Source organism: Lascolabacillus massiliensis, from assembly GCF_001282625.1.
Classification (GTDB): domain Bacteria; phylum Bacteroidota; class Bacteroidia; order Bacteroidales; family Dysgonomonadaceae; genus Proteiniphilum; species Proteiniphilum massiliensis.
In genome coordinates this window covers 867,572-925,242 of record NZ_CTEJ01000002.1, presented here as the reverse complement: position 1 = coordinate 925,242, position 57,671 = coordinate 867,572, and the positions used below count along the sequence as shown (strand labels likewise).

Here is a 57,671-nt window from a genome sequence, read left to right as displayed (position 1 = left end):
GTCACTCATTGTTATTGTAACCTGATGAAGCGCTTCGGGCAGACTAGACCAGAAGTCCCAATTGTTATTAGGGCTTCTCAGATTTGTATAGGGATCTCTTTTAACAGCGTGGTTTAGGTCAGGGAACTTAAGAGGATCCCTGAAGAAGAATACAGGTGTATTATTACCAACTAAATCCCAGTTGCCCTCTTCTGTGTAAAATTTCATTGCAAACCCTCTGATATCTCTTTCAGCATCAGCTGCACCTCTTTCTCCTGCTACTGTTGAAAAACGAACAAACATTTCTGTCTGTTTTCCAATCTCTGAAAATATCTTTGCCTTAGTGTATTGCGTAATATCATGTGTAACGGTAAATGTACCATATGCACCTGATCCTTTGGCATGCATTCTTCTTTCAGGTATTACCTCTCTGTCAAAATGTGCCAGTTTCTCTAAAAACCATACATCCTGCAGCATCATTGGGCCGCGAGGTCCTGCTGTCATCGCATCCTGATTATTACCCACCGGAGCTCCTGCAACAGTAGTCATTTTCATCTGGTTTTTTTTGTCTTTCTGTTTTTTAATCTCTTCTGCATTCATATAATATAATTTTAGTGGTGATTGGTTACTCTGTATTAAGTAGATTATCAAGTGAATAAACATGCTTAAGAATACTCACTCTCTGAAGTGTTATTTTCAGGTTTTTATTATTTTAAACTCTTTATTATTTGGTTTGTGTCTAGTTGTTTTGGTAAAGTATTTATTAAATGGCATTAATTATCTGATAAGATTCATTATTATTTTATAACAGTGCAAATAATCAAACGTTCATTTTTATTAAATAATATATTTTGAAAACATCTTGGGCTTTTATATTTGTTATCTTTGTAATAAAGTAAATCACCCTCTAAATATACATATTTTTTAGCAAAAACCTATATAAATGGAGAAACAGAAAAGGAAACCGGCGGTTAAAGTAATCGAGAAAACAGTAGTAGCACCCGATATTGGTAAATTACCACCACAGGCAAGAGAGCTTGAAGAGGCAGTACTAGGTGCGTTGATGCTTGAAAAGGATTCTTATTCAATAGTAGGTGAAATACTCAAGCCTGAAAGTTTTTATGATCCTGTTCATCAGATAATTTATGGAGCTATTCAAGGCCTATCGATGCAACAGAAACCTGTTGATGTTCTTACTGTGGTTGAGGAGCTCAAGCGGCGTGGTGAACTTGAGGCTGCTGGCGGACCTGTTTATATAGCAGAGCTTTCAGAGAAAGTTGCCTCTGCAGCTCATATCGAGTATCATGCAAGAATTATAGCACAAAAATATCTTGCACGCGAACTGATCTCATTCTCATCGGATGTTTCACAAAATGCATTTGATGAGACTGTCGATGTGGATGACCTTATGCAGGAGGCTGAAGGTAAACTGTTCGAAATATCACAGCGTAATGTAAAAAAAGATGTAATACAGATCAATCCGGTTATTAAAGAGGCAATGGAGAATATCCAGATTGCTGCAAATCGCAAGGATGGAATGAGTGGTCTCCCAACCGGATTTAAGGAATTGGACAAGCTTACATCAGGATGGCAGAATTCAGATTTGGTTATTATTGCTGCCCGTCCTGCAATGGGTAAAACGGCATTGGTGCTTTCTATGGCAAAAAACATTGCTCTTGATTATCAACAGCCGATAGCTATATTCTCACTTGAGATGTCAAATGTACAGCTGGTTAACAGGTTGATAGTAAATGTTTGTCAGATTAAAGGGGAGAGTATTAAAAGCGGTAGACTTAGTGATGATGAGTGGGAACGACTTGATAAAAACCATAAACTTCTTTATAATGCTCCTATTTATATTGATGATACACCAAGTCTTTCAGTATTTGAGCTCCGCACAAAAGCAAGACGTCTTGTACGTGAGCATAAAATCAGAGCAATCATTATTGACTACCTTCAGTTGATGAATGCAAGTGGCATGAATTTTGGCAGTCGTGAACAGGAGGTAAGTATGATATCCCGATCACTTAAAGGATTGGCAAAAGAACTCAATATTCCTATACTTGCACTATCTCAGCTTAACCGTGGTGTTGAGTCAAGGGTTGGAACAGAAGGGAAGCGACCACAGCTTTCAGACCTTCGTGAATCGGGAGCGATTGAACAGGATGCTGATATTGTATGTTTTATTCACCGACCCGAATATTATCGTATTACAGAAGATGAGATGGGTAATTCTCTGGTTGGTATAGCGGAAATAATTGTGGCAAAACATCGTAATGGTCCCACCGGTATTGCAAATATGCGTTTTGACGGTGAGTATGCTCGATTCCAGAATCTGGATGATTATGCAGTAGGCAGAAATTATGTAGAGCTACCCTCTAAAATGAATAAATCATTCAAGCCTAATGAATCGGTAGAATACAATAATTCAACAGGCAATGCACTAAGTGATGAGCCGCTGCCCTTTTAATCAACAGCCTATATTTTTAAGTATATAACTGAAAAATAGAAATATAATAGTGTTAAAATAGCTCTAATTACTGTAAAACAATTGTAACTCAGAGCGACTAGAGCTGATTTTTGAATAATATTAGTACTTTTGTGAGTGTTTTTTCAGAACAGTTTTATAATTAAGATAGATAAATAATGATTGATTCTCTTAGGTTTAGCAAATTATTGGCAATTGTAGTTCTGTTTTTATTAGGGATACAGTCTCTGAATTCTCAGGGAATGCCGTATGAAACCGTAACCGTTGATGGGAAATCATATTACAAATATAAAGTACAGCCGGGAGAGGGTTTGTATTCTATTTCCCGCACCTTTTCCGTAACTGTTGCAGATTTATTAAGAAGTAACCCCAATGCAAACCAGGGTTTGCAGAATGGACAGGAGCTACTTATACCAATAACAAATGGAAACCTTCAGTCTCAGTTCAGCACTTCCGAGAATAATTCTGTTGGATCTGTAGCTCAATCCATAGATCAGACATCACCGATAGATCAGAATAAAAATTTCAGACATACTGTTGTAAAAGGTGAGACTGTTTTCAGTATTTCGCAGATGTATAATACTACAGTGGATGAAATTTATCGACTAAATCCAGATGCAAGAGAGTCAATTTCTATAGGTCAGGTACTGATACTCCCTCAAAGAAGGGTGATCAGTGAAGTAAAGGAGGAAAACTACCGCTATCACACAATTCTACCAAAAGAGACACTCTACTCTGTATCAAGAACATATTCATTGAGACCTGAGGATGTGATTACTGCAAATCCGGGACTGACGGTGGAGACTTTCCAAATAGGAAGAACTATACGTATCCCATTTTTTGAGTCATATGAGGTGGTAATTCCATATGAAGCACAAACATCAGATCTTATTCACAAAGTAAGCAGAGGTGAAACACTTTATAGTATCTCACGACAGTATAATATCCCTGTTGGAGAAATAGAGGCTAAAAATCCAATGCTGGCTGGTGGACTAAAGACAAATATGGAGCTGATTATTCCTGTTAAAAAGAGTTCACTTGAAGGTACAACTCAAAGATTGGAAAACGAAGTAAACAGGCTGCTTGTTCAAAGAAAAGGTCCTCAAAGAGTGGATATCATTAAAGTTGGTCTTCTATTGCCGTTTCTCGACGAAGCCGGTGGTGCCCACATTCGCCTGCAGGAGTATTATGAAGGCTTCCTTTTGGCTGTTGAGGAATTGAAAAACAGAGGTACAGATCTGGAGCTTTATGTATTTGAGATTGGTAAAGGAAGTGATACAAAAAAACTTGAAAGTCTTCTTCAAACACTTGAAATGCAATCACTGAATCTGATAATAGGCGGAGTGAGTGATGCACAGATAAGAACTCTTTCAGACTTCTCAAAAGCAAATAACATAAAATATGTTGTTCCTTTTTCTCAAAGTAATGGAGAGGTGTTGAACAATGGGAATATTTTTCAGGTAAATCCTTTGCAAAAGTCAATCAACGACAATACTTCTGAGTTGTTTGTGGAGACTTTCAGAAATGCAAATATTATATTCGTAAGTGGAGGACAGAATGATAAAATGGAGTTGCTTTCTCAGATTCAGATTAATTTGAGAAATAACAATATTAGGTACGAAACTATAAGTATTACAAGCACTCTGGAGACTTCAATACTGGCTTTACTAAGCAAAACGAAAGAGAATATTATTATTCCTACCAGCGGTGACTCAAACACCTTGAGGAGAGTAATCGATGAATTGAAAAAAGTTCAGGAAACTGATTCTGAATATGTGTTCAGACTATTTGGCTATCCTGAATGGCAGACCTACTCAAATTTAATTCGTGAATATCATCATTTTGGAACATATATTTACAGTCCTTTCTTTGTAGACAATAATAACCCTGCAACAAAAGCATTTACCGAGAGGTTTCATAAATGGTATGGAAGGAACTTACTCGATACTAATCCCGGTTACGGAATGTGGGGATATGATACAGGGATGTTCTTCCTGACGGCACTGGACAGATATGGTGTTAACTTTGAACAGCAGGTTGATAACGTTCGTGTTAATACTTTGCAGTTCCCATTTAACTTTAAAAGATTAAATAACTGGGGAGGATTCATAAATTCCGGTATATATCTTATAAATTATGATACGAACGGAAGAATTGTAAAAATGGATAAAAGCAGATGAAACGAATATTATTCATCTTTCTTACGTTAGCACTACTTATCTCTGATAATCTTTTTGCTCAAAGAGATAACTTTCTGGGTGAGTTTTATTTTGGTGCAGGAGCAAGTGCACTTGCTACAAGGGTTGACTTTTTACCTTCTGTTCCTCAGACTTTGAAAATTGGAGTTTCAGGTGGTATTGCTGCAAAATATGTTTCACAGAGGAACTTAGGTTTGATTGTGGAGGCTAACTATTCACAGAGAGGATGGGAGGAGGAGTTTGATCCCGAATCGGGTTTCTCATACAACAGAACCTTAAATTATATCGAAATTCCATTTATGACACATGTCTATTTTGGTAACAAAACACGTTTTATAATAAATGCCGGTCCCCAAATTAGCTATCTTTTATCTGAAAACCATGAAATGAGTCAGGCACTTAGCGATGATATAGATGCTCGCAGAGAGGCAAATCCAGATCGTACTATAGGTTATCAATACAACCCATTTAGCGAAATGCAAAAGGTGGATTACGGTTTAGTAGGGGGAATGGGTATTGAGATTCAAACAGGTATTGGGAACTTTGATTTAGAGGGAAGATATTATTTTGGATTAGGGGATATTTTCACCAGTCGCAGAAGCGAGAATGCCTATTTCGGACGATCTGCACACCGCTTGATAGAAGGGAAACTAACTTACTACATTAAAATCCGTTAATCATTTTATTTTTTAATAATAAAAATCATTGATTGTTTTGAACAAAAACATATGAATAAATGTTCATATATTAATAAAAAGTATTTAAGACTAAAACAAGATATGGAAATTGCTGAAATGAATAAAATTGTCAGGAAAATAGATCGCTCTCAATTTGAAGAGGCTGCCTATATTCTCAAAGCTTTGGCACATGAAACCCGTCTATGTGTTATAATGCAATTGACTCAGACAGAAGAGTTGTCTGTAAGTGAGTTGCGTGAAAAAATGGACTGTGAGCAATCATTGCTTTCACATCATCTTACAGATATGCGTGCAAAAGGTATTTTAAACTGCAGGAGAGAAGGGAAGAACAGTTTTTACTCTATCAGGGATAAAAGAGTTACTAACATGCTGAAATGCATGATGAGCTGTGATGGTTCAGATGGCAACAATGATATTTCTCTGCATGGAGAATCAAATCGGAATTAATTTATTAACACGATAATTAATAATGAAAGACTTTTTTTTAAAACATTGGCTTAAAATTGCAGGGTTAGCTACAGGCGCACTTGGCGGTTATCTCTATTATTTTTATGTGGGATGTGTAACAGGAACCTGTCCTATAACCTCAAATCCTTACAGAATGATATTGTATGGGGCTATAGTAGGTTACCTGCTGTTTGATATGTTTTCAGCAGATAAGACTAAAAATAAAATGATAGAGAGCAGAAAAGATGCAGATAATAACAAAAAAAATAGTGACATATGAAAATTAATAGAAATGGTATTCTTGTTTTTACCATTGCAATAGCTGCAGTACTAGCCGGTTGCAAAAATGATAATCAAAAAAAGAATTTAAATATTTCAGAAACAAACAGTATAAACAAAGAAAATAATATGACAACAACAGCAAAAACTATTCATTTAACAAGAGCTGACTTTTTAAAGAAAGTGGCAAATTTCGAAGTAACTCCCGACAAATGGGTATATCTGGGTGATAAACCCGCAATTATTGATTTTTATGCCGACTGGTGTGGTCCATGTAAGATGATTGCACCTATACTCGAAGAACTGGCAGAGGAGTATGATGGTCAGATTTATATCTATAAAGTAGATACTGAGGCTGAACAACAGCTTGCAGCTGAATTTGGCATACGCAGTATTCCATCATTGCTTTTTGTTCCAATGGGTGAGGCGCCTCAAATGGCTCAGGGAGCACTTCCAAAAGATGCCTTCAAACAGGCTATTGAAGAGGTTTTACTTAAGAACTAATAGTATATTATTATGGAACAGATGTTTTATGAGAATAGCAGCAAATATGGTTTTGATGAAACTGTAAGCAAGCTTTCAGAGCTGATTGCTGAAGGAGGCTGGAGAGTAATACAGATTCTGGATTTACAGGAAATAATGAAAAAGAATGGTAAAGATGTTCTTCCTGTTAAGGTTATAGAGCTTTGTAATCCGGGATATGCATACCGGCTTTTGTCTGATAATAGCTTACGTCTGTACTCCAGTATGCTTCCCTGCAGAATTTCTGTATACGAAAAAGCAGATGGCTCAACCTATGTTTCACGAATGAACGCTGAGATGCTTTCTTCTCAAATAGGAGGTGTGGCTCAGAAGGTGATGACCGATGCATTTAAAGATGCGGAATTATTTATAAAGAAGGTTTCAGTAAATTAATTATATATTTTTACTATTGTAACTTTTTCGTGTTAAAGGGTGACTTATAATGTGTCACCCTTTATTTTTACATCAAACAGGTTATATTTATTAATTCAATTTTTTCAGTTAATTATATGCATATAATTAATTAAATCGTATATAAGCCGATAATAAACGGGTGACGGAGTAAGTAATATGAATATTGGCTCTTTTTTTGTACTTTTGTGCTTTAAAATCAGAGCAAAATAATGAAATCCAGAAAAGATTACGAGATAATGGCGCCCGCAGGCTCTTATGAGTCACTTATGGCAGCTATACAGGGTGGGGCAGATTCAATATACTTTGGGATTGAGGGGTTGAATATGCGCTCCAAATCTTCAAACAATTTTACTATAGATGACCTACATAATATAGCTAAGATTTGCAGAGAGAATAATCTAAAAAGTTACCTTACTGTCAACACTATCATTTATAACAATGATATGGAGCTGATGCGCAAGATTGTTGATGCTGCAAAGAAGGCCAATTTATCTGCAATAATTGCAGCAGATGTAGCTGTGCTAATGTACGCTCGCTCTATTGGTGTTGAAGTTCATTTATCGACACAACTTAATATAACAAATACAGAATCACTTAAATTTTATGCTCAATTTGCCGATGTGGTAGTTCTGGCACGTGAACTAAATCTGGATCAGGTAGCGGCAATACATAAAGATATTGTTGAACAACAGATAAAAGGTCCGGGTGGCAATCTGATTCAAATTGAGATGTTTGCTCATGGAGCACTATGTATGGCTGTATCAGGTAAATGTTACCTTAGTCTGCATGAGAAAGATCTGTCAGCAAACAGAGGGCAGTGTAATCAGATCTGCCGCAGATCCTATATTGTTAAGGATAAAACAAGCGATATTGAGCTGGAGATAGATAATGAATATATTATGTCACCTAAGGATCTGAAGACTATTCATTTCATGAATAAGATGATGGATGCCGGAGTGAGGGTATTCAAGATTGAAGGGCGTGCAAGGGGACCGGAATATGTGCGTGTCGTGACAACCTGCTACAGAGAGGCTATTGAGTCTTATTGTAGTGATACATTTACTCAGGATAAGATTGATGTGTGGAATGAGAAGCTTTCCACTGTTTTCAATCGAGGTTTCTGGGATGGTTATTATCTGGGTCAGAGGTTAGGGGAATGGACACACCGCTATGGGTCAGGAGCTACCAAGCGAAAGGTGTATGTTGGTAAAGCTGTTAAGCATTTTGGTAATCTGGGGGTTACAGAGTTTCTGGTAGAAACTCAATCTGTTAAACCAGGCGATGAACTTTTAATTACAGGACCAACAACAGGAGCAGTTTTTATAACTGCTGAAGATATACGTGTTGATTTCAACTCTGTTGAAGAGGCTGTTAAAGGTGATCATTTCTCAATTAAGACTAATGAGAAGATTCGCCCTAATGATCAGTTATATAAGATGGTAACTGCAAACAGAAGAGGGGTTGCCCACGAAAGATAGAGTGTTACATTTGTAGAAACTTTTAAGTTAATTTAAAAAAATTATTTAAGTTAATTTGAAATAATCAAAATTAGTGTAACTTTGTAATGCACAATCTTTTTATAAAATCATTATGGTTAATCAATCTGTTTTCATGAAAGTAGCTTTAGTATTATTGGCTGCTTTAGTTTTATTTGCAAGCTGCTCTAGTACTACATTAATTCAATCAAATCCAAGTGGGGCTAAAGTTTATATGAATGAAGAGTATATGGGAGTTACACCACTTTCATACTCTGATACAAAAATTGTTGGTAGTACTATATCACTGCGTATAGAGAAAGAAGGGTACGAGCCACTGTATACATACCTCACAAGAAATGAAGAGGTGGATGCAGGAGCTATTATAGGTGGTCTGCTTATTTGGGTCCCTTTCCTTTGGACAATGAAATATAAGCCAGTTCATAATTATGAACTTAAACCTCTGAATTACAATGCCTCAATTTCTGAATCGGCTTTGAGTAGTGGTGAATACTATATTTCGGGTGTACTGAAGGACTAGGATTTTATCCTAATCCTCATCTTTAAACCATCCGGAATACATCAGGTAGTTACTCGCTATCTTCTGGTTCATCTCTTTGGATTGCTCAGGATCAACCTTCTTTACAAATTTTGCAGGTACTCCGGCATATATACTGCCGGGTTCTACCTGTGTGCCACTAAGAACAACTGATCCGGCTGCAATAATTGCTCCCTCACCTATTACGGCATGATCCAGCACAATAGCTCCCATACCAATAAGAGCACCGGATTTTACTTCTGCTCCATGTATTACAACATTGTGTCCAATAGAGACATCATCCCCAATAATTGAAACTGATTTTTGATATAGTGTGTGTATTACTGTGCCGTCTTGCACGTTTACACGATCGCCAATACGAATTGAATTTACATCACCTCTCAGTACAGTATTGAACCAAATGCTGCAATCGCTGCCTATTTCAACATCTCCTATAATAGTTGCATTGTCTGCAAGATAACAGTTTTCTCCGATCTTGGGTGTGAACCCGCGAACTGATTTTATAAGTGCCATAGTTTTAAGAATGAAAAAGTCGGGTTTGTTTAAATTAAACTGATGCCCGACTTTTGACAAAATATTATTTAAACTTAAATTGGTTTGGTTTTATTTTTTAACCAGGTTTTTTCTTCTACACTCAGGTGGTTCTTTAGCTTCTTATAAACCATCTTATGGTATTTGTTGAGCCATTTTTTCTCGCACTTTGTAAGAAGTTTCTTAGAAATCGGTCTCGTGTCAATAGGACAAAGAGTGATAGTTTCAAAGTTGTAGAAAGTACCAAACTCTTCGGTTTTTCTATATTCCTGTGTTACTATCAGATTCTCGATACGTATGCCATATTGATTTGCACGGTATACACCCGGCTCATTGGAAGTAACCATGCCTGGTTTAAGAAGCGTAGGATTCTCTTCAAGGCGAATATTCTGTGGACCCTCGTGTACATTCAGGAAATGACCGATACCATGGCCTGTACCATGCCAGTAGGTCAGACAATTATTCCAAAGTGCTTTGCGGGCAAGTACATCCAGCTGTGAACCCCTGGTTCCCTCGGGAAATATTGCTGTTGCCAATGCTATATGACCTTTCAGTACATTTGTATAATCTGCTTTCATCTGCTTGGTAAGCTTGCCTGCAGCAACTGTACGGGTAATATCGGTGGTACCATCCTTATACTGTCCGCCAGAGTCGATAAGCAACAGTCCTTTAGGTTTGATAGTAAGACAATTTTCAGGAGTGGCATGATAATGAACAATAGCGCCATTGCCTGCATAGCCTGCAATAGTACCAAAACTCTCACCTACGAAATTCTCTTGCTGAGAGCGGTACTCAAGAAGCTTTTCTTCTATCATTACTTCAGTAACCTCACCTGTTGGAATAGCCTTCTCCAGCCACATGTAAAACTTTACAAGAGCTACACCATCCTTTATCATTGCATTACGGAAACCTTCAAGTTCAGTCTCATTCTTTATGCTCTTCATCAGATCAACAGGAGAGGGGACATCAACTATTTTACAGGATTCTGGTATTGTCTGAAGCAGCTTCCAGTTTATTTTATTGCCTGTAACACAAACTTTGCTATCCGCCGGAAGATTAGCTACATATTCAAATACATTGTTATAGTCGCTTATTATAATACCCTGCTCTTTATATTCTTCAGCAATCTCTTCACTAATTTTATCCGGATCTACAAACAATACTGTTTCGTTTTCCGATACATATGCATAAGCCACTGCAACAGGGTTGTATTCAACATCATTGCCCCTCATATTGAAGGTCCATGCTACAGCATCAAGCGTTACGATAATAATACCATCAGCCTCAAGCTTTTTAAGTTCAGCATTAATTCGCTCTATTTTACTCTTAACAGACTCGCCCGCTACTTCAACTGGCAGCGTGAATATATGGTTCTGGGGTATCTCAGGTCTGTCAGTTCTGATAACAGAAAAGGGATCAAATTCAGTGTTCAGATTTATATTTTTGCTGTCTAGTTTTGATTTTAATGATTTTGCATCAGATGAGGCATAAACCAAACCATCAATGCCAACTGTGCCCCCACTACCAACTTGCTCAATGATCCAATCAGTCATATCAGGTGTTTCCGGCTGTCCCATTTTAAATAGATCAAACCCGGTATCTTTTAGTTCTTCAGCAGCCTGAATGAAATAGCGGGAGTCGGTCCATACTCCAGCTTTCTCTTTTGTTACAACAGCAGTTCCGGCTGACCCGGTAAAGCCACTTATCCATTTTCTGGATTCCCAGTATTTTGGAGGATATTCGCTAAGATGAGCGTCTGTACTTGGGATGATAAATGCATCCAGATTTTTCTCAGTCATGAACTGACGCATGGCTTCGAGTCTTGCAGGGATTTCGTTTGTTTTCATTTTGTCTTGATTTAACTCATAAAACAGCAAATATACTAAATTGTTCTTATATTTGAATCTGAAAAAAGAGGTATAACTATTGCACAATGTTTACGTAGTGCTAAATATTTTAAGAATGAAAACGAAAATAAAACTCTCTAATATGAAATTCCACTCTCATCATGGGGTTTTATCACAAGAGACAATAATAGGAGCAAGTTATGAAGTGAATGTTCTTATTGAGGCAGATCTGACTAAAGCATATGATTCTGATAATGTAGAAGATACTATAAATTATGCAGATGTTTATGATCTGATTAAAGCTGAGATGAGCATACCATCTAAGCTGCTGGAGCATATTGCTGGTCGTATTTACAATAAAATTTCAAACCAATATCCTGAAATTATATCTCTTGAGGTTTCTGTTGCTAAATTGAATCCACCTGTAGATGGTGAGATGGATAAGTCTGAGATAGTGATTAGTAATTAACCTGTAACTTCGAACTTTTTAATATCTTTGCATAAAATTTCTACTAATGGGAGATGATTTCGATAACATAACGATTTCTGAAGATTTGCCACAGAATGGACATCTGATGCTGCGCACAGAGAATCTGGTTAAGAAGTATGGTAAAAGAACTGTTGTTAGTCATGTTTCTATCAATGTGAAACAGGGCGAGATTGTTGGTCTGCTGGGTCCAAACGGTGCAGGCAAAACCACTACTTTCTATATGACTGTGGGATTGATTGTTCCCAATGAAGGAGAGATTTTTATTGGAAAGGATAATATTACGAAATTCCCGGTATATAAACGAGCACAGAAGGGTATAGGGTACCTTGCTCAGGAGGCTTCCATATTCAGGAAAATGAGTGTTGAGGATAACATAAAATCGGTGCTTGAATTTACCGATAAATCAGCAAAGGAGAAGGAAGAAAAGCTGGAGAGTCTGATTGCTGAGTTTGGACTGGAGAAGGTTCGTAAGAATCAGGGTGACAGGCTTTCGGGTGGGGAACGCAGACGTGCAGAGATTGCGCGTTGTCTTGCAATTGATCCTAAATTTATAATGCTGGATGAACCTTTCGCAGGTATCGACCCGATTGCTGTTCAGGATATTCAATCTATAGTGGCTCAGCTTAAATATAAAAATATCGGTATTCTGATTACCGACCATAATGTTGATGAAACATTGAGTATTACTGACAGGGCTTATCTTTTGTTTGAGGGTAAAGTACTGTTTCAGGGAACTGCAGAGGAGCTGGCAGCAAATCCTATTGTAAGGGAGAAATATTTAGGGCGTGACTTTGAGTTGCGGAGGCGAACTTTCGATACTCCTTAATTGTTTATGGCTAGATTGTTATCAATTGATTATGGTAAAAAACGAACAGGTATTGCAGTTAGCGATCCTCTTCAGATTATTGCAAATGGACTGACTACTGTAGAGACTTCCAAATTGTTTGAATTCCTGGAGGAGTATTTGAAAAAAGAGGAGGTTGAGTGTATAGTAGTGGGTCTTCCAAAACAGATGAACAATGAGCCATCTGAAAATATGAGACGGGTAGAACCGTTTGTAAACCGTTTAAGAAAACAGTATCCCAACATCCCGGTGGAATATTACGATGAGCGTTTTTCTTCTAAACTTGCTCATCAAGCTATGATTCAGGGGGGATTAAAAAAAAGGGATCGTCAAAATAAAGAGTTAGTAGATGAAATTAGTGCTACCATTATCCTTCAGGGATATATGGAGAGTAAAAGAAAATTATTATGATATTACCAATATACATTTATGGTCATCCTGTTCTGAGAAAGATAACTAAGGATATTGACCCGGAGACATACCCAAAATTGAATGAGCTAATAGAAAACATGTTCGAAACTATGTATAACGCCGAAGGTGTGGGACTTGCAGGTCCTCAAATTGGACTGGAAGACAGGATCTTTGTCGTTGATTTATCTCCTTTGGCTGATGATGATCACCCTGAATTCGATGATTTCAAAAAGGTGTTCATAAATGCACATATCACTGAACGTTCTGGAGATATAGAGATAGTTGAAGAGGGATGTTTAAGTATTCCGGGCATTCATGAAAAGGTTCCACGTGAGGATGAGATAAGAATTAAATATCTTGATGAAAATCTGCAGCCTCACTATGAAGTTTACAGTGGTTATATGGCACGTGTTATTCAGCACGAGTATGATCATCTTGATGGTATCCTGTTTACCGATAAGATATCATTGCTTCGAAGAAGGATGATTAAGGGCAAGCTTGCAAACTTGGAAAAAGGAAGAGTTAATTGCGATTACAGAGTTAAAACTGTAAGATAAGTAAATTAAGTGTAGATTAACTGTTGCCAGTTAATCTACCTGCTGCCTTATTATCAATAAACCAGATTAGATTACCAGACTCCGGTTGCACCAATGCAGCCGGATATTTTTTTTCTGATTCTAAAGGATTCTCGATTATCTCCTTGATTTTATCAGCTTTGTTTTCACCGGTTACTAAAAAAGCTACATTGTCAGCTGCATTAATAACTCTGCCTGTAATGCTTACCCGCTTTTGACCCGATTCCGGATGTGTTGCTACTACGCAGTTCCTGCTGCTGTTCCATAGCTCTATCTCATGTGGAAAAATGGATGCTGTGTGACCATCATCACCCATACCAAGAATAATAATATCGAAAACTGGTATATTATCCACAACTTTAATATTTTGATTTAAGAGGTCGCTATATTCATATGCTTCACTTGAAGGGCTGTTTTCGCCTTTGATACGGAAGATATTTTCCTTTGGGATGTTTACCTTATTGAACAGATGATCATTTGTCATTTTATAGTTGCTTTGATCGTCTGAAGGAGGCACGCAACGCTCATCACCCCAAAAGAATTTTATTTTTGTCCATTCTATCTCACCTTCGGGCAATTCAGACCAGTAGTTGAATAGCGACTTTGGTGTAGATCCTCCCGAAAGTGCTACGGTTATACTCTTTTTCTTTTTTAATATCTCTTGCAGCCACTCTGTAAAAGACTGGTTTAATTCCTTTAAAGATTCAAATATCTGTATATCCATTATTAATATATATAGTAATCTTCCTATTTTATAATTCACAATAAACGCCATCCTCAGCAAGATTCTTGCATGGATAACGCCATGTGCTCTCTTTTCCCTCAATAAGATCATCTGCTACATCTGGTCCCCACGAACCAGATGGGTACCCATGAAGAGGTGCATCCTCATCATTTTCCCAATAGTCGAGTATGGGCTGAACAAATTTCCAAGTCTCTTCTACAGCTTCTCCCTGCATATAGAGCATGTTGTCACCAGACATACAGTCGAGTATCAATCTTTCATATGCACTAGGTATATAGTGATTATTTAGCTCAGAATAGTGAAAATCCATATTTACAGATTTAACCTCATACCCATTGCCAGGCACTTTCATTCCTGTTTTAAGCAATATCCCTTCGTCCGGCTGAATTCTTAGAATCAGCTGATTATCTGAGTGTGTGGACTCATCTTCCAACTTAAAAAGTTTTTGAGGTGAGGGCCTGAAATGAATAACTACTTCTGATACGTTTGTCGGTAATCTTTTTCCACTGCGAATATAGAATGGAACACCCTCCCAGCGCCAGTTGTCAATAAAGATCTTCATGGCAGCATAAGTTTCTGTTCTTGACTGCGGATCAACATTCAGCTCATCTCTGTAACTCTTGTAATGTTTACCTCTTACTGTTGCTTCTGTATATTGCCCGCGAATAACGTTTTTTTTCAGGTCGCTCTTGCTGAATGGTCGAAGTGATCGAAATACTTTCATCTTCTCATATCTGATATCCTCAGCAGTTATTTTTGCCGGAGGTTCCATTGCAATCAGTGAAAGAACCTGAAGGAGATGATTCTGTATCATATCACGTAATGCGCCGGCACCATCATAATATCCTCCTCTGCCTTCAACGCCAAGACTTTCTGCTGCTGTTATCTCTACATGTTTAATAAAGTTCCTGTTCCAGAGTGGTTCATATATTCCATTGGCAAATCTTGTGACCATTAGATTTTGAACTGTCTCTTTACCAAGATAATGATCAATCCTGTAAATCTGATCCTCGTCAAAGAATTCCAGTAATTGGTTGTTTAATTCAACAGCCGACTTCAGATCGTGTCCGAACGGTTTCTCAATGATTAGCCTGCGGAACCCTTTTTGCTGTATAGTAAGTCCATGTCCATACAGATATTTCGGTATAGTACTGTATAGAGCTGGTGGTGTAGAGAGATAAAATATATAGTTTTGTCCCAGATTAAATTTTTTATTCAGTTTGTCAAGCTTTTCCTTTACCCGGCCATACTCTTCTCCTTTATCAGTATCAATACTCAGATAGAATAGTTTTGAAAGAAATCCATCAAGTTTTTCATTAGTAGTATCTTTATAACGGGCAAACTGTCGGATACCTTCCTTCATTTTCTTACGGAACTTATCATTCGTAAACGGAGTGCGGCTCACTCCCAATACGGCATAACCTTCGGGCAGTGAATCATTCATATATAGATCAAACACTGCAGGAATAAGCTTGCGATATGTCAAATCGCCCGAAGCACCAAAAATAACAAGTGCTTGGTTGGTTTTCTTTTTCATCATTTAAATACATCTTGGATATATTGAAAGAACAAATTTAACAGGAAAAAGTTGATCGCGCTTTTTTTTAAGAAAAATCATCATAAACTACATAAGCTTTTCATAATTATAGATTTGTGGATAAGATATTTTATTGTATCTTTGCACCTCGAAAAACCGAGAAATTTTATTTAAAACATTAATAGTTAATTAAGTATGAATAATTACGAAACCGTTTTCATTTTAACTCCCGTTTTATCTGATGTTCAGATGAAGGAGACGGTTGAAAAATTCAAGAACCTCCTTACAGAGCAAGGAGCCGAGATTGTGAATGAAGAAGATTGGGGCCTGCGCAAACTTGCCTACAATATCGACAAGAAAACAACCGGATTTTACACTTTTCTTGAATTCAAAGCTGACCCTTCAGTGATCGAAAAACTGGAAATCAATTTCCGTCGTGATGAGCGCGTAATCCGTTTCCTTACTGTGAAACAAGATAAGTTCGCTTATGAGTATGCACTCAAAAGAAGAAACAATAAAGGCGGAAAGAAAAAGGAGGCTGACCCTTCTTCAGCAGAAAGCAAAAAAAGGAAAGATCATGTTCAGGTTTCTGAGTCAGAGCAGCCTGAATTAACCATTAACGAAATGGAGGATTAAGAGATGGCTAAACAATCGGAAATAAGATATTTAACACCACTTTCGGTGGATGTAAAGAAAAAGAAATATTGCCGTTTCAAAAAGAACGGAATAAAATATATCGATTATAAGGATCCTGAGTTTCTAAAGAAATTCCTGAATGAACAGGGTAAAATTTTACCAAGAAGAATCACAGGAACATCTTTGAAATTCCAGCGTCGTGTGGCTCAAGCAGTGAAGAGAGCTCGTCATATTGCTCTACTTCCATATGTAACCGATTTAATGAAATAAAGGAGGAAATAGAAATGGAAGTAATATTAAAAGAAGATATACTTAACCTTGGATACAAGGATGATATAGTGAATGTGAAAAAGGGTTATGCCCGCAATTATCTCATTCCTCAGGGTAAGGCAATTATCGCGAACGAATCTGCTAAGAAAGTTTTAGCTGAAAACCAGAAACAACGTGCACACAAGCTTGCTCAGATTAAAGCTGATGCTCAGGCTGTAGCAGACAAAATGGAGGGTGTTACACTAACAATTGGAGCCAAAACCAGCTCAACTGGTACAATCTTTGGTTCTGTAACAAATATCCAGATTGCTGATGCATTACAAGAAAAAGGTTTCGAAGTTGATCGCAAACTTATCCAGATTAAAGATCAGGTAAAAGAAGTAGGTAACTACACAGCTGTAGTTAAATTACATAAAGAGGTATCAGTAGAAGTTCCATTTGAAGTGGTAGCTGAATAATAGAACCTTTATAGAAACTTAAGAACCTCGGTATATATTAATATACCGGGGTTTTTTTATTGTTAATTATTAAAATACGCTCCTGGCTACCAGATGTTATAATATAAAATATAAATCAATAAATATCTTACATAATATTACTTTTGAGACTTAAATAAACATTATATGTAAATTTACGTTATATGAGACAGAATAATTAGACTTGGTTGTAAAAAAAGAAAATCTTTTTTTTTAAAATAAATGGGGGGAGATGAAATTATAATTAGAAAATCTCTGCTATATGCTTCTGTAATCATAGTGGTCCTGCTCCTGTTTCTATTATTGTTTTTCTTTTTTGCTTTTTTGAAGATTATTAAAGACAATAGAAAGTTGAGTGATCTGATTGATAAACGATCAGTTTTTTTCAGGAATATTACTCATGAGTTTCGTACTCCTATAACTGTAATTCTCGGGTTGAACAGTGAGTTGAAAACAGCGGATAGCCTAAGCTCAAAGGAGTCTAAATCATTTATGGATGCAATTGAACGGCAAGGGCAGCAAATGCTTAAGCTGGTAAATCAATTATTGAATATGTCCAAAATAAATGCAAGTAAGGACTTGATTCGATGGGAGAAAGGAAATATAATACCATATCTTGAGATGGTTATCGATTCAATCAGTATATATGCAAAGAAAAAAGAACAGTCAATAACCTTCACGAGTAATCAGCCAGAAATAACCATGAATTTTGTCCCTGAATATTTCCAGAATATACTTCAGAACCTATTGTCAAATGCTATTAAATTCAGTCCCTCGAATAGTATCATAAGGGTTTCAGTTAAATTAGACAAAGAGCAGTTTATTTTAGAAGTAGCTGATCAGGGAATTGGGATATCCAAAGAACATCAAAAAAAACTATTTGACCTATTTTATCAAGTATCAAAATCAGATTCAAATAATGGCACTGGTATAGGTTTAAGCTACACTAAGCAGTTAGTTGAAGCCATGAAAGGGAACATAGAAGTTGAAAGTGAGGTGAATGCCGGATCAGTATTCAAAGTCACTATACCTATTCAGAATAGCGAGCCAGAAAAGATAACTGTTGTCGATAAAAGCAACACAGATAGTCCTGACCTGTTCAAAAAAGCACTTCAGCATATAATAATGCCTAAGGAAATATCTGAGGATAACTCTAATACAAAAATACTATTGATTGAAGATAACAGAGATGTTGTACTTTATCTAAGATCGATGCTGGAAAACCGATATGAGGTGGTTGTAGAGGAAGATGGTGTCAAAGGATTGGATGTAGCCCATAACATGATACCTGATATAATTATCTCTGATATAGTTATGCCTAATAAAGATGGATTATCCCTATGCAAGGATATTAGAGATTCAGCACTTATTAATCATATTCCTATTATACTTATAACAGCTAAAAGTACTGTAGACGATCGAATAAAGGGTTTGCAGTATGGTGCGGATGCATATATCATGAAGCCTTTTACTTCAAATGAGCTAATGGCTCAGATAGATGCCTTACTGGGGAACAGGCGACTCCTGAAGGAAAAATATATGCATTCAATTTTAAAGGGTGAGAAACCACAAACTGTTGATTTAAATCTAAGTTTCCTACAAAGAGTCACCGATATTGTTTATTCAGAGATGCACAAGCCCGACTTCACTGTAGTATCTCTTGCCGAGAGACTTTCTCTCAGCACTTCTCAGCTAAACAGGAAATTGACTGCAATTGCAGGTTACTCTCCATCAAATTTTATAAGCAGATTACGTATCGAGTACGCAAAAAAGATGTTAGAAAATGGAGATATGCCCATAGGATCTATTGCAGAAGAGTGTGGATATTATGATATAGCCTATTTTTCCCGCACATTCAAAAAAATAACCAAAGTTTCCCCCTCACAATATCGTCGCCTTCACAGTTAGTGAAAACTTATTTGCACACCTAACAATCACACATATAATATTATAGCGTTTCATTTGCAATAAAAAGACAAATATTTTAATTGTTAATGCGTTAGAATTACAAAAACTGGCTGTAAAAATCCTAACACTTTTTTTCTGTAAATATTACATTTGATCGTCACATATTAACATCAACATTTTAAAAATTACAGGTATGAAAGTGTCAAAATTATTCAGCTTTATAGTAATTTCATGTGCTTTTTTGGCAATAACTAGTTGTGAAGATGAGGAAGGACCTTTAGGTCCCGGTGAAGTGATAGGTCAGCCTCAAGATATAGACCTGGATGAAATTAAAGATTTCCTGAAGGATAACAATCTAAATAAAGAAGATGCTTTATCAAAGAACCCTGAAAAGATTAGATCAACCGTTAGCCTGTCTGAAGATGGAGCCCTTGTTTTTAATTATGGTGAAATGATTTTAGTTGGAATTCAGGAGTTGGTTATGCCTGATATATCCAAGGAGACTATCGACAACAGTATTTTATTAGCATATTACAACCCAACAGATGAAGAAGAAACAGCCTGGCATCAAATGCCAGGCATAAGTTCTTCCGGATTGTTTAAAATCATAACATACTTCTATCAAAGAGGTTCTGATTACTCATTTATAATTAAAACTATTTCAGCTTCAGGAGTATCCTCACAAGCGGGAATTGCTGTAAGAGGGGTGAAAATATTAGTTACTCCCAAGGATTATAACAGTATTAACTTACTTGTCTGAAGCATACCATTTTTTTACAAAACCAGTTAATCGATAAACTAATTAACCTGATTCAAAATCTCAACAGTATCCTTTGCAATGGTAAGTTCCTCGTCAGTTGGAATTATCAATACTTTCACCTTTGAAGTGGGTTTACTTATAACTACTTCTTTAGCTCTAACCGAATCATTTAACTCTTCATCTAGTTCGATTCCCATATATTCCATGTTCTCACAAACAGCCTTACGTGCACTTGCCTGGTTTTCTCCAACTCCACCTGTAAATACAAGAATATCAACACCACCAAGGGCTGCTGCATAAGAACCAACATATTTCTTAATCCTGTAGCAGTAGGTTTTTAAAGCCATTATAGCTCTTTTGTTACCACCTTCAATTGCCTCTTCTATCTCTCTCATATCAGATGATACACCTGAGATACCCAGCATACCGGAAAACTTATTTAAAAGGGTTGATATCCCTTTAGTTCCCATATTCTCTTTTTCCATAATGTAAGAGATAACGCCCGGGTCAATATCACCGGAGCGAGTACCCATGATCAGGCCTTCCACAGGAGTCATTCCCATACTGGTATCAATTGATTTACCATTCTTGATTGCTGTAACAGAACCACCATTACCTATATGAGCAGTTATTATTCTTTGATCCTCATACGGTACACCTAAGAACTCACATGCGCGACGGGAAACATAGCGGTGACTAGTACCATGAAATCCATAACGCCTGATTCCATATTTTTCATAAAGAGAATAGGGTAAACCATACATATATGCATAGTCAGGCATAGTTTGATGAAAAGCAGTGTCAAAAACACCCACCTGTGGTGTGCCCGGCAGAAGCTCCTGAATGGCATATATACCTTTAAGATTAGGTGGATTGTGCAGAGGTGCAAGCTCAATACACTCATTGAGCATATCAATAACCTCATCTGTAATAAGTACACTTGAGTTGAAGCGTTCACCTCCATGGACCACTCTGTGACCCACAGCTTTAATCTCATCGATTGTTTTTATGCAGCCATATTTCTCACTTAACAGTACTCCCAGAATATATTCTATTCCTGCACGATGTTCAAGAATTTCTCCTTCGAGCATAACTTTTTGTCCATCAGGCAGTGTCAGCTTCAGGAAAGAACCTTTCATACCAATCTTTTCTATACCGCCCTGAGCTATCACTTCCTTACTCTCCATTTCGAAAAGTTTATACTTTATGGAAGAACTGCCGCAATTTAAAACCAATATCTTCATTTTAGTCTTTGTTTTTCTTTTAACCTTTCTCTTTTTTTCTGAATTCAGTTAATTTATCACCGCCTTGTTTACCGAAACAGGGTTCCCATTTTCATCGTAGATATAAAATCCCTTACCGGTACGTATACCCAATTGGTTGGATCTGTACAGTTTCCATAAAATCGGATTGGGCTTATAGTGTTTCTCACCAAATTCGTTGAACATCGCTTCCATAAGAGTAACAAGTCGTTCTATCCCTATTATATCAGCCATTCTGAATATACCGTAGCGCTGACCATATATTATCGTATAAGTCTCCTCAATATCTTCCAGTGAGCAAACTCTCTCCAGTAGAATCTGACAGGCCTCATTCAGCATGTTAACCATTATACGCATACTCACGTTTCCGTTGCTCTCGTTTATACGATGCGGCTTATAGTTAATCAGCTTAGCAAAAACCTCCATTTTGCTGTAAACCTCCTCTGAAGTATACATACCGCTCACAATCTCAAGTATACGTGCATCAGGATGAGCAACCGGGAAATAAAGACTCACACATCTATCCTTGTGAACCAGTTCCGAAGCAAGTTCACTGATAATCACTACTGATCCGTTTGTGGCAATTATAGCATCTGTGTCCAGGATCTCTTCCAGTCTTTTAAATATGCTTTTTCTCAAAGGAGTACTTCTACGCCCACCTTCAGTAAATCTTGTACATTCAATTACCATATCGCAACCGGCAAAATCCTCATATTGCAGAGTAGGAGTAATGCGGTTCATAATGATTCTTTTTTCTGCCTGAGTAAGACCCCAGTTCTTGATCTTGTGATCCATTACCTTCTCAATCTCCTTAATCACAACATCAATCCTCTCCTGAGATTCTTCAAGAAATACTACCTCCATTCCTGCTGTTGCAGTCATATTGATAATATTTCTTCCCTCTTTACCGGCACCTACAACTCCAATTCTTGAGAACAATGGCTTTTTCTTACTATCAGATGTTATGGTAAGTCCATACTTCTCAATTGGTTCTATAATCATTTCACTCATAAGAATGTGGCTATTTATCTATTTGTTTTTATTTAATTCTTTTTTAGTCCGATTGCCTGGTTTGCTGTAATTGCTACCATGTTATAAATATCTTCGACAGAGCAACCTCTTGATAAGTCGTTTACCGGTGCAGCCATACCCTGCAATACAGGACCAACTGCCTGTGCATTGCCAAGTCTCTGAACCAGCTTATAACCTATATTTCCCGATTCTAGTGAGGGGAAAACTAATACATTAGCTTTCCCTGCTATAAGGCTGCCCGGAGCTTTGCTTGAACCAACTGATGGCACCAATGCTGCATCTGCCTGCAACTCACCATCTATAAGCAGGTTGCTATCCATCTTTTTAGCCAGGTCTGTTGCCTCTCTCACCTTGTCCACCATCTCATGATCAGCACTTCCTTTAGTAGAGAAACTAAGCATTGCTATTCTAGGCTCTACATTAACAAGGCTCTGCATGGTTTTAGCCGATGAAACAGCAATTGATGCAAGCTCCTCTGCATTCGGGTTTGGCATCACGGCACAATCAGCGAACAACAAAATACCGTTCTCTCCATATTGAGGTGTCTGTGTAAACATTATGAAAGCACCAGATACAACCTTCACACCCGGTAAAGTTTTTATAATCTGTAGTGCCGGCCGCAACACATCACCAGTGGTATTCTGAGCGCCTGCTATCTCCCCATCTGCATCACCATTTTTAATCATCAGGCATGCCAGGTATAGAGGATCTTCCACAAGGGACGATGCTTTTTCAAAAGTCATCCCTTTATTCTTTCTTATCTCAACAAGAAGATCTGTATATTCTTTTTTCTTTGTGTGTTCTTTTGGATTTACTATCGTTGCTTTATCGATATTATTCAATCCCATTTTTTTTGTTGATTCCTTGATTGATTGTTCATCACCAAGCAGTATGATGTCTGCAATGCCGTTTGACAATATTAAATCAGCAGCACGAAGAGTTCTTTCTTCTGTCCCCTCCGGCAATACTATTCGCTGTTTATCAGCTTTAGCTCTCTCTATAATACTTTCGAGTAAGTTCATTATTTTATATTTGTTTTGGTTTTTCAATCAAGATAATCAGGATACTATATAATTAATTATAAAGTATAAACCGCAAAAGTACAAAAAAATGAGCTAAATAAATAGTAAATCTCAATGTAAAAGGAAAGCATCACTCTCTTATCAGCTTGTTCCTGTCAATAATTGTCACTTTACGACCATCAAGCTTGATTATTCCATCATCCTCCATTTCTTTCAGAGAGCGGGCAAGTGACTGCCTCTGCACACCAAAAAACTCTGCAAGTTGAGTGCGGGACCGTTTAAGTGTAAATGTACCGGACTCAGCAGTGGTCTTTTCCAGAAAGAATGTTGCCAGTTTCTTCCTCAGACTCTTCAGTGAAATCATCTGCAGTTTACTTGTAAGATAGAGAGTTAAATCTGCATTCATTGTAAGAAAATTGGTAAGCATCTGTTTATTGTTTGACATCTCTTCAAGCCATGCCTCTTTCGAAATCTTCAGAAAAATGCATGGCTCCACTGCAATCACATCGAATGGATAAATATTTCTCTCACCATATATAAAAGAGGGGGCCAAAGGTATAACAGCCTCCATTATATCTATATCCAGAATATTTCCCTCCATGGTAATCATCTCCGTTCTCACGCTTCCCATTACAAGAAGCATAACAGAACTAATCGGATCACCCTGCATAACAATAGTCTCCCCTTTTTTAAACGTCAGCACCTCCTTTACATTTCTATCGAGAAAACGGTCATGTTCAGTCTGACTCATATTCCTGAATAACGGACAGTAAGTTAAAGATTGTCCCGAATGGTCCTGTTTATGCTCATCATGTTGATGAGAATGACCTGCAAATTCACCCTTAATGATATTATGCTCCCTAAGCAGGCGTGCTAAATGATCGTGTGAAAGCCCTTTTTGATTTTCCATTATCTTTTTGAATATGTTGATAGTAAGAATGTAAAGATGATTTTTCTTACCTTGTTGCTAAATAATGTTAAGAACTCAGGAGTGTCGCCCTGGTGACAATTATCGGGTATTACAGAGCATATCTTTGCAATACATAATAAGAAAGTAAAAAAATAATTTCGGTTTTGGCGACAAATAAAACAGAAGCTTCTAGAAAAAGTTTCCAATATCGAACTTAACATGAATAAAACGAAATTAGTAAAAACATTTAAGCATAGCAACTCTTTAAAAAACAGAATTATGAAAACAGGTAATTTCTCATTTAAAATGAATTGGACAAAGCAGATACTCACACTATCTCTTTTCGCATTATTTACAATAATAAGTACACAAACAGCTTCAGCCCATTGTGACTCATTTGACGGACCTGCACTTAAAGATGCAGCAAAAGCTCTGGAAACCAACAATGTTGATCTGATCCTAAAGTGGATCGATGCTGATATGGAGGCTGAGGTTGTACCTCTGTTTCACAAAACATACAGCCTGAGAAATGGTGATAAGGAGATATATGAAATTGTGAAAAAGCACTTCTTCGAAACATTTGTACGTCTGCATCGCGAAATGGAAGGAGCAAGTTTTACAGGCTTAAAACCTGCAGGATCGGTCGCACCAATCACAATGATGAGTGATAAAGCTCTTGAAACGGGCGATTTTGAAAGCTTGCTTAAAGCACTTAACAACCATATAAATGGAGTACTACAGGAGAAATTCGACAAGACAGAGGCTTTATTCAAAGTGAAAGACAATTCAGTAGAGGAGGGGCGTGAATATGTTGCAGCATATGTAGACTACACCCATAGTATTGAGGCTGTACATGACATATTATTAGGTGGAGGTGGCCACAGTCACTAAAATCAAATCAGGTAAAATCAAATCTTCATGAACAAAAGAAACGGTGATCATAAGCATTTCAGTCTTAAATCACCGTTTTATTATACCTAAATTAGCCTTACCTTTCTCTTTTGCAACTGAGCTTTATAAGAGCGATATAAGAGCAAGGTAAGTCCAAAATAAGAAAAATGTACCAGCTTTTACTTAATTACTTCTGAAGCCAGACTCATTTTTTGTCTGATCTCAGGTGTACATAGATTACCTATACTACCCTCATGAGTATGGTTAACCTTTTTCTCTGCTGTAAAAGTACCTTCCTGAACTTTCTTGCCAACTATCTGATATGCTTCACGAAAAGGTATTCCCTGTAGGACAAGATTGTTTACCTCTTCCACTGTAAAAAGGTAGTTGTATTTTGGATCTGAAAGTATATCATTATTTACGCTTATGTGCTGAAGCATAAAGTGAGACATTCCTAAGATCGAGTGGAGAGTTTCAATTGCAGGAAACAGCACCTCTTTTAACAGTTGATAATCACGATGATATCCATGAGTCATATTTGTTGTCATCATCGTTATCTCATTTGGGAGGCTTTGTAATCGGTTGCTATAAGCTCTTATCAGCTCCCATACATCAGGATTTTTTTTGTGTGGCATAATGCTTGATCCGGTAGTGAGTTCTTTAGGATAAGAGATGAATCCGTAGTTACCAGACAGATACATACAGTTATCTGCAGCCAGTTTGTTTAGTGTTGAAGCTATATTTGCCATTCCCTGAGCCAGTACACGTTCTGTTTTTCCTCTGCCCATTTGTGCTGCAATTACGTTGTAGCTCATCGTACCAAAACCAAGTTCTTTGGTAGTCATCTCTCTGTCAAGAGGGAAAGAGCTGCCGTAACCTGCTGCAGAACCAAGTGGGTTCTGATCAGCCACTCTCCATGCTGCAGCTAATGAGTGCATATCATCAACCAGTGATTCTGCATAAGCACCAAACCATAACCCAAATGAGGATGGCATAGCAATTTGTGCATGTGTATATCCCGGAAGTAAGCTGTCTTTATGCTGTTCGCTTAGTGACTGTAATAGATTAAATAGCTGCAGTACCTCATCTTTGATCTGTTTTATCTCCTCTTTCAGATAAAGTTTTATATCAACAAGTACCTGATCATTGCGGGATCTACCTGAATGGATCTTTTTGCCAATCTCTCCCAAACGCTCTGTAAGCATAGCTTCAATCTGAGAGTGGATATCTTCTACATCATCATCGAGTCTAAAGTTACCTTTTTCTACCTCTGCTAAAATGTTTTGAAGCTCATCCTGAAGTGTTTTTTCCTCATCTTCATCGAGAAGACCAATCTTAACCAGCATTTTGATATGTGCCATTGATCCGATTATATCATGCTTAGCCAGTCGCAGGTCCAGTTTCCGGTCATTCCCTACAGTGAACTCCTCCACCAGTTTGTTGGCATCAAAGCCTTTATCCCATATTTTTGCCATCTATCTTTATTATTGTATGTTTTACGAAATAAATCGTTTATAAAACGATTATCAATCAATAATCTCAGTAAGTTGCGAAACAAAACTGATATAACCCTTAATACCCTGTTCAATTTCACTGATAAGTACATACTCATCCGCCTGGTGAGAGCGAGATGATTCGCCCGGCCCCATTTTTATTGCAGGGCAGGTTATCCTCATCCAGTCAGATGTAGTTGGAGAGGTGTATGTCTCGATACCCAACTGTGCGGTGCACTTCATCAACCAATGATTTTCCGGAGTAGCGGAACTTCTGTTGGTCAGATTACGAGCCTTTAGCTCACTTTTAACCAAGGGCTGAAGAATTTCCATAATTTCACTGTTGCTGTATTGCTCTGTTGGACGTATATCCACAACAAAGCTGCAATGGTCAGGTACCACATTATGCTGGGTGCCGGCCATTATTTGAGTGACAGTTAATTTCACCTCTCCCATAGTTGGTGAAATTCTGTCGAACCTAACAGACCTCAATGTGTTAATATCTTCCAGTGCAATATAGAGTGCGTTTACACCTTCGTTACGAGCGGCATGACCGCTTATACCTTTTGCCATACCATCTATAACCAGCAAACCGCGCTCAGCAATAGCACCCCTCATTCCCGTTGGTTCTCCAATTATAGCCATATCCACATAAGGTCTCAGCTTTTCCCATAAAAGGCGCATACCGTTGGGACCCGAATTCTCCTCTTCTGTTGAGAGAACCAGCATCAAATTTATTGGCAAAGGATTATTATAAAAATGCAGGAAGGTGTGTATCATAGAAACTACACTGGCACCTGCATCATTGCTGCCAAGACCATAAACATGAGTGTCTGATTTTCCTGGGTTAAATGGATCGATACTATAACCGGAAGCGGGCAGAACTGTGTCCAGATGCGAGTTTAGCATTAATGTTGGTTTACTTGCATCATGATCAGGCTGACGGAATATAAGGTTATTTCCTATTCTTTCACCGGTGATACCTTTCTGTTTGAAATAATCTGTAAGAAAATCAGTGCGTAACTCCTCCTGACCTGAGTAAGCTTTTAGTGACACAAGCTCCCTGAGTAGTTCAGCAGCATTATCTATGTTCTTATTTTCAACCATTTAATTAACTATTAATCAATACTGTTCCTTTTCCTGTCAACAGATTCTTTGCATGCAGGATTATTACTTCAGAAACGCCATGTGATATTGCATTAAATGAGTTAAACAGTTTTGGAATCATCCCATCTGCAATTACACCCTGTTCAATAAGTTTATCGCACTCATCACGGTTAATACTCTCGATAAGGCTTTCAGGATCATCTATATTCATAAGCACACCCTCTTTCTCAAAACAGTAATAGAGAACAGTTTTATACATCCCTGAGAGCGCCGTGGCAACCGTATAAGCTATTGTATCAGCATTAGTATTGAGGAGTGTGCCATTACCATCATGTGTGATTGCACAAAATACAGGTGTTATATCACTTTCAACCAGTTTAGATATGAAATCTTTATTCACTTTCTGAGGATCAGGATCCCCAACAAAACCAAAATCAATTGGTTCAGGTGATCGGCGAATAGAAGGAATGCAGTTTGCATCAGCACCAGACAAACCAATGGCGTTACACCCAAGTTTCTGAAGAGAAGCAACAATGTCTTTATTAATCAGTCCGGCATAAACCATTGTGACAATTTTAAGGGTTTCAGCATCAGTTATTCTTCTGCCATCTACCTTCTTTGTCTCAATGCCAAGTTGTACTGACATTTTTGAAGCAATTGCACCTCCACCATGAATCAGCACTTTTGGTCCTTCCAGACAGTTGAAATCAGTAAGGAATGTTTCTAATGCTTTGGGATTATCAACGATGTTCCCTCCGATTTTTACAATAGAAAGTTTAGCTATATTGTTGTTTCGATTATTTTTATCATTATTATTCATCATCATTTCTTGACTACAGTTTTTCTTCTTTGTACAACGAAAATGTATATTCTGCGAATCGAACAATGAATTTGATTTTCTGTCTTATTAATGCGAGTTTAAATCAAATAGTGAACAAGCAGCTAATGGGTTAAAAAAATAGTGTAAACTAGAAAAAATCATACCTTTATTTAAAGAAGAAAATAATCCCTGGAAACCGGATAATTAAGATTACAAATCCTTCAAAATCTCTTTAAGAACAACTTGAGCGGAAACAACTCTGTTAGCTGCCTCAGGAATGACAATAGATTGCGAACCATCTATCACTTCATCGCTCACAATCATGTTGCGGCGAACAGGAAGACAGTGCATAAAATAAGCATTATCAGTAAGTGCCATCTTGGCGGAGTCAACTGTCCACGAGCGATCTGTACTCAAGATTTTACCATAATTGGGATCTTTATAGGCTGCCCAGTTCTTAGCATAAATAAAATCAGCTCCTTTGTATGCTTTTTCTCTGTCATATTCAACAGTTGCATTGCCGACAAACTTCTCATCCAGTTCATATCCCTCAGGATGAGTAATTACAAACTCATAATCAGTTGCATTCATCCACTCCGCGAAAGAATTGGAAACAGCCTGCGGAAGAGGTTTAGGGTGAGGAGCCCAAGTCAGCACCACTTTTGGTCGCTCCTTCTTCTTAAACTCTTCAATAGTAATCAGATCGGCAAAACTCTGAAGAGGGTGACGCGTAGCAGCCTCCATACTGAATACGGGTCGCCTTGAATAATGAATAAACTGATTAAGGATAACCTCGTTATAGTCATACTCCTTATTTTCGAACTGAGCGAAAGACCTTACACCTATAATATCACAATAGGAACCCATAACCGGGATAGCTTCAAGTATATGTTCAGGTTTATCACCATCCATAATTACTCCTTTTTCGGTCTCAAGCTTCCATGCACCTTGATTAATATCAAGAACGATTACATTCATCCCGAGATTAAGAGCTGCTTTTTGTGTGCTTAAGCGGGTGCGCAGACTAGAATTGAAGAATATCATCAACAATGTTTTATTTTTTCCCATTTCCTGATCTGCATATGGATGTTCTTTGACAAACATTGCTTTTTCCAGAGCCAGACTCAGATCACCTATGTCGTGTACGGATGTAAAGTTTCTCATATTATTTAGTTTAATTTCTTTATTAGTTCGTCAATAAAAATATCGATCTCCTCCTTTGTAATCGAGAGAGGAGGGAGTAGTCGCATTATGTTGTTTTTTGCTCCACCGGTAAAGATATGACTTTCGAACAACAACTGGTTACGAACAGATGAATATTCAGGTTTAAACTCTATACCGAGCATTAGTCCATAACCACGTACATCAACTACACCATTAATATTTAGCAGTTTTTCTTTCAGATACTCGCCCACAGAAGCTGCATTATCAACAAGTGATTCATCTTTGATAACATCGAGAACAGCAATCGCAGCAGCACATGCAAGATGATTCCCACCGAAGGTTGTACCCAGCATTCCTTTTTTTGCTTCAAATTTAGGAGAAATCAGCAGACCTCCTATAGGAAACCCGTTGCCCATGCCCTTAGCAGTAGTAATCAGATCGGGCTTTATATCTGCAAACTGATGAGCAAAGAACTTTCCGGAACGACCATATCCTGATTGAATTTCATCGAGTATTAAAGGGACGTTATGTTTTTTGCAAAGCTGGTCGAGTTGCTGCAGAAATTCAGCTTCGGGAACAAATATACCTGCTACACCCTGAATTCCCTCAATAATTACAGCTGCAACATCACCTTTATTTAACTCTGCCTCTACAGAAGCTATATCGTTGAGTGTTGAAAATGTGACTTCATGGCCACTGTTGAAAGGTGATTGTATATCTGGATTGTCTGTGATTGCGACTGCTCCGGAGGTGCGACCATGAAATGCCTCTTTGAAAGCTATTACCCGGCTTTTCCCTGTATAAAAAGAGGCCAGTTTAAGTGCATTCTCGTTGGCCTCAGCACCTGAGTTGCATAAGAAAAGAGAGTAGTCGGTATACCCGCTTTGCTCACCAAGTTTTTGAGCAAGAGTCTTCTGCAGTGAATTTAGTACTGAATTAGAGTAAAAGCCTATCTTCTCTACCTGATCACTTATTGCTTTTATATAAACGGGGTGTGAATGACCTATGGAAATTACTGCATGTCCGCCATACAGGTCAAGATATTCATTACCCTCATTGTCCCAGACATGACATCCCTTAGCCTTAACTGGCTCAATATTCCATAAACTGTATACATCAAATAGTTCCATTTTCATTCTTACAATTTAAAATTAAAACGCACTTCCCTTTAATTTTAATCCAAGCGACTCATCAAAACCAAACATAAGGTTCATGTTCTGTACGGCTTGACCAGATGCACCTTTTACCAGATTGTCAGATATTGATGTTATATGTATATAACCGTTATGGAATTCAATATGCAGAAGACATTTATTTGTGTTTACAACCTCTTTGAGACTGATGGGTTTATCAGAAACAAACACGAAAGGTGAGTCGGCATAATAATCTTTGAAGTATGCAATTGCTTCATCATCAGTAATGGTTCCATTCCATTTTGTATATAAGCTTGCAAAGATCCCACGGGTAAAATCACCTCTCATTGGCACAAAGTTGATTTGTGGCAGGTTACTGTTACCTGCAGAAATAAGTGTGTTGCTGATCTCTTCAAGATGCTGATGAGTAAAAGGTTTGTAAACAGAGATATTATTGTCGCGGTAACTGAAATGTGTTGTTTCGCCAGGTTTCTTTCCTGCTCCAGTTGAGCCTGTGATGGCATGTATGTGAATATCTTCTGTTAAAAGATTCTTTGATGCAAGTGGTAAAAGAGCCAGCATTATTGTTGTGGCAAAACAACCCGGATTGGCAACGTTATCAGCTTTACGAATCTCTTCGCGGTTCTGTTCGCATAATCCAAAAACAAACTTCCTGTTTCCAAATTCAGGTTGATTGCGGAAGTCGTTCCCCAGATCTATAACCTTGCATCCTGCTGGCAGTTCATTCTTCTCAAGAAATTCTCTCGATAATCCATGTCCCAGGCAAAGAAATATTACATCGGGATTTTTAAAAGTATCACTATAGACAAGATCGGTTTCTCCAATCAGATCTCTGTGTATATCAGATACAGACATTCCAACGGATGTTGTACTGATTACCGACTCAATATTTACCTCAGGGTGGTGAAGCAGGATACGCAGAAGTTCTCCCGCTGTATATCCTGTTCCACCTGCTATACTTACATTAATCATTATCGTGAATTGTATAATAAATTTTCAATGGATTGGCAGTTACTTTTGTAAATCCTACCACATCCTGACCTGTAAAAGATTTATTGCTTTCGCCATATTCGCCGAATTTCGAACTCATTAGATCGAACTCACTTGAGCAGCCCAATACCGAGAAGTGATATGGACGAAGCTCAACTTCAACTTCCCCTGTTACATATTTCTGTGTATCGTTGAGGAATGTTTCTATATTTCGCATAACCGGTTCAAGGTATTGAGCCTCATGCATAAGCTGACCGTACCAGTTGGAGAGCTGATCTTTCCAGTAGAGCTGCTGTTTTGTAAGAACATGCTTTTCCAGCAGGTGATGCGCTTTAACAATAATAAGAGGAGCCGGTGCCTCGAAAGCAACCCTGCCCTTTGTTCCAATAATTGTGTCTCCTACGTGGACATCGCGACCAATCCCGTACTGTGATGCAGTTTTATGCAGTTTGTGTATCAATTCAACCGGATCCATTTTCTCACCATTTAGTTTAACAGGTTCTCCCTTCTCAAAACCTATGGTGATTCTTTCTGTTCCATGATTTACTACTTGCGATGGGTAGGCTTCTTCAGGAAGTACACCTGATGATTTCAATGTTTCAACTCCACCCACACTTGTTCCCCAGATACCCTGGTTTATTGAGTATTTTGATTTTTCCCATGAAAAGTCAAATCCCTTCTCTTTGAGATAGTCGATCTCCTGCTGACGAGAGAGGCTCAGCTCACGTATCGGAGCAATTATTTTTACTTCAGGAGCCAGAACTTCAAACACCAGGTCGAATCTTACCTGATCGTTCCCGGCACCTGTACTTCCATGTGCAACATAATCTGCCCCTGTTTTTCTTACATGTTCAAGTATTGCCATTGCCTGAAAGAAGCGTTCAGAGCTAACTGAAAGAGGATATGTGTTGTTCTTTAACACATTGCCAAATATCAGATATTTAATACCATTATTATAATAATCATTAACAGCATCTATGCATGTATGAGAGGCAGCTCCCAGTTTAAGGGCACGTTCTTCAATTTTAGCTGCTTCTTCATCAGAGAATCCGCCCGTATTAACTATTACGGTGTGTACTTCCAACCCTTTTTCATTCATTAGATAAGGGACGCAAAAGGAGGTGTCGAGACCACCACTGAATGCTAAAACTACTTTCTGTTTCATTTCTTATATAATTTATTTGGTTTTCTTGTTTTGATTACCGGTTTTACAACCTTTTTGGCGAATGTGCTGGGCTTCTGAACAGGTTGTGTGGAAGGATCCTTGGGATCATAAAGCAAACCAGTACAGAGACACATTTTAAAGTTGTTACGCTGCAATATATCGTAATTTCTGCAACCTTTGCAACCATTCCAAAACTCTTCATCATCTGTAAGCTCAGAAAAAGTTACAGGTTTAAATCCAAGCTCCGTGTTCATTCTCATTACAGCTAATCCAGTAGTAATACTAAATATTTTAGCGTTAGGATATAGCTTGCGTGAAAGATCAAATATAGTCCTTTTGATTTTTTTTGCAAGGCCCTGGTTACGATAATCAGGGTGTACAATCAATCCGGAGTTGGCTACAAATCGTTTGTGACTGAACGTTTCAATATATGAAAAGCCTACTAATTTATCACCGTCGAGAGCGATGACGGCTTTACCTGCCTCAATTTTTTCTGCAACATATTCGGCACTGCGTTTAGCAATACCGGTGCCACGAGCCTGTGCTGATTCGTAAATCAAATCGCATATCTCTTGAGAATAACCTACAAAACTGCTGTTTGCAATATGAATTTCTACATTCATTTTAATATAATAAAAAAGATAGTTGTTGTGTTGTGAATAATCGCAATAAAGCGACAAAAGTAAATAGACGGAGGGACAGAGTCAGCATACTGTTTGCTGTCTGTATATAAATCAAGAGCGTCGTCGGACAAGGACTGCTGCTTGTTGAAGGTTTGTATGTGATAAAAACATTATCATAGAACCGCAAAAGTAGTAATAATAATTTAATAATAGCAATACTTTAAAAAAAATATCTATTATAATAAAAGGTAATAGAGCAAAATGTTAACGGTTGTCGTTGAAATTGAGAAAAAGTGTTATAAAAATTGTCTTTTTGACGCTTTTTCCTTATTTTTGTGTTTCAGGTGAAAACAACACATATCAACCTGAACCACATCTGCAGGTTTTTATTCTCTCCTGTGTTAAAAATTAATATATAATATGGAAACAATTAAGTACAGAAATTATATTCTTAGGAATTTTACCGATTTACCCCAAATTAGTTCTCTAACTCAAGAAGAACAGGAAGCTATCAGGGTAGTTGGTCAGGTATTACCGTTCAAAGCTAATAACTATGTTGTGGAGCAGCTTATCGATTGGAATAATGTTCCCAATGATCCAATCTTTACACTCACATTTCCCAGAAAGGAGATGTTATCCAGGAAAAATTATAATGAAGTGAAATCACTTTTGGACAAAGGAGATGAGGCAGCTCTTAAACAGAAGGTTTATGATATAAGGATGAAACTGAATCCTAATCCTGCAGGTCAGGAAAAGAATATTCCAATGGTTGACGGAATAAAGCTGCACGGTATGCAGCATAAATACAGAGAGACTGTATTGTTTTTTCCCAGTCAGGGACAGACTTGTCACGCATATTGCACATTCTGTTTCCGCTGGCCACAGTTTTCTGGCATGAATGAACTTAAGTTTGCAATGAAGGAGGCTGATCTGCTGCATAGATATCTTTTAAAACATCCTAAAGTAACAGATGTTCTTTTTACAGGTGGTGACCCTCTTACTGCAAAAGCAAGTATAATGGCTGCATATATTGAACCACTGCTTACTAAAGAATTTGATCATATCAAAAATATACGTATTGGAACTAAAACTCTTTCATACTGGCCATACAGATTTTTAACAGATAAGGATGCAGATGACCTTCTTATGCTGTTTGAAAAAGTGCAGAAAGCGGGTAAACATCTTGCCTTCCAGGCGCATTTCAATCATCCGGCTGAATTATCTACTGATGTAGTGAAGCAGGCAATTGAACGTATTAGAAATACAGGTGCACAGATTAGAACTCAATCGCCACTACTGCGACATATAAATGATGATCCTAAAATATGGGCAAATATGTGGAAAGAGCAGGTTAGACTTGGTTTAATACCCTATTATATGTTTGTAGCCAGAGATACCGGATCTAAAGAGTTTTTTGATGTGCCACTAGAGAAAGCATGGGATATTTTCCGCAAAGCATACAGAAGTGTTAGTGGGGTTAGTCGCACCGTAAGAGGACCAAGTATGAGTGCTGGTCCGGGTAAGGTTCAAGTACTGGGTGTGACAGAGGTACATGGAGAAAAAGTATTTGTGCTGAGATTTATTCAATGCCGTAACCCAAAATTAATTGATATACCTTTCTTCGCGAAATATGATAAAAAGGCAACTTGGTTTGATGAATTAGTGCCTGCATTTGGAGAAAAAGAGTTTTTCTTTCAGAAAGATAATCTGTTAGGAAAGAATGGAAGAGACACTGATTTTATTTGGGAATAGTAAGAAAATAACTAACATATCAACTTACTTATCAACAAAAAAGATAACGTTTTAAATATTTAACACAAAAATATTCGATTTATTGTTTATTTTGCCATCTGAAGCAACATAAGAAAGTTGCTTTATGAAAATTGAAGTATGGGAAGAATAATCTCTTTGGCAAATCAGAAAGGCGGAGTTGGTAAAACAACTACTACAATTAATCTTGCAGCCTCGTTGGCAGCTTTAGATAAAAAGGTGCTCGTAGTTGATGCAGATCCACAGGCAAATGCCTCCTCAGGTTTAGGTATCGATATTAAAAGTGTGGAGAATACTATTTATGAAGGACTGATTGGTAAAAGCAAGTCTCAGGATACTATACTCAACACTCCATTTGAAAATATCGATATCATACCTTCACATATTAATCTGGTAGGAGCGGAAGTGGAGATGGTTCAAATGGATAACAGAGAGAAAAGACTACGGGAATTACTTTTGCCATTAAAGGAAATATATGACTATATTCTGATTGATTGTTCACCATCTTTAGGCATAATTACAGTTAACGCACTTACTGCTGCCGATTCTGTAATGATTCCTGTTCAGTGTGAGTATTTTGCACTTGAAGGACTAAGTAAGTTGTTGAATACTATTAAGATTATTAAATCAAAACTTAACAAATCCCTCGAAATTGAGGGGTTTGTTCTAACTATGTATGATTCACGTTTAAGACTTCATAACCAGATTTATGAGGAGGTGAAACATCACTTTAAAGAGCTGGTATTTACTACGGTAATCCAGAGAAATATCACTCTTAGTGAATCACAAAGTTTTGCTCAGCCTGCGTTAATGTATGATGCCGGTTCGCGAGGGGCTATCAATTACCTTCAGCTTGCACAGGAACTTATTGGAAAAAATGCCTAACTTTGTAGATCTGACAAATTAAATTATGGCAAAAAAGAATGCATTAGGACGAGGATTGGATGCACTGATAACCTTTAATGAAGGCGATACACAGGGCTCCTCATCAATTAGTGAGGTTGAACTTCATAAAATTGCACCAAATCCTGATCAACCAAGAAGGTCTTTCGATGAAGAGGCTCTTCAGGAGCTTGCAGCTTCAATAAAATCAATCGGTCTTGTTCAACCTATTACTTTAAGAGAGATTGATGAAGATTCTTATGAAATAATTGCCGGAGAGAGACGTTACCGCGCATCGTTGATGGCAGGATTAACGTCAATACCTGCATATATAAAAACTGCCGATGATGATGAGACTATGGAGATGGCGCTGATTGAAAACATTCAGCGTGAAGATCTTAACTCCATAGAGATTGCATTGGCTTATCAGAAACTTATCAACACACTATCTTTGACTCAGGAGCAGCTTAGTGAAAGAGTAGGGAAAAAAAGAGCCACTGTAGCTAACTACCTGCGTCTTTTAAAATTGCCTGCTGAAGTTCAAATGGGTGTCAAAGATAAAAAGATAGATATGGGTCATGCACGAGCTTTGGTAACCATGAACGATCCTGTTGCTCAGCTTTCACTTTATAATGTTATATTACAAGAAGGTCTTTCTGTGCGAAACGTAGAGACAATTGTAAGAGAGTATAGTGATGGAAAGCAGATTGAGGATATCATAAATCCCGAAGGTAAAAGTACAAAATCAGAAAATAAGAAAACAAAACAGAAATTATCGGATGACTTCGAAATTTTAAAGAAGCATCTCTCTTCCTATTTTGAAACAGATGTTCAGTTCTCCTATAATAAGAATGGAAAAGGGAAGATTACAATTCCTTTTAATTCGTCAGATGAACTGGAAAGAATTATAGTTATGTTCGATAAAATGAAATAACAAATTTAGTATGAAGGTTTCCGGATTGCATGTTTTTCTGCTGTTTATATTTTATTCTGCCGGATTGCATGCACAGATTTTTTCTACTCAACAACATACTGATTCATTACAGATAGTTGCAAAGGATTCAACTTTTGCGATTGAGGGTGATTCAGCTGATGTTGTTGTAATAGACAGAAAATCACCACTTTTACTTCCTGAAACATATTCAGATAAGTTCTCCGCTCCTATGTATATGTTTAAACCTACACCCAGGAAGGCTGTAATATATTCAGCCATTTTTCCGGGTCTGGGTCAGATTTATAATAGAAAGTACTGGAAATTACCTATCTTGTACGGTGGTTTTGTGGGGTTTACATATGCAATAACTTGGAATAACGGTTATTACAGTGATTATCTTGGGGGGTATCAAGATATTATGGATAGCAATCCTGAGACTAACAGGTGGCAAAATCTGCTGCCATTTGGCATGGATCCTGAATCAGTAGATCAAAAATGGTTCACGGATGTTCTTCAGCAAAGGAAGGACTATTACAGATATTATCGTGATTTGAGTATAATTGGGACTTTTGCTTTATACTTACTTGCAATTGTTGATTCTTATGTTGATGCTCAATTGTTTGATTTTGATATGAGTCCTGATTTATCTATGCGAATAGAGCCTGCACTTTTAAGGGAAGAAAGGCCTAACTACATGGGAAGCTCCTATGGTCTGCAATGGAGTATTAATTTTTAGATTTTAATATCAGATAAAATATTGAATAAAGAGGAAATCCTGATATGAAAAATACTGTCCTATTATCATTGATTTTTTTATTTGGGAACTTAGGTTTATATGCTCAAAACAATACCAGTTACAAGAATGATAATGAGAGTGAAAACTCAAGATCGCAAAACAACAATTCTGGATTAATAAGTGATAGTTCTATTGTATATCCGGAAAGTATGACCGAAAATATTGGCACTCTTCTGCATGAGTGGCAACTTGATTTATCAAAATCTGATCTGGATTGTACAAGGGGTGCAAACATTACATATCACGACTCTGTATATGCCAAAAGGTTATATGATTTACCAACCGTTATGGAGTTGTCATATAACCAGGTGGTGAAAAATCATATAGAGATGTATGCAGGCAGAAGAAGAGATCAGGTGAGTTATATGCTTGCATTGGGGGAGTATTATTTCCCAATGTTTGAGGAGGCGCTCGACAGAGAAGGAATGCCACTTGAATTAAAGTACCTTCCGGTAATTGAGTCAGCCTTAAACCCAACTGCAGTTTCACGCGTAGGAGCTACCGGATTATGGCAGTTTATGCTTAAAACGGGTAAAGGTTACGGACTAGAAGTGAACAGTCTTGTAGATGAACGCAGAGACCCTTATAAATCTACTCAGGCAGCAGTAAAGTATCTGAAAGATCTTTATACTATATATGGAGACTGGAATTTGGTTATTGCTGCATATAATTGTGGGCCGGGTAATGTGAATAAAGCAATTGCAAGAAGTGGTGGTAAGCGCGATTATTGGGAGATTTATAATCGTCTTCCCAGAGAAACAAGGGGTTATGTGCCTGCTTTTATCGCAGCAAATTATATTATGAATCATTATGCCGATCATAATATTTGTCCAGCCGGTGCTTATGGTTCTGAATTAGCTTTGGATACTGTTCATGTTAATGAAGAGATGCATTTTGAACAGATTGCTGGTGTACTTAATATGCCGGTTAGCGAGATTAAAAGATTGAATCCCCAGTATAAGAAGGATATAATTCCGGGGAACAAGTCGTATGCTTTGGTATTACCAACTGAAAAAATGTATGCTTACATAGATCAGAATGATTCCATCAGAAACTATAACAGAGATACATATTTTACACACAGAACATACACTGATGACTATATGAATGGGTCAGCCTCACTTGCTGATGGTAATACAACAGATGTCTATTATCAGGTTAAGAGAGGTGATAATTTATCTACAATTGCCAGAAGAAATGGAACCACGGTTGCCAGGATTAAATCATGGAATGGATTAACTTCTGATCGACTGAGTGTAGGGAAGAGACTTATTGTGGGAAAGAGGGCTGCACCTGCTCAATCGGCTGAGACACAGCAACAACTAGCACAGACCATTACAGATGGCAAAACTACAACTGTAAATACGTATTACAGAGTTAAAAAGGGTGATACATTGGGTGAAATTGCCAGAAAGAATAATGTACTTGTTTCACAACTGCGTTCATGGAATAATCTTAAGTCAACAAGAATCGATATAAATGACCAACTGATTGTTGAACAGAAAGTTGTAGCTTTACCTGCTGAAAAGGAGCAGGAATCAAATCAGGAAGATCAACATGTCGGGAGTAATATAATTTCTGATTATCTGAAAAGTCAGTTAAATAAAACTACCGAAGCAGAGGAGATTCAGATTGAAGAGGAGATAGAGAAAATCTCAGATTTTGTGGTGGATTTTTAAAGTTGTAAGTGATCTAGATCACTAAAACCTTTTTTGCACTTGTTGTTCCATTAACTGTTTTTACTTTTACTATATATACTCCTTTAGGCAGATGTACTGCCGAATAGGATGTTCTGTTCAAGCTTATATCTGTACTTTCCTGATGTATTTTTTGTCCTGAAACATAAAATATCTCCCATTCAAGCAGATCATCGTTTGACTCAATAAAGATACGTTTGACCTCACCCGAGTAATATACCGATATTGTAGTCTGGTCAAGATCCGGTTCTACCTTAATCTCTCTATTGCCTATTATATACGGTGCAATCAGAAGAGAGGTGTTGGCAGGGTTTTCCATATTTTCAGATGAGCGTACCCATCCTGTAGCGTTTTTCATCCAAGCTGTAGATATTATACCTGATCCTAACTTACGTTGCTCTGTATTAAATACTGAAAATCCGTTTGGTATTCCATTAGCTTCATAATATGAAATGTAAAAACTGCCGTTAAGTGTAATTGGTTCTGGCAGTTCTATATAATTCTCCACGTTATGCCTCATATCCCTATTGGCATAATTGAAACTCTGATTCCCATAGTATCTGTAACTATAATTAAAGGGTATCTCCTGAATCAGATTCTGTGGTCCATTATCACCTGTGTAAATTCTGATTCTTATATTTTTATTTGAGATATCACCGGTAGAAGGAGATGAAATAAAAATTCCTCTTAGCTGTATATTCTCTTTTGCAAAGAACTCTTCGGCAAATTCGTTATAACCAAATGTATTGTTAGTAGCAAACATAGGTACAGACTCAAAATATAGCTCGGTAGCATTTTCATCAGTTCTATAGTTGTGGCTTTTTGTATAAGGCTCGTCAGAATAGGGATTAAATCCATCAATCCTGTTTACACCTGTTCCAGCAGGATCAAGGTAATAGCTAATAGGGTTTGGATTATTAAGTGAGCCTTGCACATTCCAGAACTTGTTTAAAGAAGCATAGATATCTGGTCCACGGGTAGAAGAACAAAAAGACTCACCACCAGTAAGAGTTCCTACTATCCTTTTTTGTCTGTCAAGTAGAGGCGATCCTGATGAACCAGCTTCAGTAGCAGCTGTCTCCCATTCTCTCACTACCCAAAATGAGTTTGGCTCCATGTTATATTTAGAAGTAGGGTCGCTAAAAGTACCAACCGCAAGAGAGCTCTCTTCAATAGCTACTTTTTTTATTCCTCCATTAGGGTGATGTATTCCATGAAATGGAGCTAAGGAAGATGAACCGGAGTCATTTCCCGCATTCCATCCCAGATAGTATGGTTGATATTCTTTAGGAGGAGCCTGTTTTAATTTCAACAGAGAGATATCGTGTCGTTCACTAATAAGTACAGAGTCAGCCGATGCCATTGACATCTGTAAAGGTCCTCTAATGTCCGGTGAGCAAACAGGTGAATTATAATTAAAAAAGGCTACAATATTACCTGCAACTACATTATATTGCCTGTTTCTGAGGAAACTCTCGCTATAATCAAAATTTAGACAATGTGTAGCTGTAAGTATATATGGTATTCCATCTTCAGAGCTATTATTCACAAGACTACCCGTGCAATAAATTGTTCCATTTATAATCAGAGCCACAACTCCGCTTCCCGGCTGAATATTTTCAGGATAACAGATTAAGTTGGGATGACAGGATTGAGAAGGATCCCTTGGTTCTGTTGCTCTGAATATTCCTATAAAGTCATGGTTCACCTCTCCTATCTCTATTTCACTTTGCGTAGCTTCATCTATAGGAACCTGGTATTCTACAATAAGTTCGTCTCCTCCAATAGGCTGAACTGGCAACAGGTTCAGGTCACTGTTGTTTTCATGAGTAAAGGATCCAAGTATCTCTGTCTGATCGGAATTATAGACAAACACTTTAGCACCTTTGGAAAGTTTGAATTTTGAGAAAAGAATATTTAAAGAGTATGCATTTTTTGAGCGAATTCCCACTCGCCATACATTTATATTTCCGACAGTAAAGTTTATTCCGGAGTTATCGGGTCTTAAATGAACATCAAATTTATGAGCAAACTCCAGACTCTTGAATTTTGAATTTTCCAGACCAGACCGCCATAAAGCTTCCTGCTCGTTGAATTTTGGCATATCGATAAAAAGATCGGCAGCAGGAGCGAAAACTCTAACACCTGCATCAGTATTCAAAGGTAATGGTTGTCCTCCGTGACTTATTTGACCCTTTAAAGTGTGGGAGAGTATAATAAAGGTAAATAGAAAAAAGAATTCGCGTCTCATTAAATGGTTTAATAATGGATGTGAACACAAATGTAAGGTTTTTTAAGAAATAGTAGTAATTTTGCAGAGAATAAATATACTTCTATGATCAAATTAAAAGAACTGCTTGATGAAAAAGCAGATTATTATAACAATCCTTCCTTTGTAATAGATGACCCCATTTCAATACCACATAGTTTTAGTGGTAAGCAGGACAAAGAAATCATGGGCTTCTTTGCTGCAACGCTAGCCTGGGGTCAGAGAAAAACAATTATAAACAAGTGTAAAGAACTCGCTGTCAGATTCGACAATGAACCCTATAAGTTTATAACAGGTCACGGAGAAGAAGATTTGAAAAATCTTTTAGGTTTTAAGCATCGAACCTTCAACGATACAGATTTACTCTATTTTGTAGATTTTCTTTGTAGGTTTTATAATGAAAACGATTCTCTGGAAGATGCATTTCTCTCCAATGGCAGATTTATATCTATGGAAGACTCGCTTGTTGGTTTTGAATATAACTTTTTTAATAGTCCGGATGCCCCTCTCAGAACACGAAAGCATGTGGCAACACCCGCCCGCAATTCAGCATGCAAGAGGTTGAATATGTACTTGAGATGGATGGTAAGGGATGATGATAAAGGTGTAGATTTTGGTCTCTGGAAACGTATTCCGCAAAGTTCGTTAATTTGCCCTATTGATGTGCATGTTGACAGGACTGCAAGGAAGTTGGGACTAATTACCAGGAAGCAGACCGACTGGAAAACAGCTCTGGAGCTTTATGAAAATCTAAGGTTACTTGATAATGATGATCCTGCAAAATATGACTTTGCTCTGTTTGGACTCTCTATAGAGAAGGTGTTTTAGTTTTTGTTACACTCTTATTTGCTTGCTATGCGGGGATTTACGTTTGACTCTTTTATATAATCATGTCTGTACATATTGAATAGCAGCAGTAATAAAGAGAGTAGTAGAGGACCAAAAATTATCCCCCAGAAACCAAACATGGCCAGACCTGTCAGTACTCCAAAAAAAGTTATCAGCGGATGTATATTTGCCAGTTTTTTCTGAAGTACAAAACGGATTACTGCATCTGAACCGCCAATGATTGCCAAACCATAAGCCAATAACAGAATCCCTCGTAAAATATCACCTGTCAGAATTGCTGAAAGTCCAACCGGCACCCACACTAAAGAGGTACCAACAACAGGAATTACAGTTGTAAAAGCAACTAATATTGCATACACAAGAGGATTATTTACACCTAAGAATAAGTATCCGACGTATGCAAGAGCTGCCTGAGATAATGCAACTACAGGAATACCGATAGTGTTTGAGAGTATAATTGCTCTTGTCTCCTGCCTGAGTATTGTTTTATTCTCTTCAGAAAACGGTAATGTCTCCATTATTACCACCTCCAGGTTGTTATAGCTTACTAACATAAAATATAGTACAAAAATTGCTATTACACTGTTCATTACCATAGAGCTGAGACTTGAAGCCATTATTTGCATAAATGATTTGCCTGCATCAGGTATGAAAGATAGGTTTTCTGGTGTAAATATTTCAATTCCTGCTTTCCTTTCAACTTCCGAAACAAACTCTTCAATATAGATTTTAATTTGTTCAGGATTAATGTTGATGCCGGATATCGTATCTGCCACCAAAAAACCTATTCCTGTAAGCGGTAATAGAAAAAATATTACAGAACCTAATACAATGATTGATGCGCTCAAACCGCGACTCAGTTTGTGCTGTTCAACCAATTTAATCATCAGGCTTCTTAGAATGGAGTACATTGCAATTGCTGCCATAAATCCACCCAGATAGTATCTCATTTCTGTAAAAATGATTATAGACAGTAATAGAATAAATCCAACTAAGACATATCTATAGACTGAATTCCTCTTATCTGAGTTCATGACACCTTAATTACAATTATATATTATTCACCACCATATTCCATCAGGTATGCTTTAATAAATGCATCAATATCTCCATCCATAACACCATTAACGTCAGATGTCTGATAATTTGTTCTGTGATCTTTCACTCTGCGATCGTCAAATACATAACTTCTGATTTGTGAGCCCCACTCAATTTTCTTTTTACCCGCTTCAATAGCTGCCTGTGCTGCACGCCTTTTCTCCAGCTCTATTTCATATAGCTGCGATTTCAAAAGACGAAGGGCGTTTTCACGGTTACCCATCTGAGAGCGGCTCTCGGTATTTTCTATCACTATCTCCTGTTCCTCGCCGGTATCAGGGTCTTTATAATTATAGTGAAGACGAACACCTGTTTCCACTTTGTTTACATTCTGTCCTCCAGCACCTGATGAACGGAAAGTGTCCCAGCTTAAGTTGGCCGGATTAATCTCTATTTCGATAGAATCATCCACAAGTGGAACCACAAATACCGATGCAAAAGATGTCATACGTTTTCCCTGTGCATTGAAAGGGGAAACACGAACCAAACGATGTACCCCGTTTTCACTTTTTAGAAAACCATATGCCAGTTCTCCTTCAACCTGAAGTGTAGCGGTTTTTATACCTGCATCATCACCATCCTGCCAGTTTGTAACAGTAGTTTTGTAGTTTTTACTTTCGCACCATCTCTGATACATCCTGAAGAGCATCGAAGCCCAGTCCTGACTTTCTGTACCACCAGCCCCTGCATTTATCTTTAAAACTGCTCCAAGCTTATCCTCCTCTCTTCTGAGCATGTTTTTAAGTTCAAGATCCTCTATTAATGCAATAGCATGTTCGTAACTTTTCTGGACCTCTTCTTCAGTAACAATGCCATCTTTTACAAAGTCAAAAGCCAGCTCCAGTTCATCAGCAGCTGACTTAACCTCATTATAGGAATTTATCCAAAATTTAAGTTCTCTTACCACTTTCATCTGGGCTTCGGCAGATTTTGCATCGCTCCAGAAATCAGGCGATTGAGTCCTAAGTTCCTCTTCTTCTAACTGTATGGTCTTTGAATCGATGTCAAAGATACCCCCTCAGCGCTTTCTCGCGCTCCAGCACATCTTTAAGCTGGTCTGCTGTAATCATAATCGTTTTTTTAAATTCGAGGACAAAAATACATAAAATGAGGCAAACATGAATCATTTTCAATACAATAATGAAAGATGGCACATTCTTTATATGCATATTTTGGACAACTGTCCAATATGTGCAATCAAAAAGGGCAAAACTATGTTAACAACGATATGTGGTAATTAAAAAAATAGAATAACATCCATTTAATTTCTATAATAATTTAATTATTCTCATTTTTGTGGTTTACAATCAATTAACGTAAAAATATCGTTATGAAACAGATTAATTTTAGCAAGCTCCTGAAAATATCTTCAGTGATGCTGGTAGTATGTGTTGTTTGTTCATGTACATATATTGATGACAAAATGGACAGTTTCGATAACAGAAGTGGACTTTATAGTGAAGAAGTAGAAAAAAGCTATCCAAAGTCTAAATCTTCTGGTGCGGTATTTCTTCTCATTGATGAGGAAAGTATTGACAATGACAGTGAGCCCAATATGTTTAAAGATTGGGAGATAAACGGTAATATTTCAGAAATTGGTCTTCGCAAAATATTGCCATATTTCAAAGAAAATGTAGGAAAGCAGATTCCGTTATTTACAGGTCAGGTTGGCGATGAGGGGTGGTTTGCACCTACTTATATTCCAACTAGCTGGTCAGATGCCGGCCCAGGCTCAGACGGCTCGTTTAACTACTTTATGGCTGGTCCCGGTTTAGGATATAATGGAAACGAAGAGCATCTTGAAAAAGTGCCTGGAGTTGTTCCATTACGTGCATCCGGTATTTCTATGCTGAAAGGGAAAACAGTCTATGCAGTTGTATATGAAGATGACTTGTCTGTAAACTACACTCCATTTTATGCAAACTTAAAAGGGGAAAATCTAGGAGTGGTTGCTTTTACGATATTAGAAGTAGTTGAAAGTAAAGAAGGATCATCCTCATCATTGCCTGTTGCAATTGTAAGAATAGAGGATGCCAGCCTTGTTTCAACATATCCTCTTATGTTGTTTTCTAACGCGCCGATACCATTTTCATCATCGGAACCTATGGATATTAAACCATCAATTAATGTTGCATCAGCAAAATTAGTTGATGCCTGGTAAGATATTTAATTTATCACCAGCCTTTAAAATGGAATCCAGATATGGGTTCCATTTTTTTATCTCTTCAACGGAACAACCATATCTCTTTGAGATAGAGTAAAGAGTCTCTCCAGGTTGTACAATATGAGTTTCAAATGGAGTAGGAACAAGTGCATTCTCTTCTCGCAATATTACATCAGATTTAACTATCGGCAGTTTATCTTTTTGCTCTCGCTTTTTACTATGACCTTGTTGAGTAAGCAGCTCCGGGTTTTTTGAAGGGTCTGTTTGTGCAACTGTTATTATAGCTGGATTCAGTTGTTTAAGTACAAGTTCTGCAGATTCAACCACATTTCGTTTTACATCTTCCTGATATGAATTCTCTTTCAGAACTCTTCCTCCCCGCAGGTAGCGTGAAGCATAATATGGCTCAGTGGAAGATGAAATAATCACTCCACTTGTAGTTGAAGCATGAATAAATCTAAACTCGCCATTGGGATAGGTTTCAGTAACAATTCCCACGTGTCCCACGCTACCATTTTTTCTGTTGCCTTCAAAAAAGACCAGATCACCTTTTCTAAGCTTATCTTTGCTGGTAATGGAGGGGAATTGCTTGTCCTGTCCGGCAGAACTGGAGTTTAATCTAAAACCGAACTCTCTGAATACATACGAAGTAAAGCCTGAGCAGTCAAAAGAGTTTGGCCCCTTGCCTGAATATCTGTAAGGCTTGCCAAGATGTTTTTTACTAAAATCAAGCACATCCTTTTGTAAAGCTGTGGTACTGCTTTTTCGGGATAAACCTGTTCTGCCCGCTCCACACGATGCGAGAAGTATAATCAGAGTGAAAAGTGAAACAAGTTTAAATAAATAGTTTCCAGAAAATAGTTTCAGTATCATATTATGCACTTGAGCTCAAGAAAGCAAAATTAAATAAAAATACTTTCTGTAACTGATGGTTATGCTAATATTAACAATGCCCCTCTTATTTTATGAAATTTAAACCTTTAGCGGAACACTGTTTTATTATGGCAATTTATATCGATTTATGTAGTATATTTATAACCTGAAGTCTGTCTGATAAAAAAAATATTGAAATGAAGCATTTGAAAAATATCGTATTCGATTTTGGTGGAGTCCTGATTGATTGGAATCCGGTATATTTATATAAAAAAGTGTTTGACAGTGAGGAGCAGATGAGCTATTTTCTTGAGAATATCTGTAGTTCCGAGTGGAATATACAGCAAGATAAGGGTAGGCCTCTTTCCGAAGCCACTGAACTGCTACAGAAAAAACACCCTGAGTATAAGAATGAAATAGAGATGTATTATGGTAGATGGACCGAAATGCTTGGCGGTCTGTTTGAAGAAAATGTTAAACTCATAAAACCCTTGAAAGAAAAGTACAAAGTGTATGGACTTACAAACTGGTCAGCAGAAACCATACCTCACGCAATGGAGCGATACGGTTTTTTCAAAGATCTTGATGGTATTGTAGTATCAGGAGAGGAAAAATTAATAAAACCTGATTCAAGAATATATCAAACCCTTTTGGATAGATTTGATATAAAAGCAGAAGAAACACTTTTTATCGATGACAATCACACTAATGTTGAGGCAGCCCTGAATATGAATTTTAAAGTAGTTCATTTAACAGAAGATCTTAATCTAGAAAAGTGGCTCAAGGATAATGAAATTATGCCTTAAAATGTAAGGTTCAAATCATTTAACTTTTTTTTTTCATCGTAATAACAGAATGTTCTTACCTTTGTCGTTGTAAAACAATGTGGAGAGATTTGGACTGCTTGCAACCACAGAAAAAAATGCTAAAACGATTTTCTGAATTTCCCCTCACTTTTATGCTGCAGTTCACACGTTGTTTATATTTATAATGTATAACGACGTTTTCTTTATAAATATCATATTTATAAAAGAAGGCATAAACTATTAAAAAATGAGTTATTTATTTACTTCCGAGTCTGTTTCGGAGGGTCACCCGGATAAGGTGTCCGATCAAATATCGGACGCAATTCTTGATGAGTTTCTGGCATACGACCACAATTCAAAAGTAGCATGTGAAACTCTTGTTACCACAGGTCAGGTTGTGCTTGCAGGTGAGGTAAAATCCAATGCATATGTTGATGTTGCAGAAGTAGCACGTAATGTGATAGGCAAAATAGGCTATACAAAAAGTGAGTATGGTTTCGAGGCAAACTCATGCGGCGTATTCTCAAGTATACATGAACAATCTGATGATATAAACAGAGGAGTTGATCAGAAATCAGACCCAATGGAACAGGGTGCAGGAGATCAGGGCATGATGTTTGGATATGCAACAAATGAGACCGACAACTACATGCCGCTATCACTCGATTTGAGTCACGCATTACTCATTGAGCTGGCAAATATCCGCAAGAATGAGTCAGTCCTCATGCCATACCTTCGTCCCGATGCAAAGTCACAGGTAACTATAGAATATTCAGAGGAAGGAATCCCTTTGCGAATAGATACAATAGTGATTTCAACTCAGCATGATGAGTTCGAGAAACCCAAAAAAGACACCAAAGAAGCGGCATTAGAAGCAGATGAAAAGATGCGTTCGCGAATTGAAACCGATATTCGAACAATACTGATACCTCGTGTGCAGGCACAGTATAAACGTCGTAAAGACATACTTAAACTATTTGATGGAGATATCAAATATTTTGTAAACCCAACAGGTAAGTTTGTCATTGGAGGACCAACCGGCGATACAGGTTTAACCGGACGTAAAATAATTGTTGATACATACGGAGGCAAAGCAGCACATGGTGGCGGAGCTTTCTCAGGTAAAGACCCCTCAAAGGTAGACAGATCTGCAGCATATGCAGCTCGTCATATAGCTAAAAATATGGTAGCAGCAGGAGTCTCTTCTGAAATACTGATCCAGATATCTTATGCAATTGGGGTATCAGAACCCATGAGTATATATGTAAACACATACGGTAAGAGCAAAGTGAATATGACTGACTCTGAGATTGCAGATAAAATCAGGTTGCTTTTTGACTTACGTCCAAAAGCAATAGAGCAGCGTCTTAAGCTTCGCAACCCCATCTATTTTGAAACAGCCAGCTATGGTCATATGGGAAGGGAGCCTCAGACAGTGAAAAAAGTTTTCAAATCCCGTTATATGTCAAATCCGGTTGAATACAATGTTGAGCTGTTCACATGGGAAAAGCTTGACTATGTTGATAAAATCAAGAAAGCTTTCAATCTTAATGATTAGATGATATTCACCCCTTTTACATAACAATAATTTATCTGTTATAATACCAAAAGGTATACTTTAATATTACATAGTCCTTGCCCACCTCATTTTTTAATGAGGTGGGTATGAAGATAATATGTCCCATCCTCCATTATATTAATATCAAATGAATAAAAAGAACCCCATAGTTGTTGTCTACTGCGCTTCAAGTCCGGAAATTGACAAATCATACATTAAAGATGCCGAGAAGCTTGGAGAGTTGCTTGCCAGGAATGGTGTTGACTGTATCACAGGTGCAGGAAAGCTGGGATTAATGGGAGTTCTGAATGACGCTGTTCTGAATAACGGTGGCAGAGTAAAAGGTATCATACCCGAATTTATGGTTGAAGCAGGATGGTGTCATGAAAGTCTGACCGAAACAATAATTACAGAAACTATTCATGAGAGAAAAGAGCAGATGGCTCGTCTTTCAGATGCGGCAATTGCATTGCCAGGTGGTATCGGCACCCTTGAAGAATTAGCTGAAATTATTACCTGGAAACAGCTTGGACTCTTTAAGAACCCTGTTATAATTCTCAATACAAATAATTACTATGATCCTCTGCTTGATTTCTTGGAAAGAATGATTGAGCAGAAGTTTATGAATCCTTCATACGCAAACCTTTTGCAAGTTGCTTCCACACCGGAGGAGGTGATAAACATACTGAAGAATAAATCAGATTGGAATCCCTCATTTTCTAAAAATCACAAAAAAGAGTTGTAAATTTGCGTAAAACAAATTAAGTAAGTGCCACTCTTATTCCAGGATACAATACAGGATTCGCTATCATTATATTTGAGAACAGCAGAACCACCTGTTCAAAAAGATTTGATTAATGTGGATTTCGGGAATTATGAATATTTATCTACGAATCCGCAAGGAGTCCTCTTTTCGCCCGATTCAGTTTTATTACATGAGAAGTTTTCAATGTTTAGCGGAATTGAAGGCTCCTCTTTTTTATTAAACCCATTGATGAGTGGTGTTCTATTCTCAATGTTTTTTATCTGCTTTATCATATTCTCATTTATATTCAGTAAAGAAGGTGTTGCACTTTCCGGAAATTTCAATAGTATACTAAGCTTTAGCAGCAGATCGTCAAAAGGTTATAAAGAGCAGGTTACTACAACCGAAGTATGGGGTGAGGTATTCATGATATTTCAGTCAATTCTTCTTTTCACCATATTTCTGACAACCTATCTGATAGATAAAGGGATACTTGTTGTCACATCTAGTTCATACGCATTTAATTTCCTGTCCGTATTTGTTGCAATGACGCTCCTTGCCTGCTTGAAGTATCTAATCTACAGGTCAATTGCAAGCTTTTTCCTGCATAATGATATTAAAAACTGGATAAGTCGATACTTCCGTTTAATTGAACTTGCCGGGGTTGTACTCTTTATTCCACTGTTTGCATATGTTTTTTTACCAGAGAGCAGATCTACCTTATTAATCCTCATATTAACAGTATTTGTAATAGTCCGATTAGTAGTAGCAATAGAGCTCCTAAATATTTTTGTTAAAAATAAAGTAGGTAGTTTTTATTTTTTTGTGTATCTTTGCGGCACTGAAATTGCACCCTATTTACTGTTTTATAAAGGGATGCTTTCGTTTATAAGTATAGCAGGAAATAATATAATATGAACGCTCGTAAAGTAAAGAAAATTTTAATCTCTCAACCCAAGCCAGCCAGCGATAAGTCTCCATATTTTGATTTAGCGGAGAAATATCATTTGACTCTTAACTTCTATCCATTTATAGTTGTGGAAAGAGTTTCGTCTAAAGAGTTTCGTCAACAGCGAATTAATATACTTGACTTTACAGCAATAATTTTTACTTCCAGAACAGCAGTCGATCACTTCTTCTCAATTTGCGAGGAACTTAAGATTGCAATGCCTGAAACGATGAAGTATTTCTGTATATCCGAGACAGTTGCACTTTATCTTCAGAAATATATTGTTTATAGGAAGAGAAAGATATTTTTTAGCCAGACAGGCAGAATTGAGGGATTAAGTAATTATTTTACAAAACACTCAAAAGAGAAGTTTTTATTCCCATTGCCTGAAGAGCATAATGAAGACATAACTCAGCTCCTGGATCAAAAGAAACTTGATTACACCAAGAGTGTTATGTACAGAACAGTTAGCAATACATTCCCGGAAAACGAGAAACTTGATTATGACATGATCATTTTCTTCAGTCCGCTTGGAATACAATCATTAGTGAAAAATTTCCCTGATTATAAACAGGGCGATACAGCAATAGGCTGTTTTGGATCTACAACGGCTAAGGCTGTTGAGGAGGCGGGTTTCAGGCTTGATTGTGAAGCACCTCAACCAGAATACCCATCTATGGTTGCGGCTTTGGATGCATTTTTGAAAGAAAATCATAAGCACCATAATTAATCTCAATATTATAATTATTGATTATATGATATAATAGGAAAAGTACATTTTTATACTTTTCCTATTTTTTTTCCTAAAGTCTGATATTTGATTTTAAAAAGGTTTATCTTTGTTGCAGTAATTGCTTTCAGAGGAAATGCTTTTATCTATGGATAACGAACATCGATATTTTTTCAAGAAAGAGGAGAAATTAACAGGAGAAAAAAGGGTTGAATCTCTATTTACCGAAGGCAAATCTTTTGTAGCTTATCCTCTGAGAGTAGTTTATATTGAGAGGTCCTCTCAGAATCCTGAAGCGCCAAAAATATTGATCAGTATACCTAAAAAAAGGATTAGGTCTGCAATAAAGCGTAACAGGCTGAAACGACTAACACGAGAGGCATATAGATTGAACAAACATATTCTTAATGAGGTTTCTGGAGGTAACTTCGGATCTTTGGAGATAGCTTTTGTTTATGTGAAAGACGAGTTAACTGATTTTACTGCAGTTGAGAAGGGCATGCGTAAGGCATTGTTTGAGATTAAAAAGAATTTAGAGTCGAGCAGAGAATAATGTGGAATGGTTTTAAGAGACTGTTGACATGGATATTATTAATCCCTGTACATTTTTACAGAGCAGCTATTTCTCCGCTTTTTCCTCCAAGTTGCAGATATACTCCAACCTGTTCGCAGTATGCAATAGAAGCATTAAAAAAGCATGGTCCATTCAGGGGACTTTATCTGACAATTAAAAGAATATTAAGTTGCAATCCCTGGGGAGGATCGGGTTATGACCCTGTTCCGGAACCTAAGGCAAAAAAAAGACAGAAGAAAGCATAGGATAATAGAATATGGAATTTTACGACGTTCATACACACCAGATTTACACTGAAGATAACGATGACCCTTATCATTCGTGTATCTTCGACGTATACTCACTTGAATTTGAAGTTGCTAAAGAACTTCACCAAAGACATTCATTCTCTTGCGGTATTCATCCATGGTACTCTGAGGATAGTGAAACACAAATGGCTTATCTTGCTGAGATTTCATCTGATCCGCGTATCGTTGCAATAGGGGAGACCGGACTGGATAAGCTGAAAGGGCCTTCATTGGATGTGCAAATTCCTGTTTTCAAGAAACATATTGCGTTATCTGAGAGTTTGGGTAAACCGATAATAATCCACTGTGTTAAAGCGTGGGAAGAGCTGATTAAAGTCAAGAAGGAGACCAAACCTACACAACCATGGGTAATCCATGGATACAGGGGAAAGCCTGAATTGACAAAAAGACTTATTAATGAAGGATTTCTTTTTTCTGTTGGAGAATCCATCAATATAGATTCACTACAGATGATACCGATTGACTCACTGTTCTGTGAGACCGATGAGGGTGAAATGTCTATTCGAGATGTTTATCTTCAGGCATCACAGGCAATTAATATGGATAGAGAGGAGTTTGCTTTAAGAATTGCTGAGAATGTACGCAGAGTATTCCCTTCAGTTAAACCTCCCAAGCCATATTTCCCTGAAGAGGAAGAGGAGGATTAATTATTTTCTTCCGAAATCTGCCGGTATTTCTCCCCAATCGGCAGTTTCCCATTTAATTATTGGATTTGAATAGCTGTTGATTTTCAGCCACTTTTCAGCTCGCTCAATAAGTTCAAAAATCGGCCTGTTCCTTTCTGTACGTTCAAGCTTGGTATTGCATTTTTTTCTGGCAACCCATTTTATTGCATTTACACTGTCTGAGTAGATAGGTGTATTCTTATTATCATTTTTAAGCAGTGCAAGTGCATGTACAATAGCAAGAAATTCTCCTATATTGTTTGTCCCATCTTCTAAAGGACCTACATGAAATATTTCGATACCATCTGCTACATAAACACCTCTATACTCAAGCAGACCGGGGTTACCGCTGCATGCTGCATCAACAGCAATACTTTCGGTAATTATGTTTTCTGAAATATTTGAAGGAGTAGCCTTTTCTTTTTTTTGCTTATTATTTCCATTTTTGGAGGTTAGATGCTTCCATGGATTTTCTGTAAATGCACGCTGAGCTTCTTCAGCTGAGGAGAATGATTTATACAATGCATTCTCAAAGCCATGCACGTTCTTCCTGCAATCATCCCAGGAGGAGTATACACCGGGTGCTACTCCTTTCCAAACAACATAATACTTTTTATTTTTTGCCATTACTACCTCACAAAGATTCAAGGATATAAGGTGTAAGATCTTCCAATGTGTCGGAGCCGACAGGATCCTGAATGGAGACAATGCTGTCTACTATAAACTTTGTATATCCTCTCCAGGGTAATGTTCCAAAATACTCTTTGTAATGCAACTGGACATTCTTTCCACCTGATATCATTAATTTCTGTGCAATCTCTTCATCAACAACTGAAAAGTCGAACTGATTTGACTGTAAACCTCCTGGTCTGTCGGCGCGGAATCCGGATTGTATAAGTTTTCCTTCATATGTTTTAAATATTACACCCTTATATACGAGGTAATTGAGTTCTCCAGATTTTACTCCTGTACCAAAAACGTAATAATATCTTACGTATACAAAAATACTTAAAGCAAGTACCAGAATACCAATGAACCACGTAAGCCCTTTACGTTTTCTCTTCTTTTTAGGTTTCAGATCATCCATAATTTAGTGAACTATTTAAGTTGCAAAGATACCGTTTATTTTTTCTTTTATATCGAAATAGTAACCTAATTAACTGTGGAAATTGGTTTATTTAGGCTATATTTGTTACTCACAAAATTATTAATATTTCATTATCTATCTGAACAACATAACTATATTCTTATAATGAAAAAAATTACTACAATCTTCTTTGCATTTCTTATTGCATTATCAGTTTCCGCACAGAGTGCGTATGTTTTTAAAACTGTAAAGGAAAATCCGATTACAACAGTAAAGAATCAATCAAGTTCAGGCACATGCTGGAGCTTTTCAGGAGTGGGACTACTGGAGTCTGAACTGATCAGGATGGGAAAAGGTACCTTTGACCTGTCTGAAATGTATATTGTAAGAAAGAATTATGAAGATAAAGCAAAAAAACATGCACGACTGCATGGACACCTGAATTTTGCAGCAGGAGGATCATTTGCTGATGTAGTTGAAACAATAAATGATTTTGGGATAATGCCAAATGAAGCATATACCGGTCTTAATTATGGCTCTGAAACCCATGATCATGGAGAATTAGACAAAGTACTCGCAGGATACATGAATGGGATTATCGGTGCAAGAAATCTCTCTCCTGTATGGTTTAATGGATTCTCAGCAATCCTGGATACATACCTTGGAGAAGTGCCAGAGAAGTTTATGTATGAAGGAAAAGAGTATACACCACATACTTTTGCAAAATACTTAGGATTAAATCAGGATGATTATATCTCATTAACCTCATTTAATCATCAGCCATTTTATAGCGCATTTCCTATTGAAGTACCGGATAACTGGAGATGGGCTAATTCATATAATCTTCCTGTTGAGGAGTTAATAGAGGTAATGGATAATGCAATAATGCAGGGCTATACTATTGCGTGGGCATCTGATGTTAGTGAAGCAGGATTCTCACGTTCAGGTATTGCTATTGTGCCTGATGAGAATGCTCCGGAAAATGCAGGCAGCGATCAGGAAAGATGGTTAGGTCAATCAAGTCGCGAACGTGATGCCAGTATCAGAGCACGTGTAGGATCGGAAGTGCTGGCAGAAAAGAAAATAACTCAGGAAATGCGTCAGATAGCTTATGATAACTATCAGACAACCGATGACCATGGTATGCAGATCTACGGTATTGCAAATGACCAGAATGGCAATAAATTTTATATGGTAAAAAATTCATGGGGTGAAACCGGACCTTATGATGGACTATGGTATGCATCCGAAGCATTTGTTAAGTATAAAACACTTAGTATTGTGCTTCATAAGGATGCAATTCCTGCTTCTATTGCAAAAAAACTTGGCCTTTAATGATTTAAGGTGTGGATATGGATATTAAAGAGCTCTACTCCATTTTTTGTAAATATCCAAAGGTCAGTACCGATTCCAGGATATGTATACGTGACTCAATTTTCTTTGCTTTAAAAGGTGACAGATTCAATGGTAATCTGTTTGCCGAAAAAGCTTTGGAAATTGGGTGCGCATATGCTGTAGTGGATGAGTGGGATGACAATATCAAGAATGACCGTATCATCAAGGTTGAAAATGTTCTGTCTACATTGCAGAACCTTTCAAACTACCACAGGAAGAAGCTTAAAATACCTATTATTGGAATAACAGGTACAAATGGGAAAACTACTACAAAGGAGTTAATTACAATTTCATTATCTAGAAAATTCAAAGTTGCATCAACACAAGGTAATTATAATAATCATATAGGTGTGCCTTTAACGCTCCTTTCTATGGATAAATCACATGAGATAGGAGTAGTTGAAATGGGAGCTAACCACCCGGGAGATATTAAAGAGCTGTGTGAGATTGCTGAGCCGGACTATGGAATTATTACTAACGTAGGCAGGGCGCATCTGGAGGGATTTGGAACAATTGAGAATGTAATCAGTACAAAGTGCGAATTATATGATTTCATTCGTGCTCATGAGGGTAAGGTTTTTGTTAACAGAGATAATAAAACACTATATGAATTGTCAGAAGGAATGGACCGCATCTTATATGGTAAAAATGATCCTTCACTTTTTGCATCTGGCTCGATAGCTGACTCAACACCTTTTTTGGAGTTTGACTGGAGCTTTTTCGACAGTTCATACAGAGTTAAAACACGACTAGTGGGTGAATATAATTTTGATAATGCTATTGCAGCAGTGGCTATTTCAAAATTCTTCGGCATAAATGCAGAGAGGATCAGTGCTGCACTGGAAGAGTATGAGCCAACCAATTACAGGTCGCAGTTTATGAGAACTGAAAAAAATGATCTGATTATCGATACATATAATGCAAATCCTACAAGTATGAAGACCTCTCTCGATTTCTTTACCTCTATACCTACATCACTGCCAAAAATGGTGATTCTGGGTGAAATGAAAGAGTTGGGGGATGTTAGTGAAGAGGAGCATAGAAAAATGGTTAAGTACCTTGAGAAGCAATCTTTTTCACTTAGATATCTTGTTGGTGGAGTTTTTAAGGATCTGCTTGAGGAAAAAGAGAATTGCAGGTATTTCGAAAATGTTGACGATCTGATAAAGGAGTTGGAAAATAATCCAGTAAAAGACTATTATATCTTTATTAAAGGATCACATTCTGTGCAGTTAGATAAAGTGATTAGCTATTTGTAGATTTTAGTTTTATAAAATAGTTGTTGAGAACAGAGTAGATCACAGTTATTATTCAGGATAATTAATTCCTGAACAGTATGGTGATTATTGCGATCTCAGATACTGTACCGATACGAAATTGTGGACCCACCAAACCAATCCCTGATGTAACATAAACATGGGTGTTCTCCTTTTTCTTATAACCATGAGCAACCTCAAATACAATTTCTGTTGCAATATTACCTGGAAATGCCTGTCCATGGTGTGTATGCCCGTAAAGTGCTAAATCAGCTCCTGCCTCAGATTCTTCGCTCAGGTTATCAGGGGTGTGGTTAAGTATGATAACAGGTTTTGACATATCAACATGATTTTCTGATATAATTTCCTCGGTTGATTTTCTGTCGAGAATTACTTTGTCGTCACGACCAACTACATATATTGCGCTATCAATTAATACCACAGAATCGCGCAACATCACAATTCCAGATTCATTTAACAACTGAATTTTCTCTTCAGCATCATATCTGTATTCATGATTCCCTGTGCAGGAATATATACCCAG

Annotated in this window: 59 protein-coding genes and 1 pseudogene (2 of these 60 running past the window's edge); 36 read left to right on the top strand and 24 right to left on the bottom strand. The window is 37.4% G+C overall.

Features of this window, described 5'->3' with window-relative positions; all coding sequences use genetic code 11:
- Positions 1-579, bottom strand: partial view of a catalase gene (locus tag BN1354_RS08645; RefSeq protein ID WP_053826857.1) — the 5' end (the start) only. Its footprint begins 927 nt before the window's first position; only the first 579 of its 1,506 coding nucleotides appear in the window; its start codon is at positions 577-579; its stop codon lies off the left edge, out of view.
- 343 nt (positions 580-922) lie between these two features.
- Here BN1354_RS08645 and dnaB point away from each other — a divergent pair, with 343 nt between their 5' ends.
- The 9 genes from dnaB to BN1354_RS08600 all read left to right on the top strand — a co-directional run bounded on the left by dnaB (position 923) and on the right by BN1354_RS08600 (position 9,041).
- Complete coding sequence (gene dnaB / locus BN1354_RS08640; RefSeq protein WP_045088852.1) at positions 923-2,449, top strand: replicative DNA helicase; 1,527 nt, start codon at positions 923-925, stop codon at positions 2,447-2,449.
- A gap of 176 nt (positions 2,450-2,625) precedes the next feature.
- A complete protein-coding gene (locus BN1354_RS08635; protein ID WP_053826856.1) occupies positions 2,626-4,647 on the top strand; it encodes an amino acid ABC transporter substrate-binding protein in 2,022 nt (673 codons plus the stop codon).
- Complete coding sequence (locus BN1354_RS08630) at positions 4,644-5,342, top strand: porin family protein (protein ID WP_045088853.1); 699 nt, start codon at positions 4,644-4,646, stop codon at positions 5,340-5,342. The genes BN1354_RS08635 and BN1354_RS08630 overlap by 4 nt, the downstream gene beginning before the upstream one ends.
- Before the next feature lie 51 nt (positions 5,343-5,393).
- Complete coding sequence (locus tag BN1354_RS08625) at positions 5,394-5,810, top strand: ArsR/SmtB family transcription factor (protein WP_082331562.1); 417 nt, start codon at positions 5,394-5,396, stop codon at positions 5,808-5,810.
- A 22-nt stretch (positions 5,811-5,832) separates the two neighbouring features.
- Positions 5,833-6,090 (top strand): DUF6132 family protein, encoded by a 258-nt coding sequence (locus BN1354_RS08620; RefSeq protein ID WP_154904844.1) that lies wholly within the window; start codon positions 5,833-5,835, stop codon positions 6,088-6,090.
- Complete coding sequence (gene trxA / locus BN1354_RS08615; RefSeq protein ID WP_053826855.1) at positions 6,087-6,593, top strand: thioredoxin; 507 nt, start codon at positions 6,087-6,089, stop codon at positions 6,591-6,593. The genes BN1354_RS08620 and trxA overlap by 4 nt, the downstream gene beginning before the upstream one ends.
- A 12-nt stretch (positions 6,594-6,605) precedes the next feature.
- The gene (locus BN1354_RS08610; RefSeq protein ID WP_053826854.1) at positions 6,606-7,004 is read left to right on the top strand and encodes a DUF302 domain-containing protein; all 399 of its coding nucleotides are present in this window, start codon (positions 6,606-6,608) and stop codon (positions 7,002-7,004) included.
- Positions 7,005-7,234: 230 nt separating this feature from the next.
- The gene (locus tag BN1354_RS08605; RefSeq protein WP_197272047.1) at positions 7,235-8,503 is read left to right on the top strand and encodes a peptidase U32 family protein; all 1,269 of its coding nucleotides are present in this window, start codon (positions 7,235-7,237) and stop codon (positions 8,501-8,503) included.
- Between the two features lie 133 nt (positions 8,504-8,636).
- Positions 8,637-9,041, top strand: a complete 405-nt coding sequence (locus BN1354_RS08600) for a PEGA domain-containing protein (protein WP_082331588.1) — start codon at positions 8,637-8,639, stop codon at positions 9,039-9,041.
- 9 nt (positions 9,042-9,050) lie between these two features.
- Here the strand turns inward: BN1354_RS08600 and BN1354_RS08595 are convergent, their stop codons facing one another.
- Positions 9,051-9,572, bottom strand: a complete 522-nt coding sequence (locus tag BN1354_RS08595) for a gamma carbonic anhydrase family protein (RefSeq protein ID WP_053826852.1) — start codon at positions 9,570-9,572, stop codon at positions 9,051-9,053.
- Positions 9,573-9,646: 74 nt separating this feature from the next.
- A complete protein-coding gene (locus BN1354_RS08590; RefSeq protein WP_053826851.1) occupies positions 9,647-11,437 on the bottom strand; it encodes an aminopeptidase P family protein in 1,791 nt (596 codons plus the stop codon).
- 115 nt (positions 11,438-11,552) lie between these two features.
- On the opposite strand from BN1354_RS08590, the gene folB reads away from it, so the two are divergent.
- The 4 genes from folB to def are packed head-to-tail and all read left to right on the top strand — an operon-like array spanning position 11,553 to position 13,739.
- Positions 11,553-11,906 (top strand): dihydroneopterin aldolase, encoded by a 354-nt coding sequence (gene folB / locus BN1354_RS08585; protein WP_053826850.1) that lies wholly within the window; start codon positions 11,553-11,555, stop codon positions 11,904-11,906.
- 46 nt (positions 11,907-11,952) lie between these two features.
- Positions 11,953-12,753, top strand: a complete 801-nt coding sequence (gene lptB / locus BN1354_RS08580; protein ID WP_082331561.1) for an LPS export ABC transporter ATP-binding protein — start codon at positions 11,953-11,955, stop codon at positions 12,751-12,753.
- Positions 12,754-12,759: 6 nt separating this feature from the next.
- Positions 12,760-13,182: a Holliday junction resolvase RuvX gene (gene ruvX / locus BN1354_RS08575; RefSeq protein ID WP_045088860.1), complete on the top strand. Its 423-nt coding sequence runs from the start codon at positions 12,760-12,762 to the stop codon at positions 13,180-13,182.
- Positions 13,179-13,739 carry a peptide deformylase gene (def, locus tag BN1354_RS08570; RefSeq protein ID WP_053826849.1) on the top strand — a complete coding sequence of 187 codons (561 nt, stop codon included), beginning with the start codon at positions 13,179-13,181 and terminating at the stop codon, positions 13,737-13,739. The genes ruvX and def overlap by 4 nt, the downstream gene beginning before the upstream one ends.
- A gap of 16 nt (positions 13,740-13,755) precedes the next feature.
- Here the strand turns inward: def and pgl are convergent, their stop codons facing one another.
- Together pgl and zwf are read right to left on the bottom strand one after the other, a co-directional pair.
- Positions 13,756-14,481 carry a 6-phosphogluconolactonase gene (gene pgl / locus BN1354_RS08565; protein ID WP_197272046.1) on the bottom strand — a complete coding sequence of 242 codons (726 nt, stop codon included), beginning with the start codon at positions 14,479-14,481 and terminating at the stop codon, positions 13,756-13,758.
- Positions 14,482-14,509: 28 nt separating this feature from the next.
- Positions 14,510-16,039: a glucose-6-phosphate dehydrogenase gene (gene zwf / locus BN1354_RS08560; protein ID WP_045090744.1), complete on the bottom strand. Its 1,530-nt coding sequence runs from the start codon at positions 16,037-16,039 to the stop codon at positions 14,510-14,512.
- A gap of 195 nt (positions 16,040-16,234) precedes the next feature.
- On the opposite strand from zwf, the pseudogene rpsF reads away from it, so the two are divergent.
- The 5 genes and pseudogenes from rpsF to BN1354_RS08535 form a co-directional block, all read left to right on the top strand.
- Positions 16,235-16,576 (top strand): annotated as a pseudogene (rpsF, locus tag BN1354_RS08555) (30S ribosomal protein S6); the annotation flags it as partial.
- Between the two features lie 102 nt (positions 16,577-16,678).
- A complete protein-coding gene (rpsR, locus tag BN1354_RS08550; protein ID WP_045088863.1) occupies positions 16,679-16,945 on the top strand; it encodes a 30S ribosomal protein S18 in 267 nt (88 codons plus the stop codon).
- 14 nt (positions 16,946-16,959) lie between these two features.
- Positions 16,960-17,403, top strand: a complete 444-nt coding sequence (rplI, locus tag BN1354_RS08545; protein WP_045088864.1) for a 50S ribosomal protein L9 — start codon at positions 16,960-16,962, stop codon at positions 17,401-17,403.
- Positions 17,404-17,643: 240 nt separating this feature from the next.
- Positions 17,644-19,329 (top strand): hybrid sensor histidine kinase/response regulator transcription factor, encoded by a 1,686-nt coding sequence (locus BN1354_RS08540; protein ID WP_053826847.1) that lies wholly within the window; start codon positions 17,644-17,646, stop codon positions 19,327-19,329.
- Between the two features lie 193 nt (positions 19,330-19,522).
- Positions 19,523-20,089, top strand: coding sequence for a hypothetical protein (locus BN1354_RS08535; RefSeq protein ID WP_045088867.1), 567 nt, complete (start codon positions 19,523-19,525; stop codon positions 20,087-20,089).
- 38 nt (positions 20,090-20,127) lie between these two features.
- Here BN1354_RS08535 and BN1354_RS08530 read toward each other — a convergent pair whose 3' ends face one another.
- The 4 genes from BN1354_RS08530 to BN1354_RS08515 form a co-directional block, all read right to left on the bottom strand.
- The gene (locus tag BN1354_RS08530; RefSeq protein ID WP_053826846.1) at positions 20,128-21,333 is read right to left on the bottom strand and encodes an acetate/propionate family kinase; all 1,206 of its coding nucleotides are present in this window, start codon (positions 21,331-21,333) and stop codon (positions 20,128-20,130) included.
- A gap of 48 nt (positions 21,334-21,381) precedes the next feature.
- Positions 21,382-22,362 (bottom strand): 3-hydroxyacyl-CoA dehydrogenase family protein, encoded by a 981-nt coding sequence (locus tag BN1354_RS08525; RefSeq protein ID WP_045088869.1) that lies wholly within the window; start codon positions 22,360-22,362, stop codon positions 21,382-21,384.
- A 32-nt stretch (positions 22,363-22,394) separates the two neighbouring features.
- Positions 22,395-23,405 (bottom strand): phosphate acetyltransferase, encoded by a 1,011-nt coding sequence (pta, locus tag BN1354_RS08520; RefSeq protein ID WP_053826845.1) that lies wholly within the window; start codon positions 23,403-23,405, stop codon positions 22,395-22,397.
- A 130-nt stretch (positions 23,406-23,535) separates the two neighbouring features.
- Positions 23,536-24,315: a Crp/Fnr family transcriptional regulator gene (locus BN1354_RS08515; protein WP_052673056.1), complete on the bottom strand. Its 780-nt coding sequence runs from the start codon at positions 24,313-24,315 to the stop codon at positions 23,536-23,538.
- 279 nt (positions 24,316-24,594) lie between these two features.
- On the opposite strand from BN1354_RS08515, the gene BN1354_RS08510 reads away from it, so the two are divergent.
- Complete coding sequence (locus BN1354_RS08510) at positions 24,595-25,206, top strand: DUF6448 family protein (protein ID WP_045090746.1); 612 nt, start codon at positions 24,595-24,597, stop codon at positions 25,204-25,206.
- A gap of 179 nt (positions 25,207-25,385) precedes the next feature.
- On the opposite strand, the gene argH is transcribed toward BN1354_RS08510, so the two are convergent.
- The 8 genes from argH to BN1354_RS08470 form a co-directional block, all read right to left on the bottom strand.
- Entirely contained in the window at positions 25,386-26,681 is a 1,296-nt protein-coding gene (argH, locus tag BN1354_RS08505; RefSeq protein WP_053826844.1) for an argininosuccinate lyase, read from the bottom strand.
- A 51-nt stretch (positions 26,682-26,732) separates the two neighbouring features.
- Entirely contained in the window at positions 26,733-27,806 is a 1,074-nt protein-coding gene (locus BN1354_RS08500; RefSeq protein WP_045088872.1) for a M20/M25/M40 family metallo-hydrolase, read from the bottom strand.
- A 4-nt stretch (positions 27,807-27,810) separates the two neighbouring features.
- On the bottom strand, positions 27,811-28,632 hold the full coding sequence (gene argB / locus BN1354_RS08495; protein WP_231623096.1) for an acetylglutamate kinase: 822 nt from the start codon (positions 28,630-28,632) through the stop codon (positions 27,811-27,813).
- A gap of 204 nt (positions 28,633-28,836) precedes the next feature.
- Positions 28,837-29,790, bottom strand: coding sequence for an N-acetylornithine carbamoyltransferase (locus BN1354_RS08490; protein WP_053826843.1), 954 nt, complete (start codon positions 29,788-29,790; stop codon positions 28,837-28,839).
- 5 nt (positions 29,791-29,795) lie between these two features.
- A complete protein-coding gene (locus BN1354_RS08485; RefSeq protein WP_045090748.1) occupies positions 29,796-30,920 on the bottom strand; it encodes an aspartate aminotransferase family protein in 1,125 nt (374 codons plus the stop codon).
- A gap of 21 nt (positions 30,921-30,941) precedes the next feature.
- Positions 30,942-31,916 carry an N-acetyl-gamma-glutamyl-phosphate reductase gene (gene argC / locus BN1354_RS08480; RefSeq protein WP_045088874.1) on the bottom strand — a complete coding sequence of 325 codons (975 nt, stop codon included), beginning with the start codon at positions 31,914-31,916 and terminating at the stop codon, positions 30,942-30,944.
- Positions 31,909-33,099: an argininosuccinate synthase gene (gene argG / locus BN1354_RS08475; protein WP_045088875.1), complete on the bottom strand. Its 1,191-nt coding sequence runs from the start codon at positions 33,097-33,099 to the stop codon at positions 31,909-31,911. The genes argC and argG overlap by 8 nt, the downstream gene beginning before the upstream one ends.
- On the bottom strand, positions 33,096-33,722 hold the full coding sequence (locus BN1354_RS08470) for a GNAT family N-acetyltransferase (RefSeq protein WP_053826842.1): 627 nt from the start codon (positions 33,720-33,722) through the stop codon (positions 33,096-33,098). Before BN1354_RS08470 ends, argG begins: the two co-directional genes overlap by 4 nt.
- 420 nt (positions 33,723-34,142) lie before the next feature.
- On the opposite strand from BN1354_RS08470, the gene BN1354_RS08465 reads away from it, so the two are divergent.
- From BN1354_RS08465 to BN1354_RS08445, 5 genes are all read left to right on the top strand, one after another.
- Positions 34,143-35,474: a KamA family radical SAM protein gene (locus BN1354_RS08465; RefSeq protein WP_045088877.1), complete on the top strand. Its 1,332-nt coding sequence runs from the start codon at positions 34,143-34,145 to the stop codon at positions 35,472-35,474.
- 138 nt (positions 35,475-35,612) lie between these two features.
- Entirely contained in the window at positions 35,613-36,377 is a 765-nt protein-coding gene (locus tag BN1354_RS08460) for a ParA family protein (protein ID WP_045088878.1), read from the top strand.
- Between the two features lie 25 nt (positions 36,378-36,402).
- A complete protein-coding gene (locus BN1354_RS08455) occupies positions 36,403-37,308 on the top strand; it encodes a ParB/RepB/Spo0J family partition protein (RefSeq protein WP_053826841.1) in 906 nt (301 codons plus the stop codon).
- A 10-nt stretch (positions 37,309-37,318) separates the two neighbouring features.
- On the top strand, positions 37,319-38,044 hold the full coding sequence (locus BN1354_RS08450) for a DUF5683 domain-containing protein (protein ID WP_053826840.1): 726 nt from the start codon (positions 37,319-37,321) through the stop codon (positions 38,042-38,044).
- A 44-nt stretch (positions 38,045-38,088) separates the two neighbouring features.
- On the top strand, positions 38,089-39,783 hold the full coding sequence (locus BN1354_RS08445; RefSeq protein ID WP_074010749.1) for a lytic transglycosylase domain-containing protein: 1,695 nt from the start codon (positions 38,089-38,091) through the stop codon (positions 39,781-39,783).
- Between the two features lie 13 nt (positions 39,784-39,796).
- Here BN1354_RS08445 and BN1354_RS08440 read toward each other — a convergent pair whose 3' ends face one another.
- On the bottom strand, positions 39,797-42,052 hold the full coding sequence (locus BN1354_RS08440; protein WP_053826839.1) for a trypsin-like serine protease: 2,256 nt from the start codon (positions 42,050-42,052) through the stop codon (positions 39,797-39,799).
- A gap of 84 nt (positions 42,053-42,136) precedes the next feature.
- Between BN1354_RS08440 and BN1354_RS08435 the strand changes: the two genes are divergently transcribed.
- The gene (locus BN1354_RS08435; protein ID WP_045088881.1) at positions 42,137-42,898 is read left to right on the top strand and encodes a TIGR02757 family protein; all 762 of its coding nucleotides are present in this window, start codon (positions 42,137-42,139) and stop codon (positions 42,896-42,898) included.
- A 14-nt stretch (positions 42,899-42,912) separates the two neighbouring features.
- On the opposite strand, the gene BN1354_RS08430 is transcribed toward BN1354_RS08435, so the two are convergent.
- Both BN1354_RS08430 and prfB read right to left on the bottom strand, forming a co-directional pair.
- Positions 42,913-43,953 carry an AI-2E family transporter gene (locus tag BN1354_RS08430; RefSeq protein WP_053826838.1) on the bottom strand — a complete coding sequence of 347 codons (1,041 nt, stop codon included), beginning with the start codon at positions 43,951-43,953 and terminating at the stop codon, positions 42,913-42,915.
- Positions 43,954-43,976: 23 nt separating this feature from the next.
- A protein-coding gene (gene prfB / locus BN1354_RS08425) for a peptide chain release factor 2 (RefSeq protein WP_154904843.1) occupies positions 43,977-45,087 on the bottom strand; the annotation gives its coding sequence in 2 pieces (ribosomal slippage) (positions 43,977-45,023 and positions 45,025-45,087; 1,110 coding nt in all).
- A gap of 260 nt (positions 45,088-45,347) precedes the next feature.
- On the opposite strand from prfB, the gene BN1354_RS08420 reads away from it, so the two are divergent.
- Positions 45,348-46,178 carry a hypothetical protein gene (locus BN1354_RS08420; RefSeq protein ID WP_053826837.1) on the top strand — a complete coding sequence of 277 codons (831 nt, stop codon included), beginning with the start codon at positions 45,348-45,350 and terminating at the stop codon, positions 46,176-46,178.
- Here BN1354_RS08420 and BN1354_RS08415 read toward each other — a convergent pair.
- Entirely contained in the window at positions 46,161-47,054 is an 894-nt protein-coding gene (locus tag BN1354_RS08415) for a C40 family peptidase (protein WP_052673059.1), read from the bottom strand. The two genes, BN1354_RS08420 and BN1354_RS08415, sit on opposite strands and share 18 nt — an antisense overlap.
- A gap of 197 nt (positions 47,055-47,251) precedes the next feature.
- On the opposite strand from BN1354_RS08415, the gene BN1354_RS08410 reads away from it, so the two are divergent.
- The 8 genes from BN1354_RS08410 (at position 47,252) to BN1354_RS08375 (ending at position 53,371) form a co-directional block, all read left to right on the top strand.
- Positions 47,252-47,860 (top strand): HAD family hydrolase, encoded by a 609-nt coding sequence (locus BN1354_RS08410; protein ID WP_045088884.1) that lies wholly within the window; start codon positions 47,252-47,254, stop codon positions 47,858-47,860.
- A 247-nt stretch (positions 47,861-48,107) separates the two neighbouring features.
- Positions 48,108-49,418, top strand: coding sequence for a methionine adenosyltransferase (gene metK / locus BN1354_RS08405; protein WP_045088885.1), 1,311 nt, complete (start codon positions 48,108-48,110; stop codon positions 49,416-49,418).
- 148 nt (positions 49,419-49,566) lie between these two features.
- Entirely contained in the window at positions 49,567-50,163 is a 597-nt protein-coding gene (locus BN1354_RS08400) for an LOG family protein (RefSeq protein WP_045088886.1), read from the top strand.
- 24 nt (positions 50,164-50,187) lie between these two features.
- Positions 50,188-51,081, top strand: a complete 894-nt coding sequence (locus BN1354_RS08395; protein ID WP_053826836.1) for a DUF4271 domain-containing protein — start codon at positions 50,188-50,190, stop codon at positions 51,079-51,081.
- Positions 51,078-51,842: a uroporphyrinogen-III synthase gene (locus BN1354_RS08390; RefSeq protein ID WP_053826835.1), complete on the top strand. Its 765-nt coding sequence runs from the start codon at positions 51,078-51,080 to the stop codon at positions 51,840-51,842. Before BN1354_RS08395 ends, BN1354_RS08390 begins: the two co-directional genes overlap by 4 nt.
- A gap of 148 nt (positions 51,843-51,990) precedes the next feature.
- Positions 51,991-52,395, top strand: a complete 405-nt coding sequence (gene rnpA, locus BN1354_RS08385; protein ID WP_045090753.1) for a ribonuclease P protein component — start codon at positions 51,991-51,993, stop codon at positions 52,393-52,395.
- Complete coding sequence (gene yidD, locus BN1354_RS08380; RefSeq protein WP_045088889.1) at positions 52,395-52,661, top strand: membrane protein insertion efficiency factor YidD; 267 nt, start codon at positions 52,395-52,397, stop codon at positions 52,659-52,661. The genes rnpA and yidD overlap by 1 nt, the downstream gene beginning before the upstream one ends.
- A gap of 11 nt (positions 52,662-52,672) precedes the next feature.
- Positions 52,673-53,371: a TatD family hydrolase gene (locus tag BN1354_RS08375; protein ID WP_045088890.1), complete on the top strand. Its 699-nt coding sequence runs from the start codon at positions 52,673-52,675 to the stop codon at positions 53,369-53,371.
- On the opposite strand, the gene BN1354_RS08370 is transcribed toward BN1354_RS08375, so the two are convergent.
- On the bottom strand, positions 53,372-54,016 hold the full coding sequence (locus BN1354_RS08370; RefSeq protein ID WP_053826833.1) for a ribonuclease H1 domain-containing protein: 645 nt from the start codon (positions 54,014-54,016) through the stop codon (positions 53,372-53,374).
- Positions 54,017-54,023: 7 nt separating this feature from the next.
- Positions 54,024-54,476, bottom strand: coding sequence for a hypothetical protein (locus BN1354_RS08365; RefSeq protein WP_045088892.1), 453 nt, complete (start codon positions 54,474-54,476; stop codon positions 54,024-54,026).
- 165 nt (positions 54,477-54,641) lie between these two features.
- On the opposite strand from BN1354_RS08365, the gene BN1354_RS08360 reads away from it, so the two are divergent.
- Positions 54,642-55,811 carry a C1 family peptidase gene (locus BN1354_RS08360; RefSeq protein WP_045088893.1) on the top strand — a complete coding sequence of 390 codons (1,170 nt, stop codon included), beginning with the start codon at positions 54,642-54,644 and terminating at the stop codon, positions 55,809-55,811.
- Positions 55,812-55,828: 17 nt separating this feature from the next.
- Positions 55,829-57,130 (top strand): UDP-N-acetylmuramoyl-tripeptide--D-alanyl-D-alanine ligase, encoded by a 1,302-nt coding sequence (locus tag BN1354_RS08355; protein WP_053826832.1) that lies wholly within the window; start codon positions 55,829-55,831, stop codon positions 57,128-57,130.
- Between the two features lie 61 nt (positions 57,131-57,191).
- Here the strand turns inward: BN1354_RS08355 and BN1354_RS08350 are convergent, their stop codons facing one another.
- A protein-coding gene (locus BN1354_RS08350) for a metallophosphoesterase (protein ID WP_053826831.1) crosses the window boundary here: on the bottom strand, positions 57,192-57,671 show its final stretch. Its footprint extends 654 nt past the window's final position; the window shows 480 of its 1,134 coding nt (coding positions 655-1,134); its start codon lies off the right edge, out of view — the gene reads right to left on this strand; its stop codon occupies positions 57,192-57,194.

Bases quoted from the DNA above. Each gene is read 5' to 3' on its own strand.
- dnaB (WP_045088852.1), top strand. From the start codon at position 923: ATGGAGAAACAGAAAAGGAAACCGGCGGTTAAAGTAATCGAGAAAACA.
- BN1354_RS08635 (WP_053826856.1), top strand. From the start codon at position 2,626: ATGATTGATTCTCTTAGGTTTAGCAAATTATTGGCAATTGTAGTTCTG.
- BN1354_RS08630 (WP_045088853.1), top strand. From the start codon at position 4,644: ATGAAACGAATATTATTCATCTTTCTTACGTTAGCACTACTTATCTCT.
- BN1354_RS08625 (WP_082331562.1), top strand. From the start codon at position 5,394: ATGAATAAATGTTCATATATTAATAAAAAGTATTTAAGACTAAAACAA.
- BN1354_RS08620 (WP_154904844.1), top strand. From the start codon at position 5,833: ATGAAAGACTTTTTTTTAAAACATTGGCTTAAAATTGCAGGGTTAGCT.
- trxA (WP_053826855.1), top strand. From the start codon at position 6,087: ATGAAAATTAATAGAAATGGTATTCTTGTTTTTACCATTGCAATAGCT.
- BN1354_RS08610 (WP_053826854.1), top strand. From the start codon at position 6,606: ATGGAACAGATGTTTTATGAGAATAGCAGCAAATATGGTTTTGATGAA.
- BN1354_RS08605 (WP_197272047.1), top strand. From the start codon at position 7,235: ATGAAATCCAGAAAAGATTACGAGATAATGGCGCCCGCAGGCTCTTAT.
- BN1354_RS08600 (WP_082331588.1), top strand. From the start codon at position 8,637: ATGAAAGTAGCTTTAGTATTATTGGCTGCTTTAGTTTTATTTGCAAGC.
- BN1354_RS08595 (WP_053826852.1), bottom strand. From the start codon at position 9,572: ATGGCACTTATAAAATCAGTTCGCGGGTTCACACCCAAGATCGGAGAA.
- BN1354_RS08590 (WP_053826851.1), bottom strand. From the start codon at position 11,437: ATGAAAACAAACGAAATCCCTGCAAGACTCGAAGCCATGCGTCAGTTC.
- folB (WP_053826850.1), top strand. From the start codon at position 11,553: ATGAAAACGAAAATAAAACTCTCTAATATGAAATTCCACTCTCATCAT.
- lptB (WP_082331561.1), top strand. From the start codon at position 11,953: ATGGGAGATGATTTCGATAACATAACGATTTCTGAAGATTTGCCACAG.
- ruvX (WP_045088860.1), top strand. From the start codon at position 12,760: ATGGCTAGATTGTTATCAATTGATTATGGTAAAAAACGAACAGGTATT.
- def (WP_053826849.1), top strand. From the start codon at position 13,179: ATGATATTACCAATATACATTTATGGTCATCCTGTTCTGAGAAAGATA.
- pgl (WP_197272046.1), bottom strand. From the start codon at position 14,481: ATGGATATACAGATATTTGAATCTTTAAAGGAATTAAACCAGTCTTTT.
- zwf (WP_045090744.1), bottom strand. From the start codon at position 16,039: ATGAAAAAGAAAACCAACCAAGCACTTGTTATTTTTGGTGCTTCGGGC.
- rpsR (WP_045088863.1), top strand. From the start codon at position 16,679: ATGGCTAAACAATCGGAAATAAGATATTTAACACCACTTTCGGTGGAT.
- rplI (WP_045088864.1), top strand. From the start codon at position 16,960: ATGGAAGTAATATTAAAAGAAGATATACTTAACCTTGGATACAAGGAT.
- BN1354_RS08540 (WP_053826847.1), top strand. From the start codon at position 17,644: ATGGGGGGAGATGAAATTATAATTAGAAAATCTCTGCTATATGCTTCT.
- BN1354_RS08535 (WP_045088867.1), top strand. From the start codon at position 19,523: ATGAAAGTGTCAAAATTATTCAGCTTTATAGTAATTTCATGTGCTTTT.
- BN1354_RS08530 (WP_053826846.1), bottom strand. From the start codon at position 21,333: ATGAAGATATTGGTTTTAAATTGCGGCAGTTCTTCCATAAAGTATAAA.
- BN1354_RS08525 (WP_045088869.1), bottom strand. From the start codon at position 22,362: ATGAGTGAAATGATTATAGAACCAATTGAGAAGTATGGACTTACCATA.
- pta (WP_053826845.1), bottom strand. From the start codon at position 23,405: ATGAACTTACTCGAAAGTATTATAGAGAGAGCTAAAGCTGATAAACAG.
- BN1354_RS08515 (WP_052673056.1), bottom strand. From the start codon at position 24,315: ATGGAAAATCAAAAAGGGCTTTCACACGATCATTTAGCACGCCTGCTT.
- BN1354_RS08510 (WP_045090746.1), top strand. From the start codon at position 24,595: ATGAAAACAGGTAATTTCTCATTTAAAATGAATTGGACAAAGCAGATA.
- argH (WP_053826844.1), bottom strand. From the start codon at position 26,681: ATGGCAAAAATATGGGATAAAGGCTTTGATGCCAACAAACTGGTGGAG.
- BN1354_RS08500 (WP_045088872.1), bottom strand. From the start codon at position 27,806: ATGGTTGAAAATAAGAACATAGATAATGCTGCTGAACTACTCAGGGAG.
- argB (WP_231623096.1), bottom strand. From the start codon at position 28,632: ATGATGATGAATAATAATGATAAAAATAATCGAAACAACAATATAGCT.
- BN1354_RS08490 (WP_053826843.1), bottom strand. From the start codon at position 29,790: ATGAGAAACTTTACATCCGTACACGACATAGGTGATCTGAGTCTGGCT.
- BN1354_RS08485 (WP_045090748.1), bottom strand. From the start codon at position 30,920: ATGGAACTATTTGATGTATACAGTTTATGGAATATTGAGCCAGTTAAG.
- argC (WP_045088874.1), bottom strand. From the start codon at position 31,916: ATGATTAATGTAAGTATAGCAGGTGGAACAGGATATACAGCGGGAGAA.
- argG (WP_045088875.1), bottom strand. From the start codon at position 33,099: ATGAAACAGAAAGTAGTTTTAGCATTCAGTGGTGGTCTCGACACCTCC.
- BN1354_RS08470 (WP_053826842.1), bottom strand. From the start codon at position 33,722: ATGAATGTAGAAATTCATATTGCAAACAGCAGTTTTGTAGGTTATTCT.
- BN1354_RS08465 (WP_045088877.1), top strand. From the start codon at position 34,143: ATGGAAACAATTAAGTACAGAAATTATATTCTTAGGAATTTTACCGAT.
- BN1354_RS08460 (WP_045088878.1), top strand. From the start codon at position 35,613: ATGGGAAGAATAATCTCTTTGGCAAATCAGAAAGGCGGAGTTGGTAAA.
- BN1354_RS08455 (WP_053826841.1), top strand. From the start codon at position 36,403: ATGGCAAAAAAGAATGCATTAGGACGAGGATTGGATGCACTGATAACC.
- BN1354_RS08450 (WP_053826840.1), top strand. From the start codon at position 37,319: ATGAAGGTTTCCGGATTGCATGTTTTTCTGCTGTTTATATTTTATTCT.
- BN1354_RS08445 (WP_074010749.1), top strand. From the start codon at position 38,089: ATGAAAAATACTGTCCTATTATCATTGATTTTTTTATTTGGGAACTTA.
- BN1354_RS08440 (WP_053826839.1), bottom strand. From the start codon at position 42,052: ATGAGACGCGAATTCTTTTTTCTATTTACCTTTATTATACTCTCCCAC.
- BN1354_RS08435 (WP_045088881.1), top strand. From the start codon at position 42,137: ATGATCAAATTAAAAGAACTGCTTGATGAAAAAGCAGATTATTATAAC.
- BN1354_RS08430 (WP_053826838.1), bottom strand. From the start codon at position 43,953: ATGAACTCAGATAAGAGGAATTCAGTCTATAGATATGTCTTAGTTGGA.
- BN1354_RS08420 (WP_053826837.1), top strand. From the start codon at position 45,348: ATGAAACAGATTAATTTTAGCAAGCTCCTGAAAATATCTTCAGTGATG.
- BN1354_RS08415 (WP_052673059.1), bottom strand. From the start codon at position 47,054: ATGATACTGAAACTATTTTCTGGAAACTATTTATTTAAACTTGTTTCA.
- BN1354_RS08410 (WP_045088884.1), top strand. From the start codon at position 47,252: ATGAAGCATTTGAAAAATATCGTATTCGATTTTGGTGGAGTCCTGATT.
- metK (WP_045088885.1), top strand. From the start codon at position 48,108: ATGAGTTATTTATTTACTTCCGAGTCTGTTTCGGAGGGTCACCCGGAT.
- BN1354_RS08400 (WP_045088886.1), top strand. From the start codon at position 49,567: ATGAATAAAAAGAACCCCATAGTTGTTGTCTACTGCGCTTCAAGTCCG.
- BN1354_RS08390 (WP_053826835.1), top strand. From the start codon at position 51,078: ATGAACGCTCGTAAAGTAAAGAAAATTTTAATCTCTCAACCCAAGCCA.
- rnpA (WP_045090753.1), top strand. From the start codon at position 51,991: ATGGATAACGAACATCGATATTTTTTCAAGAAAGAGGAGAAATTAACA.
- yidD (WP_045088889.1), top strand. From the start codon at position 52,395: ATGTGGAATGGTTTTAAGAGACTGTTGACATGGATATTATTAATCCCT.
- BN1354_RS08375 (WP_045088890.1), top strand. From the start codon at position 52,673: ATGGAATTTTACGACGTTCATACACACCAGATTTACACTGAAGATAAC.
- BN1354_RS08370 (WP_053826833.1), bottom strand. From the start codon at position 54,016: ATGGCAAAAAATAAAAAGTATTATGTTGTTTGGAAAGGAGTAGCACCC.
- BN1354_RS08365 (WP_045088892.1), bottom strand. From the start codon at position 54,476: ATGGATGATCTGAAACCTAAAAAGAAGAGAAAACGTAAAGGGCTTACG.
- BN1354_RS08360 (WP_045088893.1), top strand. From the start codon at position 54,642: ATGAAAAAAATTACTACAATCTTCTTTGCATTTCTTATTGCATTATCA.
- BN1354_RS08355 (WP_053826832.1), top strand. From the start codon at position 55,829: ATGGATATTAAAGAGCTCTACTCCATTTTTTGTAAATATCCAAAGGTC.